We start from the raw sequence: 48,755 nt of genomic DNA, 5'->3' as shown, positions 1-48,755 counted from the left end.
AGCCTTTGAGCAGTCCGGCGAGTTGGCCGCCGCCGTTGAGATCCAGCGGCTGTTCCCCGATATTTCCGACATGGAGATCGCGCTGTGCTGCGCCCGCGCCATCGCGATCTGGTCGCTCCGGGCACTTCCGCCATCCGCGAAAGCAACCCGGGCGCGACGTGGAAAGGATCGATCCGGCAAATAATTGCCCGCGGTCCCGGAACGAGGCCTGCGACCAAGCGTAGGAGCGGAGCTGTCCGGAGTCCCTTCGCAGGACGGACGTCAGGGTTCCGGCAGCGCGGCCGGCGCGGTTCGCACCCTCGCCCGCGCCGGCCGCCTACTCGGCGACGTCCAGCGTGACCAGCGACGCCAGTGCCCGCTGCACTGGTGGCATGCCAGCCGCTCCCTGCCGCTCAAGGCGACGGCGATGTCAGCGAGCGAGGTGGTGTCGGATCCCTGGATCCCCGCGATCACGCCGATGGGGCAGAGCTGGGTGGCCACCGTCGTTTCCCTGGCACCGCCGGACCCGCTGACGGCGCTGGAGGACCAGGCTGCCAGCCTGGGCACCGGCACGCGGGGCGACCTGTTTGTCCGGAATAACCCGGACATTTGTCCGGAATAACCCGGACAGAATTACAGAAAATAACGATTAACAATGTTAAAGAATCTGTTAAAGATTCTTCCTACATTTGTACATTATCAACCTTAAATCCATAAGTATCGACATAGGAAATTAACCAAAAATAGAATACTGGAGTCGGAAATGCTTGATACAGCGACTGCGCTGATCATCGAACCCAACCCAGCCGTCGCATCTGCGCTCTGCACTGCTCTGAAATATGCTGGTATCCGCGAAATCATTGAAGCGCATGACATTGCCTCCGGCTTTGCCGGCCTGGAGCGCGTGCCCCGCGTCGATTGCGCTGTCATCGATCTCAGCTTTCCGCGCGAGCATGCCCTCGGCATGGCGCAGCGCGCCGCCGACCTGTCCATTCCGGCCGTGTTCACGACTGCCGATTACCGCAAGGTGGAGTGGTTTGCATTCGGGGACTCGCTGCCACTCTGCAAGCCGTTCCTCATTCGTGAATTGCTCGAATGCCTTGAGCTCGAGATTGAGCGGTCCAGGCGCCTGCAATTGGAAGCGGCGGCCAATCGGGAGCATTCCGAACGCGTTCGGTTGGATGCTGCTGCCGAGCGGGAGCGTGCCATCCGCCTTCGCCTGCTGAGCGCAGCCACCAGAGAACGCTACCAACGCATCCGAGAGGCTAGGGCTGAGAGACAACGGCACGAACATGAAGAGGAATTGCGCCGCCTAGGCATAACGCTTCCTCGCTCATTCCGCTCCTCCTGACGAAAGCGCTGGCAGAATCCGGCGCCGGTCACCCGACCAGCCGCGCCAGGATCCGCTGCACCGTTGCCGCGTGCCACCCACCCCGGCCGCTTGGCGTCGGGATCGACCGGGCCGCCAGCTCGGCGGCAATGTCGAACAGCAAGGTGGTGTTGGATCCCTGGATTTCCGCGATCACGGCGATGGGCAGAGCTGGGGTAAGTTGAACATACGTGTAAAAAGTGGTCACTAGGACACGGTCATCATATTTATCAATAGGTTGTGCAGCCAGCGCTAGGGTCGTCTGAGCTGATTAGACGCGATAACTGTTCTTATCGCGTAATAGGACTCCCGGCCACAATCGCCGGCAAGTTGCCGAAATCACGACAGAAAGCCCGGGCCTGGATAGGACGGTCGAGCGCGATTCCAGGCGATGCTGCTGCCGGTCATGCCGGGAACGCCTGCACTTCGAGGCGCCTTCCCAGCGCCCGCAGCGCGGTTTCCACGCTGCCGATGTGGCTGCGGTGCAGTGGGTCGCGCAGCCGTCGCACGGCCCTTTCGTCCAGGCCGATCTGGTGCCCCAGCTCGACGTTGGAGATGCCGGCGGCGAGCATCGCGCCGTGCAGCGCCAGCTTGGCAGCGACCAAGGACGGCACACCGACGACAGGACGCCCCTTGGCAGCAGGCGGGGCGGGGATCGGCTTGCCCGCCTCAACGAACGTGCTCAACGCCGTGACCAGCAAGTCTTCCGCCCGGGTCAGGGCCTCGCCCTCAGTCGCGCCCCAGGTCGAGCCCGGCAGGCGATCGAACGAGACGGCAATGCTGCCGTCATCGGATTCCAGTGTCGCTGGATAGGCGAAGCGCATCGGCCCGTCCTCCGGATCAGCTTTGCCGGCTCAGTATCGGACAAATTTGTCCGAACGCTCAACTCCCGCCACCATGCCCCATCCGCATCGGCTCGAACGGCGCCGCCTCGCCCGCGCTGGCGCAGCTCGACGGCGACGTGTCGTTCCCTTCGGGCGAGGAGGCGCGACGACATAGGCCGTGCGGCCGTTCTGGAAGGCGCAGAGGCCGGTATCGGGCGCGGAACGCGGAAACCGGGCACGGGCGCTTCCTGGGGCCTTCCTGGGCCGCCAGGACGGCCGCCGTGGCAGCGAAGGCCGCGGCCTCTGCCCCATCGTCATCGAGCCGTGAAGTTCAGCTCGCACGCGCGCGCGTCCCACCTCCTCTCCCTTCTTTCTTTCTTCCCTTCTTTTCTTCTTTTGTAGTTGGTCCCTCTTCGGTCCCTCTTCGGTCCTTCTTCGGTCCTGGCTTCGGTTCCGCTTTGGTCCTGCGTTGCTTCTGATTTGCCTACAAAGCATTGGAATGCATAGCAATTTGCCATGCGCGCTATGGTCCTGGCGTGGCGCGAGCAATGGTCCGAAATTGCCTCGATGGCACCGCCATCGACAGCGTGACGAATCGCGATGAATCGGGCGTCCGATCCGGCGTCGTCATGAACTCGGGCCTGAAGGCCCGAGCTTGTAGGTGCCCAAGATGAGGCTACGCGGCCCTACGTTCGGCAGCATGACGGCTGCCCCGCCGCGAGATGTTCACGGCGGCTGTGGTGTCGGCGGGGCCAGCGTGCCCGCATTGGATGCACCGGAAGGTGTCGCGATCTGGGCGGTTGCGCTTGTCTATCATCCCGCAGCACGGGCACTCACGGCTCGTGTTGCGCGGATCTACGCAGACAAGTGGCACGCCTTCCATCGCGGCCTTGTAGGTCAGGAAGGCCCGGAGTTGGTGGAAGCTCCAACTGTGGTGCGCGCGGCGCTGGGACCGTCTGACCGTTGTCCGCGCGCGGATGCCCTTGAGGTCTTCCAGGGCAATGCCGCGTCCGGTGTCTTTGGCCTTCCGCACGATGGCTTTGCTGATCCGGTGGTTCACGTCGCGGGCAAACCGCGACTCCTTGGCCCGGCGCCGCTTCAGCAGGCGCTTGGCCGACTTGGTTCCCTTCTTCTGAAGCTTGCGGCGGAGGCGTGCATGTCGGTTGCGCAGATTGGCGATGTGCGCGCCGCTGAACGTCTCCCCATCGTTGTCGGCGGCGATGTTCTTCCGGCCGAGATCGACGCCGAGGTATTCGGTCGGGTCGCCCGGCGGCACATCGCCAACGTCGATGGTCACATAGAGGAAGAACTGCCCGTCGCGGTAGATCAGGTCTGCCTGCCCGCGCACTCGATCAAGCCGGGCGTGCTGGTAGGCGCCGGCCACCCACGGCATGATCTCGCGCCCATCCACCGTCAGGACCGAAACCCGGTCCGATCCTTTCCACGACAGGATGCGCTCGTCATAGACAATGGCGCCGTGCGGCCGGAACGACGGTTGGATGGATTTGTCTCGCTTGTAGACCTCGACCACCTTGGCGATGGCGCGAACGGTCATCTGCGCGGACAGACCAAAGTCAGCGCGGATACCGTGGTAGGCGATCTTCTGAAGCTCAACCTTGTTGGCACATTTGTTGCTGAAGGCAATGGCAGCAAGCGTGTCGCAGGCAGCATTGAACTGCTCCATCGTCTTCAACAGAGACGCCGCCTGTTCGGCGGTAGGCAACAGCTTCACCTGCATCGTCAGCTTCATAAAAATCTATATAGGAATCGCTCAATGCAAAGTCAACACCGCATAGCCGACTTCGCCGGCTGCGCTATCCCTCCGCCGGCTAAAGCCGGCGGCATCTCGCGCAAGCCATGGTGAGAATCAGGCCCGGCCCGGCGTCGTGACGCCAGCATGGGGGCATGACCGCACGAGCCCCAATTGTCCTTTTTTTGAAGGCGTTACAGCCCGGCGAACGCTGGATAACGGTCCACAGCCACGGGCCGGACGCGCCCGGCCAGCCCGTGCTGATCCGGCAGGAGAGCGACGGCTCCGCAAGGGTGGTTGGGGGCGCCGGCGGGGCGTTGAACCATCTGCGCCTGACCGCTGTGCGCGACGAGGCCGAATACAAGCAGGAGGCGGCAAAGCGCGCGGAGCTGCACCGCGACGCCAGGAAGCGGCAGCAGGAGCGCGATCGGCGAGACGGCCTCGCTGACAGCAAGAAGCGGGCGCGGGAGGTATTGCAGGCCAGCCTGGGCGACCACCGGGCGAAATTCGTGGAGACGGTCGCGCAGGCCATGGGCTGGGACACCCGGTTCCCGGCCGAGAAATACCAGAACCTCAGCGACGCGGCCCTGCGGCGGGCGCAGCAGCGGCACGCCAACGGCCTGATGAAGCGGGCGCGCGAAGCTGTGGACATGCAGCAGCAGCGCCTTGTCGCCGACGCCGAGGCGCGGGGCGCTGCGGGCCTGGGCGAAGTCAAGCTCACCAGCTCGAAGCCGGACGAGATCACGGCGGAGGACTTGGCGCCGGTGGCGCCGCCGAACGGCCGGGGCCTGGGCTTCGACCCGGAATACGGCAAGCGCGCCGCCGCGGCGGGCCTGACCGCGGAGGAAAAGCGGCAGGAGGCCGAGGCCACCAAGCCGCAGGATCCGGAGCGGCAGGCGGCCGCGGCAGAGCGCAAGGTGACGGCGCAGAAGATCGCCGGCGAGCTGGCGACGGTCCGCGATCCGCTTCCCCAGGTGGACCCGAAGCGCGTCGTGGACGATCGCGCCGCCCTCGCCATGGTCAAGGCGCGGAAGGCGTTGCAGCAGGCCGAGCGCGCCGCCCGGGACGCGAACAAGCAGATCGACGTCGCCCGCACCACGGTCGAGCCGCGGGCCTTCGTCATCGAGACGCGGCAGGCGAGCGATGACGAGGCCCTGAAAGACCTCGAAAACGACCTGAAGACGGTCCGGACCCGGGCTTTCGTGTCGGAAGTCGGGAAGATGATCGGGGAGCGGGAGAGCGTCGGCGGGCACATTGCCGCCGGCGCCTTCAACAGCATCAACGCCCTGGCGCTCGCCGCCGGCGGTTCGGCCCTCCTCGATCGGTCAACGGTGGATGTGCTGGGCACGGACGGCGCCGCGCGCGTCCTGGCCCGGCGGCTGCAAGCCGACCTCTCCCCGCAGGAGATGGACGAGCTGCGGGGGGCAATGGAGCGGTACCACATCGACCACTACATGCGGGTGCAGGCGACCGATGGGGCGCTGCGGGACGCGCGGACGTGGCACGAGATGGCCCAGGAGATCGAGCTGGGCGCCGCGAGCACCGGGCATGACCTGATGGCCGCCCAGGAGCTGAACGCCCGCCGGCGGGAATACGTCGGGAAAGCCCAGCAGGTCTTGGGCGTGGCCCTGGGCGAGATGGAGGCGAACGCCGCGCTGGTGGCGGCCCTGGGCCGGAAGAAGCCGGAGGCCAGCCTGACGGTCAGCATGGGCAAGCTGGCGCCCGAGCAGGCGATCGCCCAGGCGCGCGCGATCGGGTTGCAGCGGGGCGAGTACCGGATCGAGCGCGTGGGGGCCTCGACCATGCTGACGGTCGAGGCGGCCGGCATGGATCGGCTGGCGAAGCCGGTCAGCCGGTCCGACCTCGCGCGCACCCGGGGCGCGCTGGACATCATCGAGGGGCGCAGGGACGAGGATGGATGGTTGCCGGAGGGCGTGGCGAAGCGCCTGGACCTGGGGCGTGACGACATGAAGCCGGGCGTGGCCCCCAGCCTCGCGCAGCCATTCCCCGACAAGCCGGCGGACGTGCGGCAAGCGGTGCGCGACTACATCGGCGCCAGGGCGGCGGACGGGGACACGCCGGCCGACATCCTCGCCGGCCTGCTGAACGAGGAGACGATCCAGCGCGCCGGCGACCGTGACGCCTATTTCCGCGCGGTCGAGGAGGTGGCCCCGTCGAAGGATGCCGAGGGCAAGCAGATCCGGGCCGAGGCCCACGCGGACCGCTTCGCGGAGCTGGCGGACGACTACACCTCGCGGGGGCTGGGCGGGAAGCTGCCGCCCCTGCACCGGCAGAAGTTCGCCGAGGACGATGCCGCGGCCGATGCGCTGCACCGGGCGCTGGCGGCGCACCCCGAAGGCGTGGCGGCATTCAAGCCGGTGGGGGACCTGACGCCGCAGGAGCAGGGCATGCTCCGCGGCGTGTTCGCTGCCGAGTTCGCCAAGTCGGCCGGGCCGGAGGCGCAGGCCAAGCAGCAGCGGCTTGCCGAGCTGGGCACCAACGAGCCGGAGCGCGAGGTTGAGGACATGTTCGGGCGGGGCGAGAACCCGCTCTGGCGCGAATGGAAGGCCGAGCGCGACGGGCTCGCCGAGGAGCTGAACCGCGACACCATGACCTGGGGGAAATACCTCGCGGTCATGGGCAGTCCGGCGGCCGGCTATGCCGCCATGCAGGACGTGGTCCGGTCGAAGGTGGTCGGGCGCTTCGCCGAGGAGCTGAATCGGCTCCGCCCGGCCGAGGCCGTGAAGGTGGGCAAGACCACCATCCGCGGGGACATCGACCACCTGGGCGCCCTCAATCCGGAGGAGCGCGAGCGCCGGGAAACCGAGCGGAAGAAGCTCGCCGGCGCCATGCAGGCGCGCGTCGGGGGCAAATTCGCGTCGGACGACGTGAAGGGGAAGATCCTGCGGGAGCGCGAGGCCCAGGCAGCCATCGCGCAGAGCCAGATGGGCCTGTTCGGGTTCGAGGAGCCGGCGCCGAAGGCGGAGGAGGGCGAGGCCGGGCCGCTCCTGCCGGAGCTGCGCCAGGGCGAGCGGCTGACGATCGGGCATCAGGCCGAGCAGCAGTTGCAGCGCATGATGGGGCGGATCGGCGCGAACTTCCGCCCCGGCACCGCGCCGGTGAACCTGTGGCGGCCCGACATGAGCGGGAAATTCGTCGGCCGGCAGCGGGCGGTGAAGCTGATCGAGCACTCGAAAAGAGTGGCTCTTGGACTAGGGGTTGGGTCAGGCAAGACGAGTATCGCGCTATCGGCTTTTACGCACCTCAAGGCGAAGGGGAAGGCCAAGCGGGGCCTGTTCATCGTCCCCTCGATCGCCCAGGGGCAGTTCCACGGCGAGGCCCTGAACGTGCTTGAGCCGGGGCGCTACCGCTGGCACGCGGAGCCGGGTGCGAGCCGGGAGGAGCGCATCGCAGCCTACAAAGACCCGAGCATCGACTTCAACGTGGTCACGCACGCCGCCTTCAGGGATGACATGCTGCACCTCGCGGCCGCGCGCGAAGGCAGCACGCCGGACATCGTTGCCGAGAAGCTGGACGGCATGACGCCGGAGGGGCGTGCCGCCTACATGCGCGACCTGCTGGCCGCCGAGGGCATCGACCACGACTATCTGGCCGTGGACGAGGGGCACCAGCTCTTGAACCGCGAGGGCAAAGAAAACTCGCGGATGGCAAACGTCATAGACGGTATCTCAGACTCTCGAAGCTATTACGTAAATCTCACCGCGGATAGCGTGAAGAACGACGCTTCCGAGGCGTTCGACGTGCTCGCGAAGATGGACCGCGCTCGCTACTCAGATCGGGATGCCTTCATGCGGCGCTACGGTGCGAACACGCCGGCGGCGCGCGAGGAGCTTCGCCGGGAGCTGGCCCGGCACCTCTACGCCGGGCACATCAAGCCGGAGGTGCAGGTCCGGAAGCAGGACGTGAAGGTGGCGCTGGGCGAGCGCGACCGGGCGCAGCTCGCCGCGATCGACAAGGCCGCGGCGGCGGCGCGCATCGCCCGCATGAAGGGCGAGGTGGATCTGCCCGCGCTCCGGACCCTGGCGCCCGGGGCGTTCGAGGACGTGCCCGAGGCCCAGCACGAGGACGTGGCGCGGGAGCTGAATCAGTCCATCGGCATCCTGCGCGCCACTGCGGCCCGGCACGCGATCGACGGAAGCGCCAAGGTGGACAAGCTGTCCGAGCTGGCGCGGGAGCGGGCAGGGAAGCCGGGCGTGGTGTTCGCTCACAGCCTCGCCCGCGTGAAGGAGATCGCGGAACGCCTGACACGCGAGGGGCACCGGGTTGTCACCCTGACCGGCACGGACACCAGCAAGGAGAAGGACGCCAAGAAGCAGGCTTTCCAGAGCGGCAAGGCGGACATCATCATCTGTTCGGACGCCGGCGCGGTCGGGGCGAATCTGCAACGCGGGCAATGGCTGGCGCAGTTCGACACGCCGCAGACAGCGATGGTCCATAACCAGCGGCAGGGCCGGATCAACCGCATCGGCCAGAAGAACGATATCGAGCTGCTGGACCTGATCGCCGACCATCCGGAGGAGGAGAAGGCCCGCAAGCGGCTGGCGGACAAATACGAGCTGCGGGCGATCATGTCCGATCCCCTGGAAGGATTGGACGATCGGGGAATCGCCGGATTTCTAAACCGGGCGCGGGCAGGGAAGCAGGAGGAAGCGGCGCCGCTGTTCGAGGCCACGCCGGACGAAGAAGCCCCTCCGGCGCCGGAGCCGGAGGAGCAGCACTCGCTGTTTTAGCCGGAGATCAGGCTGCGAGCGTCGAGCCCATACCCCCAGCGCAGGAAGGCCGAGCCATCACCCCAGGCGACGCGCACTCCCCAGGCTGCGCCCTCCGGCGAGCTGCGGTCCCAATCGGCGAAGATGCGGGCCGCCGACGAGGCCACGCCAGGAGGCAAGGCGAGCATGTCCTTCGAGGTGTCGAAGCCGTTGATGAGCGTCACGGCACGGGGCAGCGTCGCGAACACATCGGCGCCGGCCGTGCCGCGGGCAGTCCCCGTCGCGTCCGGTGTGATGCGGCCAGGAGCTGGGGCAGGGACAGGCGCCGGCGGCGGCGCGGTGCCGGCCCGCACGGCGTTCTTGGCCGGGTCGAAGCGGCTGCCCCAGCGCAGGAACGCCGATCCGCCGTCCCAGGTCACGCGCATCCCCCACGACGCCCCTTCGGGCGAGGCGAAGTCCCAATCGGCATAGGCGCGCACCGTGGTCGGGTTGACCGGCACGGCGAGCACGTCCCGGGCCGGGTCGAACCCGTTGATGAGCGTCAGCTTGCCAGTGGCCACGAACACGTCGGCGCCGGCCGTGCCGCGCGCCGTGCCGGTGGCATCCGGCACGATGCCGCCCGTCGCCGGGGGAGGCGTTGGAGGTGGGGCAGGGACCGAGGCAAGCGGCGTGTAGCTCACATCGTAAAGCGTGATGCTGGTGTTCGGGTTGTTGTTGAGCGCCCCGATGGTGACGTTCACTCCGCCGTTCGCGGCATCCGCCCCGATGCGGGTGGTGACGCTGCCCATGTCCTTTCCATCGACCGAATAGCTGACGCGTCCGGGCGCCCAGGTCAGGACGAACGTGTGGACCGCGTTCGGGTCGATCCCATCGTAGAACGTGGATTGGAACCCGTTGCCGCCGTCGTCCTTGCGCCAATGCACTGTGCCGTAGAGGCGCGAGGAGCCGTCCGCGGCCGTCTCTGCCATATCCAGCTCGCCGCCCGGCCACACGTCATCCGCTGGCCACAGGACGATCGCCGCGCCCGGTTCCCCGTTGCTCGTGATCTTCGCCGTGACCGTGTAGGTGCCGTAGCCGTGGCCCGTCGAGCGACCGAGGGGCCATTCCATCACTCCGGAATCGCCCCGGAGCGTGATCTGCCCAGGCACCGACGAGTCTATGGTTCCCCAGGTGTGGTTGAGCTGCCCCACGCCAGTCGAGAACGTCTCGAACATGCCGCCACCATTTGTTTTGATGGACGCATGTTCACGTCACGACTGCTCGTGAATGCTGAATCGCTTTCTCTATCTTGTGGATTATGAAAATGCCTGACGAGCCGCCGCCCGACGCACCGGACGCCGACGAGAAAGTCCTGATCCTGGCCTATCTCGACCTGTGCAGGCGCATTGGCCTGCGACCGCTGCCTTGGTGGCGAGAGAGCAGGCACCCGGCGGACGATATGGAGTCGTGACGTGACCGTGAGGGGATGGAATGCTTTCCCCTCGCCAAGACACGCAGCCGCCGGCGCGCGCCGCGCCAGCGTCGCGTCCGGTCCTGCCCCCATCTGGCCTATGTCGCTTCGCTGCCGTGCGCAGTGCCGTGGTGCCGGTCCTGCGACATCACCGTGCATCACCTCACGCATGCGGAGCCCAAGGCCCGGGGGCTGAAGGCATCGGATGCCGCGACTGTTCCCCTCTGCGTCGAACACCATCTTGGCCGGACTGGCGTCCACCACCGCGGAGACGAGCGGGCATGGTGGGAGAGCATCGGCGTGGACGCCATCGCCCTGGCCGCCCGCCTGTGGGCCGCCAGCGTGGCCGCGGGGCGGGTGCGCTTCAATGCCTGACAGCAGCACGTCAAGCCCATGCAGGGGTCACCACACGATTTGTACAAAACTGCCCGCTAACCCGGCGCGGCCCGGTTTGCTCAGGCCCAGGATTGCTCCAAGCACCGTCCAAATCTTCGTTCTGCATTGGCGTTGTCTGGCTGACATCCGACGCTCTGTCCTCGAAAAGCCAGCACGCCGGAGCCAATGAAGGCAGGAGGCCGTTAGTAATTAGCCGAACTCTCGCTTTAGGGGGCAATCGCCTTCATCTGTTCTGCTTCCTTACGCAGATTGCCCAGCCATTCCCATTCAACATCCCCCGGTCGCTTCGCCTCCCATTTCCACCAGCCGTTCAAAGCTGCCTTCGTGTCGATAATAGTTCTGGCGGCTGCAGTTGGGCTATTCTGCGGTTTACCATTAAGTATCCAAAGGCCATCGACAATCTCCGCACGATGTTCACGCCCCTGATGATTAAGCCTCAGTTCCGTTCCGTGCGGCAGACTGATTTTATCATAATTCCAAGGCAGGAGAGGTTTTGGATCTATCGGCTGCTGTTTGGGTGGCAGCCCCAATTTTTTCCGGAGCACGTCATTGAATGTCATTTCCTCGGTTTCGCGGAGGGCGAATAGCGCCTTCTCGACGTCGAAATCAATCTGAATTGTTGCCATCATCAATTTCCTCGGTTACGTCATCGAAAGATGTTAGACGCGAAATTGAATTCAAGCAAGCAAGAAAGATTCCCGGACGTGCCGGGAGCAAGGCGTTGGAAATCGTGTGGTGGCCCCATCATGCACGAGGGGTTGCGGGCTCGGCCCAGCCGGGCATTGCCTGAGCTGCGGGCGGACCTTGGGCGAGATCGCAGAGTGGTCGGCTGCCAGCGAGCCGCGCCGCCGCGAGATTGCCGATGCGGCGGCGGCGCGGGCGGGCGCGGTCAGAGCGGCCGGAGGCGAATGCTATAGCTCTCCTGCGGCAGCTCAAGCCAGCACTGCCAGCGCCGGGCTACCGCGCCGTCAGGCCCAAGGATCTCCATCACATAGGCCGGCCGGGTTTCCGCCGCGGCCTCCGGCGTAGCCGGCGCATCGCCACGGACGATGCTGGCGCTGCGCTCTGCGGCTGCCTGATCCTGTTCCCCGCTCATTGTCCCTCCACCTCGGCAGCGGCGCGCTCGGCATATTCGGCACGGGCGCTGCGCCAGCCGCGGTGGAAATTCCGGACGGCGGCGGCGCGCGCGTGGTCCGGCGCTTCGCTGGCGATCCGGGCTGCCGCCACTGAGAGCACCAGCGTCGCCAGCGCGTGCGGCAGGCGCAGCGCAAGATGCTCAAGCTCCGTCGCGATCTCGTTCAGCTCCTCGCCCGCGTCGCTCATTCGGCCGCCGCCTGGGCTGGCGCCCCGGAATCGCGTTCGAGCGCCCGCGCCTGCCTCGGCGTGGCGATGCGGAAGCGGGGATGCTCTTTGCCATCCGGCGTCAGCACTTCCAGCTCGTGGATCTTGAATAGCCCCCCGAGCGTCCAGTCGCAGCCGCGGATCCGCCGGCGCGCGCGGGCCTTCGTGCTCCTGTCGCTGCTGCTGGGCCAGGGGCCGGCATCCGTCAGCCGCCCCTCGCACGCGAAGCCGATCATGTCCTCCGCCCACTCCGGCGTGGCGCCAGCTCGCACCAGCGACGCTATGCTCTGGGGCGTGCCGCACATCGGGCACACCAATGCGAAGTGGTTGGAGTTGGACACGCCTTGCGCCTTCAGGCGGGCGAGGAACACTTCGACGGTCATCTGTTCGGGCATGCTGGCCTCACCCTCCCTACGCGTGCCCTGATCGCTCGCTCTCCGGCCCCGGCATCGGATCGCGCCACGTCGGCCGCACGCCGGAGATTTCTTCGATGTGCGCCGCGACGGCGCCCTTCATGATTTCCGTGAAGGCGAGCTTGCGCGCTTGGCTGGCGGTCACGATTGCCATCCGGATCGAGCCGAGCAGGATGGCCCCGTCCATCGTGTTTGGCCTCGCATAGTAGGCGTTCCAGAACTCGCCTTCGACACGGAGGGCGAGGCGCCCGATCTGCTGCTGTGCGTTTGCCGTCATTTGCTTTCTTTCTTCCGCCAAACCTGACCAGTTCCGGCGCAGTCTGGGCAAGAGCCGGGCCGGTTGTAGAGCGCGGCCAGCTCCTCGTCGTATTCCTTCCACGGGTCGAAGCACAGCGGCCCTGCCGGATCCTCGCCGTCCCCCTGGCACATCGCGCATCGTTCGAGGCGCCAGGGGCCTTTCTTGTGCTCGCGCATGCCGCCCGCTCTATGCCCGCCGCGGAAATCCGCTGAAATCTGCGGTAACATGCGGAAATCTGCGGCAATCCGCGAAACCGCGGCTGAAACCGCGCGCCCCGGCGAGGGGTTCCGCGTCATGTCGTGGAGGCCACGAAGATGCGGCCCCCGCCTTCGACAAGCCGCACCCTGCGGAGCCAGAAGAACAGCCCCTCGCAGGCGACGATCCACCCCTTGGTTCCTAGTCGCTCCGGGAGGCGTTCGCAGATTTCCTCGACGCCCAGCACAGCGCGGAAGTCCACCGGCACCCGGCCGTTGGGCAGTTTGCCGACCGCGATTTGCAGGTCGCTCACGGCGACCTCGCCGAAACCCGCGGGAATGCTCATTGCAGGATCCTTGTCGAGTGTTGCGATTGCAGCCACGCCTCGGCCGCGATCATGCCGCCGTTGCCCCAGGCGATTTCTTCACCGAGCCCGCGCTCGTCTGTCGCGGACCAGAAAGCCTCGTCTGCCCACAATCGGATGCCGCCGACGTAAGCCACCAACGGCACGCCGGCGACATCCGACAGGCCAAGGGCATCGTAATCAATCACCCACTTTACTGGCACCTTTTCCATCGCTTCACCTTGCATTCAGGGAATCTTGCGAGCGCGCCGCCACGGCCGCTCGTCGTTCGGCCGTTCGAGTTCCAAGACGATGGCGCCGTATATGCGCAGGCCGGGGGCGCGACGCAGCGGAGCCTCGCCGGTCACGCCGAACCCCGGCACATGCTCGGCCAGCACCGCGGCGGCGGCGCGCACCGCCGTTTCGTCGTCCCCCATAAGCCTGATCTGCACTGCGGCCGTTCCTGGCTGCTCTTTCCTTGGCGGCATCTGCGCCTCCGCGGTCGGGCGGGGTTGGGGGAGCCAGGGCCGGAGCCCCGGCCCCGCGGTCAGTCGGTCCATTCGGCGGCGATGGCGAAGCCAGAGTTATCGCGCAGGGCCACGAGGACGCTGTGGCCGGCGCGGCGGAGCGCGCTGACAAGCTGCCGGAACTCGCGGCACGCGTCGGCCTCGCTGCGGTCAATATTGTATGCGGGGAGAGCGGTGCCGGCCTCTATTCTGTAAGTCATTGTCGCCCCATGCTCTATTTCTTGACAGCATAAATCTCAATGTCATAAGATATCAACGGTGAAAACGGACATTATGGCATGCCAAAGAAAGTACAGATAGCCGCAAGAGTCTTGCCAGATACTGTAAATGTACTCACAAAAGCGGCAGATGACAACAAACGCACTTTATCGTGTGTGGTCGATTCTATCCTGACCGCATGGGCTTTGGAGAAATGTTATCTGAACGATCAGAAGCCGACCGCCGGCGAGGACGCGGCGCGGGCAGGCGAGAGGGAGGAGTAACGATGCCCAGGATAGGCGCCCGCGCAGTCGAGCCAGGGGACATTGACACCGTTCCGGCCGCACTGCGGCGCATTGGCTGGCCGCACGTAGCGGCCGAGTGGGAGCGGATGCAGAAAGTGCTGGCGCTCTACGCCTCCGACGAGAGCCGATACCTGTGCGGCCAGGGAGAGCCGTACGGGTCGATCACGACCGAGGCCGGGATCAAGGCCCGGCAGCACCGGGCGGCGCTCCTGCGCAGGGAGGGCTCCCAGAATGGCTGACTTCGCCGACCTGCCGGGTGCGCTGCGGCGCTTCGCGGACCGCTACGAGGCGCGCACGACGGCAAGCCTGCGCGCCGCCGGGCTCCCGCCGGACGGGGATGCGCCCAACGGCCCGGCGATGCTCTGCCGGGCGGCAGCCGCGGAGATCGAGGGCAAGGCAACCCCGATGCCGGGCTGGGAGGGGTGCGTGCCGAGCGACAACGTCGTCCTGCCGCGGGCGCTGGCGATGCATTGGCGCTGGCGCCTTGAGGCCACGATCTGCGCCGATTTCTGCGGGGGGGACGGCAAATGCTTCGAGCGCGGCTTGCGGCAGTGCGAGCGCGATCTGCACCGGCGCACCCTGGACGCTGTCCTTGGTGGCAGCGATGCCTGACGCTCCGCAGGCGACCCGGCCCATCTCCGCGGATGAGCTGGCGATCCTCGCCGGGCGGATGCGCTGCCGGGTGGATTCCTGCCGCGAGCGATCCGGCAGCGTGGAGGCTGCTGTCACCGGCCCCGGTATCGGCATCGGCCACCTGCTGGCGTCCGACATCGTGCGCGCGCTCGATAATGGAGCGGCCGAGATCGAGCGGATGCGCGCGGCACTCCAACGCATCGCTTATTCGGATTACGACGAGGGCGAGTGGCCCCAGAAGGTGGCGCGGGAGGCGCTGAATGGATGACCACTCCACAGACGACCACCGAGCTGGACCCAAACGAGGGCTATGTGCCTGCCTGTGTCAGCCGTCCGCCGTGGCGCCGGCCACGGCGGATCAGCGCGCGCGAGGCCGAATTAGAGCGGGCGCAGGACGTTGACGAAAGGCGCGTCGAAACCGGCCTCGGCGGCACACACATACAGGCAGTGCGCTATGAGTGATCCAGACACGACGGAGCAGGTCTTTACCGCCCGCCCCGGCAGTGGGGGCGAAGTGCTGGTGACGGCGCCGGACGGGCGCATGGAGTTCATGAGCCTTTGGCGGTTCTTCAGGTTCTGCATCGCGGCGACGGCGGCGGGGCAGAAGGTGGAGGTGCTGGATGGCTGATCTGCCCGAGCTGCGCCGGGCCATCCGCGAGGCCCGGGCCGCGAAGAAGGAGGCCCGGCGCCAGAGCACAGAGCGGCGAGTCTACAACCTGCCGAGCGCCACGGTCGCCGGGGTGCTTGGCCACCAGTTGCGGCAAGACCTGCCGTCCGAAACGGCCGCGGTGCGCGAGCTGCTGGATGCAGCCCTTTCATCGAGAGGATTCCCACGATGAGCAAGATCCCGCCCATCATCCAGCGCCCCGCGACGGCGCACGGCTGGCTGCGCCGGCCGGAGCTGGACACGGCGACGTACGACGCCTGGGAAATGCCCAACGGAACTCTATACGCGGCAGAAAAGGGCGTGGTACCGACCGTCTACCAGCAGGGCAGCATGACCATGCTGGACATCACCCCCATGACGGTGAGGCGGCCGGATGAGCGATGATCCGCACGACAAGGAAACTATGGCCCTCTGCGCCATCCGCTACACCATCGGCAGGCGCAGCTACGTCGTCAGCGACGGCGCGCGCTGGGCGCGCAAATGGGGAGCCAAGTCGCCGTGGGTGCGGCGCGTCATCATCCGCGACCTTGAGAGCGAGGTCGCAGACATCGACGCGGACCGGGCGGAAGGCAGGCGGGCGCGGGCGACGCTCGGCGACGCGCAGGACGAACGGGAGTGGCGAGCCGTGCTCGCCGATCTCAAGGCCATGGAGGCAGCCAATGTTGGCGCTTAGGGCCGTAGACAACCTGCGCGTCGAGGTCGAGCGGCTAGAGCGCGATCTGGCGGACGCCTACGCCGTGATCTGGTGCTTGGTGAAGCAGGCCGGTGGTGAAGTCAGGCTGTCGCTCCATGCCATGGAGCAGGGGCGCCGGGAAAAGATGCTGGCATCGTGGCGCGACGGCGCGTCGAGCGACATCATCATCCAGGCGGGGGACCGGACATGATCGAGCGCCAGTTTGCCCAGACGGCGATCGCCCTGGCGGATGGCTACCGCGCCGCGCTGGAAGTCGCCTACGCCGCCATGCGTCGGAACGGGTGGCATCTGGCCGCCGCGTCGGACCAAGACGGCGCCGCCGAGGCGCAGGCGGCGTACGATGCCGTGGCGGAGGCCCTGGGCCATGCCTGACCAGCGCACAGGCGAGCCGGGGCTGTGGGACCGGGCCTGCGCCGCGGTGGGACGCAGGATGGCCGGTGTGCCTCCAACGTTGGAGGACGCCATCTTGCTCGGCGCGTACCAGACGATGGTGAAAGCCGGGATGGCGCGGCCGGCGGATCGGAGCGCCAAGCGGTTGCCATGCGCGCGGCAGCACCGGGGCGAAAGCCGGATTCATTCACGGGGCAAGCCTGCCCGTCTGGGCGCTGAACTGCACCATGAGGCGCGGGCCTGAAGCTGGATACTGCGGGGGACGCCATGCCGACGCCGCTCGGGACGAATGCAGAGGCCGATAGCGGCAACGTGCTGGTCAGGGTGGACGCCACGCATTTCTGCGCCGGCCTGATCATCGACCGCCTCGACCAGCGAGCGATCATCGCGGCGCCCATTCTAGCCTGGACCATCGGCCGGCACCGGACCGAATTGAGCAACTACTTCCGCCGCAAGGGGTGGCGGGCAACCATCGTCAGGGGATCAGTGCCATGACCGAGCAGCCAACAGAGAATGCATTGCGCGAGCTGCTGGCCGAAGGCCTGAATCTGTGCGTGCGCGCGCGCAGGCTGGACGAGCTGACGCTCGCCGCCGAGGGACGGAGTCTCGGCAACCAGACGCCCGACCATGCGCGCTGCCTCACGCCGCACCTGTGGGTCATGGATCAGTATGACCGCGACCTCGCCGATTGGGAGGCGCGCACCAGGAAGGCGCTGCGATGACGGATCCCAAGCAAGCGAGACTCCCCGAATCCCTACCTGACGAAATTCATATCATCGCGTCCTGCATCGACTTTCCGTTCGTCTACATCGGCGGCCCGAGCCAGCAATCGCGACGGCTTGCGGAGAGGATTGTCGAAGCGTTGCGCTGGGAAGGCTTTGAAATTGTGGTGGTGCCGCGATGAGAAATCAGAGGCCAAGAGCCGAGAAGCGCAACCTCGTCTGCGAGCAGTGCCACGACATGGCGCCGGTAGGCACCCCCGGCTGGTATGTGGATCCGGAGGGCATCGAGCTGTGCCCTGGGTGCGAAGAGGATCTGTGGCTGTCGTGGAAACTTGAGGGGTTTTCAAGATGAGCACGCCAACCGATCCGGCCGAGCAGCAGGCGGAGGACGACGAAATGGTGCTGGTCGAGATCAGCTCCTCGCCGTGGTTCTCCGGCTTCTGCGCTGCCGCCACGAAAAGCGGCGATGCGAACCCACACCCCGTGGACAGCGAGGCGTGGCGCGAGTGGCAGCGCGGCCAGGAGGCAGCAGCCAACGCCGATTGGCAAACGATCGTGGTGCCGGATGCCTAATCGTCCAAGATCGCCCAGCGGGAGCCGGCTGCACGAAGTGCTGGCAATGTCAGATCCGGAACAGGTAAGGCAGGCCCTTACCGGGCGGGATTTGATCGCAGCACTGCGGCACCGCGCGATGGAGCATCACATGGGAATGGAAGTCGCGGGAGCGATCGGCGATCTCGCCGAGCGAGAGCAGCACAGGCTGGACGCCATGCTGCTGATAAGGGCCGTCGAGGAACTGGAAGCCGGGCTATGAGAGATTCCCCGCGGGCCGCATACCGGCCGAACCGCATCAACGTCGCGGATCCGGATCGCCTCGTGCGCGCCCTGGCCTGGGTGGACGAAGTCTATCCCGGCCGAACCGGCGACGGCGCGGCCGTGGTTCACATGACGTGGGATGAATGGAACGAGCTGCGCGCGGCGCTCGGCCTGCCGGTGCAGCCGGTTCCTCGCCGGAGAACCGCGGCATGACCGGCCAGACCCAACCGCCGCACCCGCGCGTGACCGTCACCGTCTCGGGGACCGCAGGCACCGGGAAGTCCAGGGTGCTGGCCAATATCGAGGTCGCGCTGCGCGCGTGCGGCTACGAGGTGCAGTGGTCGCGCTGGCAGGACCAGCGCGAGGTTCATAAGGAGCACTGGACGGAAGCGAATTGTCCCCGCCCGGCCCCGGCGCAGCTCCCGGTGGTCATTCTGGCCGAGCAGAACGAGCGCCCGAAATTTTGGAGAGCGGGCAATGAGTGATCCCCGGCCGGAGTTGCCGCCGCGCGTGACCGTCTTGGTATCCGGGGAGGCCGGTAGCGGCCGGGTGCGGGTCATGGCCGACATCGAAGTCGCCTTGCGCGCATCCGGCTACGTCATCCAGTGGGGCCGCTGGCAGGACGAGCGCGAGGTCCGCAGCGAGCATTGGGCCGCGGCGAACAGCCTGCGCCCGCATGTGACGGAGCCGCCCCTGATCGTGCTGACGGGGCTGAACGAGAGGCGGCGCTGATCCGGCCCGGGGCCGGCCTTACGGGGCCTGCCCCGCGTCAGCCTCGCGAGCTGCGGGCCGCTTGTGCTTCGCCAACAGATCATCGAGCCACGCGCCGAACTCGGCATCCTCGCCGGGCCTGACTTCACCGACATAGGCCCAGGAGCCGCGGCAATGGGGGTGCTGCGTCCCGCATGCTACCCACCACATCTCCTCCGGCTCGCGGTCCACCAGCTCGCCACCGACGCGCTTCCGCGGCGATGCGCTCCGACCAACGTTGGTCTTTCCGATCCAGACTTCCTTGTCGCCGTCCTTCGGCTCGTGGTCCGGCGCGACCACGGTGAACACCTTGCCGTTGATGCTGCGGCAGAAGTCGCAGGCCCCGCGGTATGCCTCGACGCGGCGCACGCGCTGGCCGGGCTTGAGGGCGGCGACGAAGCCGGTGTTGCAGCACTCCCCCGTCTCCGTAATGGCGATGCGGCGGAAGTCACGGTTCAGGTTGCCGAACGTGTCGAACAGGCGTTGCCGGAGGCGTTCGGTGGTGCCCTCCTTGTGCCCCAGCAGCATCGCCTGCGTGTGCTCGACCACAAGGCGTTTCATCCCGGCCCGGGCGTTCTCCGTGACATCCGTGATGTGGATGCCAGCCTGGGCCTTGGCGATGCGCAAGACGGCCTGCTCGACCGGCGAGAGGGCGCGGGCGGGCAGCTCCCCGAACTCGTGCGGGATCAGCTCCGCGAGGCTGGACAGGTCGGGGGCTGGCCAGTGCTCCCCGCGGCGCTCCATCTCGGCCTGCACCTTGCCGGCGAGCTGGGCGCGGAAGGTGAGGTATTGGGCCATGTCCGACACCACGCCATCCGGCAGGTAGCGTTGCACGAGCCAATCGACCAACATCAACCAATCGTCCAGCGAGTAGTGCGCCGGCTCGATCGCTTCGAGGTGCAGCCGGGCGGCGTTGAACTGCGTCGCGTCCCACCGCTCCCACGGCTCCGCCTTGGCGAGCGTGCCGATCGGCGCGCCGGTCAGGGCGCGGGCGAAGGCGTCTTGCAGGGCTTCCAGCACGCGCTGGAACCGGCGCGTGACTTCCTCGACATGCCCGGCCAGGAGCGGATTCGGGTGCGGCGCCCACATCGACCGCTCGGCGTCGCCGTGCGGGTCGGATGCGAGGCTTTTGAAAAGCTCCTCGATGCAGTCATCGCAATGGGCGGCGGGAACGTCGCCGAAGTCGATGAGAAGCGCCACGGTTACGGCTGCTGCTGGCGCTGCTGCTGCGCCTGCTCCGGCTTCAGGAACACGATCAGCGCCCGGGCGAGGGCGGTTGCCCGCGCTTCCATGCTGTCAGCCGGCGGATGCCCCTGCTGGCCGGGCGTGCTGGCCGGCGGGCCGGCCGCGGGCGCCGCGCCTTCCTTCTCAGGCGCCCCCTGCTGCTGCGCGCCCGGCTTCTCGTCGTCGGGATGGATCAGCGCGTCGTGGCGGACCTGATGCTCGCGCTCGCCATCGTGGACTGTCACCCCATCCTTGCCGCTGGCGACGATCTTCCCCTGGCCCTCGACATCGCCGTGGCGGAACTTGACCACGTCACCGTGCCGCAGCGGCTTGCGCGCGGGCTGCGCGTCGTGGGCCTGCTCCTCCTGCCCCGGGCCTTGCGCCGCCCCCTGCTGCCCCTGGCCCCGCCGCGGCTTCGGCTTGCCCCCGGCCGGCGGCGGCACCGGCTGGGCCTTGAGGATCATCAGCACTGGCGAAACCTCCGCTTTGCCCAGGCGGTCCAGGCCGCCCAGAATGGGATCATCATGCGCCACGGCGTTGGCGGCCGCGCGCTCCTCCTCTGGCTCCGGCAGTTCCAGGCCGGCGACGAACCGCTGGCGGCCGGAGCCGTCGCGCACGAGCGCGCCGTCTGCGCCCTGCTCGACCAGCTCGTAGCGGTGCAGCATCCGAGCACGGTGCCCGAGATAGCTGCCCCAGGCGCAGCGGTGGCGCTCGCCCTTGTCGCATCGCGCCGTGAACCCGTCCTTGCCCACGGCCGAGACGCTGACCGCGATGGCGCCGCGCTTGCTGTGCCGGACGTAGACGGAATCGCCCACGTCGATCCCCTCGGCCCCCTTGGGGCGCTTGGCGGGCTTGGCCGGAGCGATTGGCTTGCGCGGCGGATTGGCGCCGGGCGGGGGCTTGCCTGGGGCGGTCATGGTGCTGGCTCATAGGTGGCGGCGAACAAGACCGGCGGAATGACCCACAGCTCGCCCACGGCCCAGCGCACAAGCCAGTCGCCCGGGTGCGCGCGGACCGGGCCTTTGAGGGTCCAGACCACCAGATCCGCCCCGATGCGCTCGACGCCGCCGAACGCATAGGCGGGCAGCTTCATGGCGTCGGTCAGCCAGGACGGCGCCGGCTCGCTGAAGCAGAAGCCGTTCCACTGCACGGCCTCGATCTCCGGCCGGCGCTTGACGTAGCGCGCCATTCATCGCAGCCCATAGACCGCGCTTGCGGACAGCGCCTTGCCGAAATCGGCGCCGCCGGCCGCCCCGCCGAACTCTCTCTCCTGCGGGGCGCCCTGGGCTTCCGGATCCTGCCCGTCGTCGCCCTGCCCCTGCCCGAACTGCCCGCCCGCGGACTCTGCCGTGTCCTCGTCGCCGAAGTCCTGGCCGCTGCCCTGGCCGCCGAAATCCTGGCCGGGCTGCTGCGGCGGCGGGTGGTTGAGCTGCATGGCCGGGCCGATGAGGGCCGGGTTGATCGGCAGCGCGCCAATCTGCGGATCCGGGTGCGGCTGCAAGCCCTGCTCGGCTCGCAGCTCGTCAACCGTCATGACCAGCTTTTTCGCCTCCCAGGTCTTTTCCTCATCCTCCGGATCGAGGCCAACCCAGCGGAAGCAGTATTTTTCGCCGAATGCGCTCACGATGTAGTCTGTGAACGTATTCTCCATGTGGGACAGCAGCGGGCGCAGACCCTTGTCTTTGCTCTCCGCGAGTTTTTCTGTCGTGTCGCTGCCAGAGAGCGAGCTTTTACCTGCGGTGAAACTTTCGAAATTAATCTCGTCCGGCGACATGCCGTAGATGGCGCAGATGATCGAGGTAAGGAACGTCATCCACCGAGCGAACATCATCTCGTTCTGCTCGACGTTGAACGGCGTCCACGTCGCCTTGCTGTCCCCGTCCCTGGCGGCCAGGACGGGCAGGGACCAAGCGTTGTTGATCCCGCGCACCCACGAGTTCCAGATGCGCTTGAAGCCTTCCAAATCCTCTTCGCCATAGTCCCCGACGATTTGCAGCAAGCCCTTGGGCAAACTGTTCATGTCGAAGTAGCTGTTATTCAGCGTCATGGCGTTGAGGAAGCCCGTCACCACTTTGATGAGCAGCTCGGTTTCCCCCTGCCCATACCCGTAGCGGCGGACATCCGTGGTCGGATTGCGCACCTCATAAATCAGCGTGTCGTGCGTGTAGGCGTTGCAGATTCGCCCCTGCACGACCTGCAAGGCGAAGATTTCATCATCGCCCTGGTATCCGTCCTCCGTGCAAAGGCGGATGGTGCTGCCGTCGATCGCGTAAAAACCGTCGATGCCCAGGTCTTTATTGCGCTTCATCTCGGTTTCGATGGGCGCGCTGTCCATCGTCAGGCTGTCGGCCACGTACTTGGCGCAGAACGTCGAGAAGTTGTCCCGCTTGAGAACCTTCCTTTTCCTGGGGTTGAACTCCCAGCCACAGTTCTGGAAGAACTTCCCCAGGAGCGAAGTGGCCTGCTCCTCGTCCGGCGAGAGTTGGTGCTTGCGATCGACATGCCGGATCTCGAAGCCGATCCCGCCATCTTCGCTCGGCGCGCAGAACCGCTGAACCTGCCGCTGCCGGGTCAGCACCACGGACTTGAGGACGGGCGTTTGCTCGACCATGGCGCGGAGTTGGTCGAACGTCATCGCCGCGCTGCGCTCGTAATAGTCCCCCTGAAGCTGGATCTGCATGTCGTCCAGCACCATGGACTGCACGCCCCGCTTCGGCGGCGCGGTCACGCGGTCAGGGAACCGCAAGATGTTGTCCCGTCGCGCCTGGGCCTTCAGGAGCGCCTGTTCTTGGTAGCTGCGCTCGATGAAGTGGATCGCCCGCTGCACATCGGGGGCCGGGATCAGGTCGGAGGCAACAGGCCGATAAGCCTTTTGCAGCTCCGCCTGCGCGTCAAACCGCTCCGATGCCGGCGCATCAGGGCTGGCGAGCACAGATCGGGCATCATCGCGTGCGGTCATGCGCCCAGGATCGCGTCACGACCGCACGCGCAGGCAGGGGGCGTCAGGCAGGAGGCGGCCGGCGCCCCCGCCTGCGCCGGCTCAGTTGTTCCAGAGGATCAGCGGGATAGGCCCGTCCTTCGACGGGGCGCCTTCCCTCGGCGGATCGCTCTCCTTGGGCGGGCTGGCGTCAGGGGCGCTGTGGCGGCCCAGCAGGCGGCCAAGGAGGGTCGCGGCTTGGGGCTGGGCACTCCCAGCGGGGGCGGCCGCGGATGGGCTCGGCGCGTCCCCAGCAGAGGGAGCCTGGGGCAGAGGCGCGGTCAGCTCGGCCACCGATGGAGGCGCCACCTCCGGCGTCTCGGCCGGGACCGGAGGCGGCGGAGGGACTTCGGCATCGGGCGTTGCGGCGACCGGGGTGGACGGAGGCTGGCGCGGGCCGGCGCCGTGCAGCTCCGCAATCACCTCGCCGTTCTCGTGCGCACTAGCGATGCGCGCCACCAGCTCGGCCCGGAAGGCTGCTGCGATGTCCAAGTCGGCTTCGCTGAGAGGCGCGGGGTGCCCGTCGCCGTTGCGCATGATCTCGTCCAGGGCGCGCACGATCACCGACATGGAGCGCAGATCGAGGACGCCGGTGAACGCAAGATGCAGCGCGTTCAGCCGGCGCAGCAGCACGCCGCGCATGGCGATGGTCAGGTCCATCAGCTCCCGCCTGGGCGGCAGCGGGCGGCCATCTCCGCAAGCCCCGAACGCATCCAGAGCGCGGATCAGATACACGACAGTCGATAGGTCCACGAGGGCAGCTCCGACAAAGGTCAGTCATGGGGTAGCGCGATCGTGAGAGAGCCCAGGGCAGGGATAGGTTGCTGGCCTTCCCATCGGCATCCTAGCCTCTTCCGACCCGGGGAATCGGCTCTCGGGAGAGGACAGCAAGGAGGCCACTGGCTTTGCTGGAACCCCTATTACGAGGCAAGGCGGCCTGACAGGCCACAGCGGCGGGGCAAACCCTGAACAGATGCGCCCCGCCGCTTCCCACGTCACTTCGGCCGGAATTTCCGCCCGGTGCAGGGCAAGCATTGCGTGACGCGCCCGCGTCGCAACGTGACGCCGCGAACCTCGCGGATCCCCCCACAGTCGCATCGGCAGCGCCACAGGGTGTCCCCCTTGCACGGGTTGAAGCTCCGGCGCTCGACCACGAGCTTGCCAATCCGCCGGCCAGCCATGTTGATGAACGGCTTGGACATGGGCTCACCGTTCCGCCGCGGCCTTGCGGATGACGCAGACGGTCACTGTGGCGAGGCCGGCCTGCTCGAAGCCAAGCCGGCGGGCGGTGCCTTGGGACAGGTCGATGATTCGGCCGCGCACGTAGGGGCCGCGATCGTTGATGCGCACCACTTCAGATCGTCCATTTGCGAGGTTCGTGACGAGGACCATCGTGCCCAAGGGCAGACGGATGGATGCCGCCGTGCTGGCGTTCATGTCGAAGGGGGCGCCGCTGGCAGTGCGCTTGCCGTGATGCCAGCGGCCATAAAACGAGGCGACGCCTCGCTGACATGAGCCGGCAGCATCGCCCTTGGCAGAGGCGAGCCAGAAGGCAACGCAGGCGACGGTGATTGCACGGACGATCATTCGTCCCTTGTGCCGTCACGACTTCCGGTAGAACGGGGAATATCTGGGGCGGGGGGCGGGGGAGAGACGCGGCCGCCGAGTCCCGCCCCGGTAGCCGCCACCGCGCCTCCCCCCATGCCCATTCGGAAGGCCGACCACGATCGGCCCTCCCCTTATGGCGTCACGACCTTGGGCGCCGCTATCCCTTGCGGGCGGAAAAGAGCGGGCAAGCGGCATCCCGCGGTGCCACGAGGCACCCGCGCGTGCCGCACTCACGCAGCGGGGACTCTCCGTCTGGCGGATAGGAGCGGCAGCGGCCGCAGGTCCCCGGCGGCAGCTCGTCAATCATCGCCAGCACTTCTTTCGGCAACCCCGGCATTGCCTCGGCCACCTTCTTCGCGCGATCGGTTTTCAGCTCGTCGCCTCCCATGTCCGGCAGCAGCATGGTCCCGGTACCGTAGGCGCGCGCCCACGCGACATCGCACAGCATATTGGCGTATGAGCTGTGCGGGTCGATGCCGACCTTGACCACGCGCCGGCGCAGCTTCTTCTGCTCTGGGTCCGGCCGGTCCGTCACCAGCGCTGTTTTCTGAAAATGGACGAAGGCCACGTCCTTGAGGACGGCCACCGTCCTGCGCTCGCCCTTCTCGATGATCTCCTGAACCCGGCCCTGGGGATCGGGGAACAGACACACGCGCTTGGCGATGCGCCCCATGGAGACGGACATACATTTGTATTGGTCGAGCGTGACGGTGTAGCGGTCCCGCGCCTCACGCGCGATCTTGCGGTCCGCCTTCGAGTTGTCCGCGTCCCCCCACCGCATCATCTCGTCGGCGATGTCGCTGTAGCCGGCGAGGAACACACGCCCCAGGTGGCGCTTCGCGAATGCCTTGGCGTCGTTGTAGTTCGGCAGGGTTTCCACCACGCAGACCGCCACCCCGTATTGCTCCATCAGTTCAGAGCATCGCTTGAACGGGTCCTCGCTGTAGATCAGCTCGAAGTGGATGACGGCTTGCCTGCCGTCCGGCAGCCGTTCTTTGCAGATGAACACGTTGAAATTGCCCATCTGGTCTATGCCGGCGAACGTGTTCCGCGCGCGCTCCTTCCACACCACACCGGCCTTGCGGCCTTCCTCGACGCAGGCGTTGAGCATCCCGAGATTGACTGGAATCTGACTCGGATCCGCGTAGGGCTTGCCCAGCTTGCGGTTGAAGAAATTCATCATGTCATCGGCGTTGTGATACGCCTCGATGATTTCCCGCGGGCTGATCGTGGGGCTTAGGAACTGCGGATAATGGACGCTGATATACCGGGCCTCCGGATGTTCCGCGATCCACTCTCCCTGCTGGGCATCGTCAATCCAGGCCCCGCAGGCGCAGCGGTATCGGTAGTCGTCGCGCTCCTCGTCCCAGGCGATGCACTCTGGAAAGCGATCGTCCAGCGGCGCCGCGGTGCCGCAGCTCGGGCAGCGGGTGTGGAAGCGGTGCTGCGTGCCGCGGACGTAGAACCAATGGATGTCGGCGTCCGGCCACTTCGCCGTCGATCCCATCAGGCGGAACTTGATGCGGCTGGCCGAAAGACGCTCCTGCGTTTTCTCCATATCCGCAATCTTCATTTCCTGAACTTCATCATAGGTGATGATGTCCATCGGAAAGGATTCCGTCGTCGCGCGCCCGGTTGTGTAGAGGAAGTGGAACCGGCTCGCCCCCATGGTCCGGATCATCACGTTGCCCTCGGACCGCTTGCGCTTGCCGTCTGCGCCTTCGCTCGTGAGGCGGTTGTAAGCGGACGGAACGGTTCGGACGATCGGCATAAATCGCTCGCTCGACTTCGCCGCGGCGAGCTTCGCATCCGGTAGATACATGCCGATCTTCGCAGGCTCGAATTTCAAAGCCATGTAGATGCACGCGAGCATCTCCATTACCGTGAAGCCGACCTGGGCGCATTTCATCATGACAACGAGACGGCTTTTTGCCTCCTCGATCGTCGTGGGGATCAGGTCATAGACGAACCACATGCTCCGGCGATCGGCGAGCGTGAACGGGATGCCGTCCACCTTCAGACCCTTCGCGCCCAGATCCTCGCACCACTCCCGAAAGGTCATGCCCTCCGGGATGGTGCCAGCGCCGTCATAGCCGACCTCGGCGGCGAAGGCTTCCAGCTCCCGCCGCAGCACCGCGGCGGAAGCGGCTGCCAGGGAGAGCGCAGCCTTACCCATGGTGCGAGGCGTCAAACTCCATGATCGCCCGCTTGAGGTAGTTGGCGGCGGCCAGATGCTCCTCGTAAGCAAATTCGAGCCAGCCTCGCACGTCGAGATCCTTGCGTTCGAGGCCGGCGCTGTAATGCGACATGCCGATCGCGGAGCGCATCAGCAGGTCGGATACGATGGCCGAGACGACAGGATCGGCGGAGGCCAGTTGCGGCGCCTCGATCGAGGAGAACTCCTCGCCGGTCGGGGGCGTGCGGGGCGGAGGCGGCGGGGGTGGCGCAGGAGCGCGGGGAGGCATGGAGGCGGCGACTTTGCGCGCCAGCTCGACCGCGCCCCCCAGCGCGCGAGCAATCCCGATCAGGCCAGCAATACGCACTTCAGCCACTCCTCTAACGCGGTTCTGGGGGCGCCCCCGCGGCGGCCCGCAGATATGCGAGCAGCGCCGCCTCTTTCTCGGGCGGGCAGTCGTCGGGCACGGTCAAACACGGCAAGGGGAAGCCGGGCCAAAGCGGCGTTGTCCGCGACGGCCGGCGCGGCGGCGCGGGCGCCGGCGGCGGCGCATCGTTGTCGTTGTCCTGCATCATCAGCCCCCCCATTCCGCGGCAAGCTGGCCCAGGCCGCTGATGATCGCCTGGGCAGCTTCCGGGTGCTCGCGCGCCACCCCGCGCACCATCCCCAGGATGCGACGGTGGAACCGCTCCATCTCCTCGGCCTGCCGCATCGCCTCTTGCAGCCGCACGGCGGTTTCGAGGTTGCGGCGCATGTGCTCGGAGGCGGACAGCAGCAGCTTGGCCGACCGAACCTTCCCGTCCTCCGTCCGCGCGTGCGCGATCAGTTGCTCGGCGATGCCGATGCACCCGACGAGCTTTTCGATGACGGGAATCACGCCGCCGGAGCTGGCGATGTCATCGACCGTGACCAGGGCCGGCAACTTAGCGGCGGCGGCCTGGGCGGCGGCGGCCGGCGGATCCGGCAGCTTGGCCCGGGCCTCGACCGCGGCCTTGACCTCGCGGGCAACGTGCTGCCCGGCCTTGCCAGATTTCAACGGCCCGTCGATGTAGCGATAGAGGGTCGCGCGCGACGCGCCGCGGTCGGCGAACCGGCGGGCGATCTCGGCCTTGCTGAACGCCTCCGGCCCCACCCGCGCCAGCTCGGCCAGGACGGCGGCCTCGACCTCGTCGCGGAGCGAGGGGTGATGCTCGCTCATGAGAGCCCGCCGCCCTCGCGCAGCGCGTCAACGAACGCCGGGATGTCGGGCGACCACGCGCCGAACCTGCGCACCGTTGCATTGAACTCGCCGAGATCGTGATCAACCAATGCCCAGACGGGATTGCCGTCGTCATCGAATTTCGGCTCGCCTTCCTTGTCCTTGGCGTGCCCGATGTGGCCCAACTCGTGGTGGACAAGGGCGCGCCGGCGATGCAGGTCCGCGCCGTGCCACCATTCCCGGTCGATCAGCAGGAGGAAATCCGGCGCCGTGCCGCCGCATGCCTTCGCCAGCAGCCACGCGCCCACCGGCGCAAGCCCGCCCTGGAAGCGCGGCAGGCACATCTCCCCCAACACCCAGCGCCCGCCCTTCACCTTCGGCACCGTCCGCATGAGGAACAGGATGGCGGGCTGGCCCAGCTTGAGGTGCGCGAACTCCTCGCATTCCTCGACCAGCCGGGCGGCGATTTCCTGCGGCCCGTCCGCTCCGTCATCGGCCATCTCGAAGAAGTCGCTTGCTGCGACCTCGTCGCCGTCGCCGTTCTTCATGCCGGCTCGCCCCCGTAGAGGATGACGATGACGCTGGGGTTGGCCGGGGACCGGGCCGGGTTCGGGGCGCAGTGGAAGCGCGGGCGGGTGCTGGGCGCGGCCTTGCGCTGGGCGTCTCGGTCGCGCTGGCGTCGGGCGTTGGTGCCGAACTCCACGCCGCAGCCGCAGATGCCGTGCGGCTCGCCCAGGCTGCGCACGTCGCAGTTCCCGCACTCATACAGGGGCTTGCCGCCGGGCGCCGTGCCGACCGCGAGGCGAGAGCCGCAGAAGCGGCAGGCGTGATCGACCCACGGGATACCGCCGCTCATGCGGCAAAAAGCTCAAGCTGAATCGCCTGGGCGGGGCGAGGGGGCGAGAATGGCCTGGGCATGCCGCGCTCGACCGGACGACGGGAGCACATGACGGGCAGGCCGGCGCCCCACAGCCCGACCTCGGGGGCCGGCAGGACGAGGGCAGGGCGCCCGATCGCCACCGGGCCGCCGGCCCTCCGCGCCGCCAGGATCGCGGCCTCGGTGCGGCTGGTGACGCGCTCGAATGCCTGGACAGTGGCGCGCTGCTGCACGTCCACCCGAATCGCCGTCACCGATTCGGTGTGCAGCAGGGCCATGAGCTTCGGCGGATTCCCCTTGGCGTTCCGGCCCCGGGCCGCCTCGCGGTCGCGCATGTCGCAGCTCACGCATAGCCGGTTGTTCACCAGGGGTTGCCGGCGGTCGCCCCGCTCGGCGATCCGTAGGCACCGGCAGCAGACGGCGCGAAGGCCATCCGCGGCCGCCTTAGCCTGCTGTTCTGCAAGGGATACACCGGCATTCATGGCGCCGATCGGGCAGCCGCGGCAGCGCGCCCGGCTCTCCCAACTTTCCGGGGGGCGATCGCCGTTCGCCCCCTTCCACAGTCGCGCGCATCCAGCAACGGACAACGTCATCGTCTGCCGGTCGCAGCGAAACGTGGCAAGCGTTTGCATGTGGTTGGGCCTCGCGGATAGGGCGGGATAGGATATCACGCTTCCGCGAGTGCGTATAATCAGTCGGTTGATTTGTCTGCAATAGCTGTGCGCGATGTGCGGATAGGTTTCGTTATTAACCTATCCGCATCGCCTGTTACGCGAGAGCGGACCCGCTCGAAAGCAGCGCAAGCGCGGTGGCGTGGTGCTCCTGCACTTCGGCCATCCCGATTGTGCCGCCGTTCACCAGCTTGCGGCACAGGGTGATGTTCCCCCGGTCCGCCGGCTCGTTGCAGCCCGCCCAGCTCCAATAGGCCGCTGCTGATTCGGCCGCCCCCTCCATGGTTTCGAGCCACTTCCGCAGCTCCGGGACCGTCTTGCCGGTGGCCCGGGACAGCCGCTCATAGTTGCTGCGCCCGGTCAGTTGCATCAGGCCGCGCCCGATCAGGTCGGAGGCGTCGGAGGTGCCCGGGATGTTGCCCAGGTTCACCTTGCCCCAGGATCCGCCGTAGACCACCGCGGCGATGGCCTCCTGCTGGGCGAGCGTGAGCGCCTTCGCGCCCGGCTTGCGCCCCAGCTTGTCGGCCTGCTCCTTGGTGATGCGCGGGGGCTTGCCCTGGCCGAACACACTGACCAGCGCCGTGCAGGAGTAGTTCAGGCTCTCCCGTATTATCCGGAATCCGCCGCTCTCATGGGCCGCATTGGCAAGGAAAGCGGCGAGCCGGGCAGGGGTGTTGATCCCGTGCCGCTGGCAAGCCGGAGCGAGGACCGCGGCCCAAGCCTCGGGACGGTCCGTGTTCATCCCGCGCAGCACCGCGGCAAGCTCGCGCGGAGAGGGGAAGGCAGGCTGCGCAGTGGCAGCCTGCCCCGTTCCGACAGAAGCCGGTGCGGGCGCGGTGGTGGGTGCCTGCGGCGGTGCGATCGGAGCCGGCCCGGCATCCTCCCGCCGCTCGTCGCCCTGGCCGAGAAGGCGTGCAAGCCAGTTCATAGGCCCAGGCGCTCCACCGCGCTGCTGATTGCGAGGGACGCCTGCCGGGCGCCGGGGCCTGCGGCCTTCTCCGCGGTCTCGGTGGCGATCTTCAGGGCCGCGGCAACGGCGGCATCCTGGGCGGCGGCCGCATCCACGGCGCGGTTGTTGTCGGGCACGAGGATGCCAGCCAGCGGGCCAAGCACCGTCACGAGCGCCACGATTTTGTCGGTCCACGCCGTGAGCTGGTCGAGCGTCACAGCGCCCGCCAGGACCAGCAGCAGCATCAGCAGCACGACGAGCTGGATCCGCGAGCTGCGCTCCGCGAGGCGTGCGCGGAGGAAAGAGAGGATCTTGTCCATCGAGACTCCCCAGGCGGGACAATCCCCGCCATGGGGCACGGTGCCGTCACGACACGCAGCCGGAGCGATAGGAGATTTCGCTTATCGCGCAGCGCGCACGCCGGTAGGGTGCCGGCGCCCCCGCAGGCTCGGGGCCTTCGGCCAGGGGCGCCGGCGAGCGGCGAGAGAGGGCCGTCCTGCCACCACATCCAGGCAGCTCTCTCCCGCCGCAGCTCTAAACCGGGAAGTCCGGCACAGGCCCCGCCTCGCGGGCCTGCTGCTCCTCGGCGATCGTCCGCACGAGCGCAAGAAGCGATCCAACAGACTCGGCCACGAGGAACGGCGGCCCCTGGACGCCTGGGCTGGGGCTGCCGTGAGCAACCTTCCAGCCGTTGCCGCCGCGGACGATGACGATGGCGACGCCGTCAACGAGGATCATCGGTCCCATGGGGTCAGTCCTCCGGTCCGCCGGTGATGTGGCGGATCGCCCAGAACTCGGCGGTTTGCAGGCTGCGCAGCGCCAGGGTCAGTTCCGCACTGCCCAGGCGCCCGTTCTGCCCCGTCGCCGGATCAGTGTTCCCGGCGGCGTGCAGCAGCCGCACGCCTTCGCGCCGCCACGCCCGGATGTGCTTGATGATGTCGATTTGCTCGGGCGTGAAGCCCTTGCGCTGCCCGGGCGTCGTGCCCGCCGGGGTGGCGTAGCCTGGGAAGTTTTCCTCGGCCATGACTACGCCTTCTCCGGCACCGCGACGGCGTCGCACGGGCCTTGCGCGGCCAGGATCTCGCCCAGCTCCGCATGCGCCTCGGCGGCGGCGGCGGCCTGCTGCGCCTCGGCGGCGACGCGGACGCCCTCGGCCTCGACCTCGTCCTTCTGCTGACGCGCCATCATGAGGCTAGCCACCGTGTTGGAGACGTAGCCGTTGAGCATAGCCGCCACGGCCAGCGCGGTGCCGGGATCGCCCTGCGTTTCCGTGTCGATGAACTCGCCCAGGGCGATGCCACAGAGCAAGAGCCGGTCGCCGTTCCGCAGCCCGGCAGTCTCGCGCGCGATCGTCTCGCGGATCGCGTTGACCGCGGCCTCCGCAGCTCCGCCGTCATTCTGCTGCGGGGCGGCTGTCGTCATTTCGTCCATGGGTGTCCTCTTTCTGATCGAAGCGGGTCGCCTGATTCCCCCAGGTGTCCCAATTTTCGCGAGAGGCACGCGCGAACAGCTCGCATCGCGGGCCGTCGAACATGCGCTCAAGGTCGGCGTGCAGTCGGTCCGGCTTGCGGGAGTGCTCGCGCACCGGAGCAAGGATCAGGTTGCGCACATCGCGCACGAGCTGGCGCGGCTCGCCGACCGCGCCCCACAAGATGAACTCCGCGGCGCTGCGCAGCCGGTAGCCGGGGCCGAACGCCATCTTTGCGCTCGGATCGCCCAACCCCGCGCTGCGCTTCGACAACTTCCCCCAGGCGGCCGCGGTGGTGTAGGCGAAGCCCCAGGCGGCCAGCGCCTCGAACGCCTGGGGCAGCATTGGCGCGGTTGCCCACATCACGAGGCAACATCCGTCAGGGTGCGCCAGCTCGCGGACCGGCAGGGCCTTGATGGCGTGCAGGTCCATGCATTCATAGTGGCGCTGCGGAGATTTCCCCAATCCCTTCGGGGACCACGAGCGCCAGGACCATGGCGGATCGGCGAGTACAACGCGATAGGCCCGGCGGCGCAGCTCCTCGAAAGGCCACGTCATGACGGCGGATTTCCCCGCCGCCACGCGCGGCAGCGCCACATCAGCTCGGCAACGCCAGGGCGGATCAGGCCCAGCGCCGCCGAGAGCGGGAAGGCGCCTGCGATGCCGCAGGGCGCTAACCAGCACAACATGGAGGCTGCGTCAGCCATGGTTCAGAGAGCGACCATCATGATGAGAGGCGTCAAAAACATCGACAGGAAGACCGCGATGACACCGACGATGAGGATCGCCCGCTGATCTGACAGATGCGCAATGCGCTCCATCGCCTCCGCCACCTGTTCCTCGGCAGCCTCGGCCCGTGCTCTCAGCGCGCGTAGTTCGTCGGCCGTCCCGTCCTGGGGCGGGTCATCCGCCCCCTCAACTGGACGTAGGTTCAGCACCATCCAAGCATTGCCTCCGGCAACGGTTTGAGACGGCTGCCCCAAGGATTGTGCAGCCCGGCCAGATCGAGGGTTTCGGGCAGGCTGGTGCCAGCTTCGCGGAGCGTGACGGCCAGGAGGTAGCGGCGCGCCCGGCACAGATGCCGGGACACCTCTTTGCGGATCTTGGTGGCCTCGGCGATCCGCATCTCGGCGCCGCGGGTGTCGCCGGCCGCCCGGCAAACCTGGGCCAGCCGCAGGGTCATGGAATGGCGCACGGTCAGCCGGTGGGCGGCCTCGCGCTCGTCCAGGGCGTATTCCTGCCAGCCTTCGATGTTCAGGCGGGCGACGATGTCCAGGCCAGGAGCAACCGGTCGGACCGGAAGCGGGAAGGTGGCGATGTTCATGGGGTGCCCCAGCTCGTGTTGAAGCGGGCGTCTTTTTCGATGTGCAGGCCCAGCGCCACGGACAGGATGAGGCCGGACTCAGTGAGTCCGGTCCACCCCGCGAAGCGGACGGCGAGGCCGCAGCGTTCCAGTTCATGGCGCCCCTGCTCGCTCGGGATGTTCCAGTCGAAGAGGGGGCCGTTCATGAACAGGCAGCGCAGAGTTTCGGCGGCGTGCTGGGTCAGCTCGTGGGAGGGCATGGCTGCGAGCCTCCCGCCTGCTTGGCCCGCATGTCGGTGATGAACCGGACCGCCATTGCCGCGACCTGCACGGCTTCCTCGATGGCGCGTTCCGTCCGGTTGGCCTTCACATCATCCCACAGCCCGTCCAGCTCCTCGCGGATGACGGCAAAGCCTTCATGCGCGCTGTTGAACGCCGGATACTTGGCGACAGCGCGCGCGACCTCTGCCCGAACATCCAGCAGCGCCGCATCCGTGGCAGCCATGCGGTTCTCAGCGCCCGGGACGGCGATCGGAGCATCGCCGCGCATCCCCTCCTCGCGCCCCTTCGCCCAGGCGACGCGCACCGTCTCCGGCCAGTCCGCGTCGCAGCCGAACACATCGTCATCCTCGCCACGGCCGTATAACCCGGCGAGGAACCCGCACATCTCCACGTCATCGAGCATGCGTTGCGTGACCTTCACGGTGCGCGCCTCACATTCCAAGGGCACGGCGGTAGACATCGAGGAGCGTTTCCTGTTCCTCGACCTCGGCCGGCTCCTGCTTGCGGATGCGGATGAGCTGGCGCAGCACCTTCACGTCGAAGCCGGCGCTTTTGGCCTCCGTGTAGATATCCTTGATGTCTCCGGCGAGCGCCTTGCGCTCCTCCTCCAACCGTTCGATGCGCTCGGTAATGCTGCGCAGCCGGTCCGCGGCGATGTTGCCCCACTGCCGGGCCTCCGGCCCGGGATCGCCCGGGCCGGTCACGTCCTCAATCTCGGCCTGCCCTTCGGTGCGTTGCGGCTTGCGGCCGCTAACCACTGCCAGGGCGGCGCGCACCTTGCTGATGGGCACATCAGGCCCGCCGTTGATCGAGATCGTCTCTTCGTTGGTGGCAAGCACGGCTGCGCGCTCCTTACTGACGGGTCTTGGGTAGCGGCACGACGCGCGCGCCGGCCAGGAGATGTCGCAGCGTGTCTAGCCGGGCCGCGGTGTCGGAGACTTCCAGCGCGATGTGCTCCGCCTCCACCGCGGCGGTTGCGAGATGCGCGGCGGCGATGGCATCCGCCGGGCATGGGGTTGTGCCATTGACGGAGAGGAGAGCGGCGGCGGTGCGGTGCGCGTCGGCGCGTGTGCGCGCCCAGGCGGCGAAGGTAGCGGCGTGCTCGACAAATTCGTCCAGCCGGGCCACCTCAACAGAGAGGAGGCGGATGCGGATTGCGCGCTCGTCTACAGGCAAAACGACGAACGGCTGGGCTGCGGGTGGCGGTTCGGCTGCCCTTCGGCTGGAACGACGCGCGCCCAATTTCAGGCTGCGCAGGGCTTGGAAAAACATAGCCAGTCCCCTCTCCGGTTGGAGTAGGTTCCTATTTCATCCTATCCAACCTCTCAGGTCAATGGATAGGATGCGCAGTTTTTCGGAGGGGACTTGTGCAAAAAAATGGCCGGCCCGCGCTTAGGAATCCGCGAAACCGGCCAAGTTGTAGAGGGGGAGGAAACGCCATGCCCCACCATGGGGCATGGCCATCTCCTATCCTATCCACGGCTGCGCCGTCTATCACGCATTCACGATTCCGCAGTCGGTCCGGCTGCTTCGACTGCCTCGGCCGCTTGGGCGAGGACCAGGGGCATGGCCCGGCCGATCATCCGCCCGCCCTCCTCGGCGTCAAACTCCGCGTAAAATGCAATGATGCCCCAATCTTCACGAGGTTCGGGAAAAGGGACGATCGCGGAGCCGGCTGGCTTGGGGACGCGGTAATAGCCGGCCGCGCTGACCTCGCGCCCGTCAGGGTGCAGCAGCGCGAGCCATGATCCGGCGCCCGGCTCTTGCCCGCGGGCTCGCTGGGCGGCGATACGCAATGCGTCTGCCCAGGCGTCCGCATCTTCCGGCGTGAGGCCGAACCACTCATGTTTTTTCAGGTCGCCCCGAATAGCCAACATGACCAATCCAGGCTCGGTCCCAATGCGTAGGCGGGGTATTGGACTAGGCATGCTCACCCCCGCAGCATTGTTCGCTCGGGGCCGGCGGTTTATGCTTGTGCTCCAACGTGTTACGTCCTCGCAGTTTTCGGCGGTTTGCTGCCGTGTTGCGGCCGTTGCGACGTAAGGTGCGCATCCAATGATCGCGTTTCGATGCCGGGACAATGCACGACCGACGCATGAGTTTCCCAAGCTCCTGCGCAGGGGTTTGCGATGGGCCAAGCCAGCGCAACACTGCATGAACAGTTCTCTTATCCAAGCAAAGCGCCATTGACGAGATGCCCCCGCGGACCGAGATCGGTCGAAGTGCGCCGAGGTCCAAATGAACCGCTGGCATCTACCTATCTGGCACAACCGCATCCTATTCGCAGAGGGGTTTAAATTTCACAGAGCCGTTATGTTGCGTACAGTTACGAATATAGTGCCGAATACCTAATCTCCATTTATCGTGGAAAAATTTCCCACAATAACTATGCACATTCCACCGCATGCACACGAAGCAACTATGCTTGCGCGTCAAATATGCCCGGCTGCACGAGCTTGGGCGTCGATTTAACGGCAACAGTGGAGCGGACTATTTTTTCAATCCGTTCTCTCCATGTCTCGGGATATACAGCAAGTGCGTGCGACCCCTCCCCGTTCGTCTTTGGCCGACGCTCTAGTCGCGGGCGGGTACCGGTCATATGCTGCCACAATTCTGCAACAGCGGCGCCGGCGGACCATGTGTGCGATGGTATGGGTTCGTATCCCAAGTCACGGAAAACATCTCGAACTGCTATCATTGGCAGGCCGTCCACAGCTCGGCCGCGGCGGTTGGGCGAGGCCGCGCTCATGGCACCAGCTCCCGAAGAATCTCGGCAGGAAAGCAACTCACGGAATACAAGCCGCCAAGCGCAATATTACCGAACACGAGTTGCGGCATAGTGCGTCGCCCTTGCGGCAGCCCCCACAGCTCGTAAAGCGCCATGCGCTCCGCGTGGCTGGGAACGGATACGTAGAGGAATGGTATGCCGTTTTCAATCAAGTATGCGCCCAGGGCGGTGCATTCGTCGCATCCGTCCTGGCCGTAGAGCAGGAAGCCGGCGTGCGAGCTGCGGAGGGCGATCCCCTCGGCGCCCGCGGGAGGGGCGGAGATCATCGGCTTCATCTCCCTGCGTAGCGGGGCGCGTTGTTCGTCAGCTCGGCCGTCTGCGCCGGCGTCAGCGTCGCGCTGATCGGCTCCGGGCGCGGCCGGCCCCAATGCCGCTGTCCCCAATGCGACCGGAAGCCCCTCGCGTTGAGGGACGGGTGCCCGCATTCGGGGCACACCAGCCGCTCGACGCGCTCGGCCGCGCGCACCTGGGCAAGCGCGGCCTCTGCCGCCTCCGCCCGCTTGTGCGCGTCCAGCACCAGGGCAGCGAGGCTTTCAGCCCGGGCCTCGGCCTGGGCGAGACGCACCACCAGCGAATTGCGGTCGGCCGCAGGGAACCCGCTCTCGGGATGAGGCTGCATGATCAGCCCTCCCTCGGCAGATCGGTCGCGATTCCTGCCTGCCGGCAACGATCCGCCAACTGCCAGAACGCGCGCACAGCCGTTTCCAGCTCCATCCGGGCTACGGCCAGGAGGCGTTCCACCCGGTCGGCGCGGCGCCCCTCCACCGCGAGCAGCGTGGACAGGCGCCCCATCTGCTCCGCCAGCTCCGCCTCGGCTGCTTCCGCGCGCTGGGTGGCGATGGCGAGCTGTTCGGCCAGCATGTCGGCCTGGGCCTCGGCGCAGGCGAGGCGCAGCTCCGCGTCGCTCGGATCCGGCTCGGCGATCAGGACGGGGGCCGGCCTCGGCCCGGTCCAGGCGGCGTGGAACGCGGCGAGGATTGCGTCCCGATCCTCGGCGGGGACGTGGAAGACCTCGGCGGGGACTTGGAAGAGGCACGGTAGGCGGTCTGTTGCGGCTTGATAGCTCTGCATTTTCTCAAAACCGTCTCATGCGCGGTGGCGTCTCAGGGGCGTCTCAGGAGGCTGAGACGGGGCGGGGCGAGGGCTTGGCCTGCTCGTCGGACAGGTCCACCAGGGCGGCGCGCTCGGCCACGAGGCGGCGCAGTTCGTCATCGGAGATGGAGGAGGCTGGCGCCTTGGGGGCAGCGGCGGCGCCGGCGTGGAGCTTGGCGTTCTCCTCGGCCAGCAGCCGCGCCATGGTGCCGTTCGGGTTAAGCGTCCGCCGGGCCTGGGCGCGGGCCTGATCGGTGCTGGCGTCAGGCGGAGAGCAGAGGCGCGCGAGCCGATCGGCGAAGCGTTCGGCCAGCTCGGGCGCGAGGGACCGGCGGAACGTGCGCGCCAGGGCGGCCGTGTGGGGCCTGCCAGCGGCGGCATCGGCTTCCAGGCGGGCGAGGTAGGCGGCCGGGTCCTCCTCCGGCTCCTGCGGCGCCGGCAGGGCCGCCTGGGCTGGCTTGGTCAACCGCCTCACCAGCTCGGCAAGCCGCCGCTCCTCGGCGCGCATGTCCACGGCGTATTCGGCCAGCGCCGGCTCGACCTTCGCAAAACTCGACCACCAGTGGAGCTTGCGGGCAACCTCGCGAACGCGCTCGATCGTGCAGCGGAACACCCAATCTTTTGCCTCCTCGCCGTCTTGGCGCGGGAGCACGGCGCGGAAGCAGATAGCCGGCAGGTCCAGCAGCCCGGCGAGGAGCTTGACGCCGTTGTCCAAGTCCTCCCCCTCGGGGGACCGCTCGACAGCAGCCGCGAACATGGAGGCCCATTTCAGGCGCAGCTCAAGCGAGGCAGGGGCCAGGACGATGCGCAGCGCGACCAGCCGCGCCTGGGCTTCCGGCAGGGCGTCCTCGGCGTCGGCGGGCATCCTGGGCGCGGCGTAGCTCACGAGGGGGGGCGCACCGGGCGTCGGGGCCGGGCGCTCGATCCGCACGAGCGGTCCGTCGATCGCCTGCATGGCGGCCGCCAGGAGGGCGCTGGGCGGCTGCTCGATGACGGCCTGGGCCTCGGCGGGCCGGAGAGGCACAAGGGCGCCAGAGGCTGTCCTGGCGGCCGCGAGCGGGTGAACGACAGGGGCACCCTGGGAGACGGTCGGGACGAGGCTTGCGATCGAGCGCATGTTCAGAACTCCGGCACGGACGTAATGCGCGCGGCGAGCGATGCGGCGGTCCTGGGGGCGCCGCGCCGGCCTGCGGATCGAGCGGCGGCGCGGAGCGGCTGGGCATCGTCAACAACATCGTCAACAACGACGGTGCGGGGGCCGCGAGCGCGCTTGGCGATGAGGCGCAGAACCGCGTCATCGAAGAACTTCAGGCTGCGGGGGATGTCCTCCCTCGCCTCCGCCCGATTGGAAAACGTCTCGCGGAACACGTCGCCGGCCATTCCGCGGACGGTGGCGGCATCGAACCCGCTCCGCTCGCCCGCGGTCAGCCAGCCCTCGGCGATCGTGCCGTCCATGGCTGTGGGGCAGAAGCGCCGGTTGTTCTCGCCGTAGGCGCGGGCGCGCTCGTTGTCGAAGTCCTCGATCATCCACACGGCCTCGGCGCGGTAGTGGCCGATGCGGGCCGGTGGGGACGTTGGGGGCTGCTCGGAGACGAGGGTGGGGCGCGGGAAAGCCACAATCTGCCCCGATTGGTGGGGGGCGTCCGGCGCCGGGGGCGCAGGAGGCGCGGGAGGCGGATTGTCCGCAGCGGCTGCGGCGGCCTCCTGCTCGTCCTCCTGCTCGGGCTGGTCGAGCGAGCTAGGCTGGTCTTCTTCGCCCAGATCCTCGTCGCCATCGGGGTCGCGCGCGCGTCCCCCCTCCTCTCCCTTCTTCCCTTTCTTAGATTCTTTCTCTTCTTTTGTGTTGGTCCCGCTTCGGTCCTTCTTCGGTCCTTCTTCGGTCCTGGCTTCGTCGTCGCTTTGGTCCTGGCCGGTTTCTTGTGGTGCCGCAAGGCCCTGATAAATTGAGTAATTTACGATGCGGATTATGGTCCCGGCGCGGTGGGGGCAGCGGTCCGAAAATACCTTGATCATACCGTCAGCGACCATGCGATGCAGAAGGCTGCGGATGGTGTTGCGGTGGAGGTCCCAATCGCTCGCCAGGGACCGCTCGGAGATCAGCAGTTCCCCAACCTCCAATTGGATCGGACCGAACAGCGTGCTGATGCGCCCGCGCCGCCACTGCGCCTCGTCCTTCATCCAGGCGAAAATCGCGGCCTCTGTTTTCGACCGGAACACGGGATTTCTCCACATGCGCCGGTACTGCCGGGTGTAACCGCCCTCCGGGTTCATCACGCCCCCCGCCCGCCTGGGGTGATCTCGGCGGCCCTGATGGTAAGGAAGCGCTCCACGTCATTCGCCCGGTAGACAACCCGGCCCCTGTCGTAGAACCATGGCAGCTCGTCACGGGTTGGGGCCGACGTGTTGCCGGGCCGGCGCCAGGAAACCAGCGTCCAATAGGACAGGCCCAGGACGGCTGCGGCCTCGTGCGTGTCCAGGGTTTCAACTGATGGTGCAAGGTGGTGCAAGGCTGCAACCGCGGGATTCCCGCCTCGGGTTTTCATCACGCCAGCTCCTCGATCAGAAGGACTGTTTTTTGATCTCCGCCGCGCCTCACGCGGACGGGGACGAGCTTCCTCTGCAAAACCTGGGGCGCATCGTCTGCGATGATGCCCAGGCCGTTGGGGTGTCGGACGATCGGTTTTCCGTTGGCGAAATATGGAACGCCGGGCTCAAGAAGGCAGTCAACGAGGTCTTTGGTGCCGCCCCACAGGTTTTCCTCGTCGGGAGAGCCGGTGGAGTACCGTTCGATGGTCAGGCGAGCGCGGGCGAAAGGTTTGGCCGGTCGCTTTCCTATCAGTTGCAGAGCGATGCGCCCGGCGAGCGAACACTTCTTCTCCCCCCGTGTGGCCCAATGCCTGCGCATCGCCACATTGAGGCTGGGCGTGACGTAGCCGGCCAGCTCGATCCGGATCATGGTCCGACCGTCCGCCGTGGTGGTGACGGTGGCCGTGTCCTGTTCGATGCCGGGCTTGCGGGGAGGGATTTTCATAGCGCGCGGAGTCCTTGCGCGCGCTGGGCCGCAGCTTCCGCCGCGCGTCGAGCGGCATCGGCCGCACGAAACGCAGCTTCGGCGGCGGTCGCCGCACGTTGCGCGGCCATGGCCGCAACTCTGGCCTCGGACTCCAAGGCGCAGAGCTGTTCGACATTCTCGCCCTGGGCCTTTTTCAGTTCCCAGGACTCCATGAAGGCGCGCACAAGAGCCGCCGTCTCTGGCTTGACAATGCGCGGGCGCCGCCTGTTTCGTCCCTGGCCGCGCAGCGCGAACACAAACGACGGGTCGCGCACAGCCTCTCGGCCGAGCCGGGTGGGCGTCATCTCCGGGTTTCGGGCCAGGAAGCCCTCGACTGTTTCGATCAAAGCGTCCATGGATAGGATCATACGTTATCCTATCCGCTCAACGCAATCCCATCCATGCGTCCGATAGCGGGCCGCCATCACCTATCGGCGTGTCGCGATAGCGACAGCGTGAGCGAAAACCGAAACGAGCCCCCGAATGTTGACACGGGCCAACCCGAACAGCCTTGCTTTTCCGTTCGCCTTCCTATGCTTATAAACGCCCTATGCCCATGGAGAGGACCCTATTCCGATGGTAAGTAAACCGCGCAAAAAGGGGACGCCACCCTGCCCGGTTCGAACCTTTATTTTGCGGAGAGTAAAAGAAATCGGCAGCAACTTGGGAGAACTTTCAAGAGCACTGCGCCGTAACGATAGCTATGCGCAGCAGCTCGTTTGGAAAGGAAGCCCGAGATTCCTTGATAGGGCAAATAGGGAAGCAATGGCTCGGCTACTCGGCGTGGAACCTGAGAACCTAATTATTCCAGAAGACGGAGTAACTTGGGAGCATCCTGTTCCAAATACACCTTTGTCTAGAGAAGAGGCCGAGCGTCTAGGGACTCTGATGCGCGAAGAGGCCCTAAAAGCAGAGGCTGAAAAAGCAGCGGCCATTCTAAGAAGTGCGAACGCTGGCAAGGAAAACGGTAATGTCGTCTCTGCAAGCTATGGAAGCGGCAAGTCGCACATGGCCTCCACCATCACGAACACATTGATGGAAAATGGGAAAGCCTCTCAAGCCGCTCAAGAGCCGTCTAAAGTCTCTCAAGACGCTCAGGGAGGCCCTCAAGACGCTCAAGCGCCGCAGTCCTCTTTGCCGCCCATGCACGCACTCCCCTCTGAAGTGACCTACGAAATGGCACCTATGGGCGGGTCGCTCCTTGGTGACGTTCCACAGTTTACCGATGCAGACGAGATCGTTCCTCCGCCGGGAGGTTGGCCCGTGCGTCCAGCAGGGATCGCTTTGGGAGGCGCGAGCTTCGCCTTGTGGATCACTCAACCCCGAGGGCGCCTAAGAGCCGACGTTGTCCTTGTGAGGGCCGGGCAGCCTCCTCGCGTTGGCGACCTAGTCGTCGTCCTCGAAGGAAAGCGTGTCGCCGCGGTTGGAGAGATGGTGGACCTAAATAATAAAGAAGCGACAGTCACTCAGGGAGATAGAGCTACAGGAGACGACAAGAGGGTCTTCGAGCGTGGGTCAGTTCAGCTTCTAAAGATCGCAGCCGCTGAGTTCGCATAATTTTGATATCGGAATATTATTATATACAGAGGATAGGTTTTTAACGCTACGCTGGGGAAGGAGATCGCCATCCCAGCCTGTAGGATATAGGCGCTCTCTCCCCAGTGATTGACCGATGGTAAAATACCCTATCCAGCCATCCTATTCCGTCCTATTGTTCTCCCGCAGCAGACGGGCAGGAGGACAGCTAGGCCATGGCTATGCAGCCGGGGTGCTACAGCGGATATCCAGAAGCAGAGTACCACGCCTCTGAGGGGCTTTCGGTCAGCCGCCTGAAGAGACACAGAAAAGCGGCGCTCCTCTCGACGGTCGAGCAGGACGAGGAGACGCGGGACCAGAAGCTGGGAACGCTGATCCATTGCGTGGCCCTTGAGCCGGACAGCTTCGCCAAGCGGTTCGTCATCAATGACGACAACCGCAATTCCAACGCCTTCAAGGCGGTGAAGGCGAAGGCGGACGCGGATGGGAAGGAAGTCGTCAAGCAGCAGGATTACGACAACGCGCGCCGCATCCGCGACGCGATCATGGCGCACCCCGAGGCCGGACGAATCCTTGCCCCAGGCCCCAGCCTCCTCGTTGAACAATCCTTCTATTGGGTTGACCCGGCCACAGGAATCCTTTGCCGGGGCCGGGCCGACGCGATCCGGCTGGACTGGCGGGCGATCGGCGACCTGAAATCGACCGAGGACGCCAGCGCGGAAGGATTTGCGAGAAGTTGCACTAAATACCTATATGATTGGCAACAAGCCTACTATCAGGAAGGCATCGAAGCCTCGTGCGGCTGGATGCCTGAAGCCTTCTTCTTCATCGCCGTGGAGAAGAAGCCGCCGTTCCTCGTCAAGCCGTGGGTGATCCACCCTGACGACGTGGATCGCGCCTATGACGAGGTTTGCGAGGCCCGCGCGCATTACCGGCGCTGCCTCGACGCAGGCCACTTCCCGGGCCTGGGCAACGACGTGGGCACGCTGCGGATCGGGTTCCGCACCCCTGCCAACTACATCGAGCCCTCCCCCGAGGCCGCGCCGGAGACGGTGCGCCTGATCGCCGCCTGATCTCATTTCCCCCGAGGAGAAAACCATGTCTCAGACCATCACCAACGGCACCCGCCCGACCATGGCCCCGCCGCGCAACCCCGCGATGGGGATGCCGCAGGTTTCCCCGGCCCAGGCGGTTGTCAGGCGGCCGGCCGCGGCCTCCGCCCCTGCCCCGGAAGCATCCATGCCCAACATCACCATCGGGTTCGGCAACCTCGCAGCCTTCGAGTTGACGCAGCGCATCGCCAAGATGTTCGCCAATTCCGGCCTTGTGCCGGAGCAATACCGCGCCGTGATCCGCAAAAAGACCGGGCGGGATGAGGAGTATGTAGAGAATCCGGCGGCCATCCCGAACTGCGTGATTGCGTTGAACATGGCCCAGCGGCTCAATGCCGATCCGCTGATGGTGATGCAGAATTTGCACATCGTGGAAGGCCGGCCGTCATGGTCCGCGCAGTTCATGGTCGCGGCGGCGAATAGCTGCGGCCGCTTCACCCCGATCAAGTATCGAGTGACACGCGGAGAGGAGCGCGAGGTCGAATACGTCGTCACGGGCTGGCGCGACGGGGCCAACGGCCGGCGTGAACGCTACGAGGAAAAGCGCAAGGCGCGCGTGCCCGACCTGCGGTGCGTCGCCTACGCCCACGACAAAGCCACCGGCGAGCTGCTGGAATCCCCGGAAGTCTCGATCGAGATGGCGCTGGCCGAGGGCTGGTATCAGCGCGCCGGCAGCAAATGGCAGACCCCGATGCGCGAGCAGATGATCCGCTATCGCGCGGCGACCTTCTTCTGCCGCCTCTACTCGCCAGAGCTGCTGATGGGCCTGCCCAGCACCGACGAGGCGGTCGAGATCCTCGACGCGGAGCGCGACGCGCAGGGCGAGTGGGCGATCCCCGACACGGAGCCGCCGGCGGCGCCCGTCGAGGAGCCGCAGCCGCAGGCGGAGAGCGCCGCCGCGCCAGAGCAGCCCACCGGCGCGCCCACGCCGCAGGGTGGGCAGGAGGCGCCGGGCAACGGCCAGGGCCACGCCCAGGCCACCGCCAAGGCCCAGACCCAGCCCCCGGCCAATGCCAAGAGAGAGCCGCCGCACGACCCCGTCACGGGCGAGGTGCTGGGCGCCGAGGCCGAGGGAGGAGGCGGAGAGGAGTGGCCCGTTGTGATCGACCAGCAGACCGGTCAGGAGCGCCCGGCCACGCCGGAGGAAGCCGCAGAGCTGCGCGCCATGATGGCCGATCCGGCGGCACAGGAGGTCGAGCGCGCCGCCAGGGAGCATGAGGCGCGCCACCCGTCGCCCCGCAGCTCCGGGCGGAGCCGAAACAGCAACCGCCCGACCACCGGAACCCTGCCGCTCAACGACGACTGAAGCGCGAAAAGGGGGAGGACCGCCGCCCTCCCCCTTCCCTGGGAGCCCGCCGCCCCCCCCGGTGACGGCGGGTTTTCTGTTCTGTCAGCCCAGCACCGCGGCCAGCGCGCTTTCGTCCAAGAGGATCCCCCCGTGGACGGGCGAAGAGATCATGGAGAGCAGGTCAGCGCGGGCGCTCTCGACAAGCCGCCATTCATGATCCAGCCCGGCAGGAGAGGCATTCTGCTGGGCGTAGCTCAGAGCCAAAGACACCTTCGCCGCGACCGAGGAAATCATGGTCGCCCGGGTGTCGATGATTTTCTCCTCGATGTTGTCAAGGACAGAAAAGGCGGCGGCATTTGCCTCCTCGTCGGTCGGGGTCCGGTCAGCCAATTCCTTCGCGCAGAGAGATTCGGTTCGGGCAAGAGCGTCTTTGTGCAGTTCAAGGAGAATGGCGACCAGCATCTCAGAACAGGCTCCCACTTCCGTCCGGATGAGAAGGCCACTCCTTCCTATTCCGGACCAGATTTCCTAATATCTATCTGCGCATAACTTAACGCGACATCACAAAAACGTGATGCAAGCAACTGATACAATTCAGTCACAGTGTATTTACAACTGCAAAGACTAACAATCAGGAAATCAAACCGGGTATGGAAGGAACTGGACCGAGCCCGCGGAGATGAATTTGATTCCGCAATGCATGCAGCTCGTCTCGCAGCGTCCGCACTTGTTCTTCCGCAGACCGCCTGGAGTCCCGCTCCCGGTCCACCTCCTCGCGCATTTCTTCCAGCTCGCCGCGGATGGTTTTCACCACTTCCAGCAGCTCGCGGAACCCGGCGTCGCGATCGACTTGCCGCGCCGCCACTGCGGCCTGGGCTTCCGCCGCGCGCTGGGCGCGGCGTTGCAGCAGCCAGTTGGCGAGCTGCGTCAGCCCCACGCCCAGCCCTCCCGCTATGGCCTCTGTCGTGAAGCCGCCCAGGCCGAAGAAACTGCTATCGGCCATCCCGGCGCGCCCCCGCAGTGAGCCACCGACGCGCGGGCGTTGCCGAGAGGACGGGCATCAGGTCGCGACCACCGCCTTGAGCTTTCGAACCTCCGGCCTCTGCCGCGCGTCGCCGTTGACGGTCAGGCGCACCACCGCGGTCGCCGGATTATAGCCGGTGATGCGGTGGGTGCGGTCCATCCAGCCGTCCCCTATCGGCGTGGCGGAGATGAACGGCACTGTCGTCCACGGGCCATCGCCATCTTCGCCGATCTCGATCGTCAGATTGGAGGTGCCCGGTAGTAGGGCTTCAAAGGTGACGACGATGCGCGATCCGGAGCCCGCCACCATGGCGCGGGAGACGTAGTCGCCGGTGTTGGACCTGCGCGCGCTGACGAGCTGGATGTCCTTGTGCAGCCTGGGCGTCGCGTCCGGCTCGCCGGACAAGACCGCCGCCCACTTCACCGTGCCGGTCATCTGCGACGGCAGGAGGACGATTTCGCCCTCGCCCACCGTGACCACCGAAGCGTCAGGCAGCGTCAGCTCGAACACGCAATCGCACAGCGCCGTGGGACGCTCGATCGCAGCCAGCACCATCAGCTCGTCGGCCTGCGTGATGGTGACATCCGGCAGGTTGATGCGGGTGTTGTTCGACGCGGTCGGGGTGCGCAGCAGCCGGAAGGCCAGATCGGAGTCTTGGTGCGCCGTCCATGTCGAGCCGTTGGACGAGGAGAGGCGAACGCCGATCTGATATGGCTGGCTTGTCACCCACTGCTGCGCCGCCACGTCGAATTTGCCAAGCTCGGCCACGGAGATGGCCGTGGTGGCATCGTCGCAGCCGATCACCAGGGCGTATTCGCGTCCGGCTTCCAGCCGCACCGGAGGCCAGGAGAAGCGATACCACTGATCCGTCAGCAGCGTGCTCGTCTGCACCACGGCATTTGCCACGACTTCGGACGTGGGCCAGCCGTTCTCACAGGTCCGGATCTCGGCGAAGGTGCGGCCTGTCGTGCCCTTGGCGCAGAACCAGACATCGCAGCCGGAGATCAAGGCCGGCGAGTTGAGCGTGAATGTCTCCGCCTGGGGATCATACCGCTCGAAAAATTCCGTCGTGGTGGTGCGGATGTTCTGCACCGCCCGCAGCTCCGTGACGGAGATTTTCCCGCGGCCGACGAATGTCGCGCTCGCTTTGGAGCCCCCGCGCCCCTGGAACTTCACCAGCTTCGATCCGACCGGGACATCGACCGGGATGGTGAACTGGCCGACCACCCGGCCCTGTGCATTCGCTTGGATTGCCATCGGTCAGGCTCCGGTTAGGCGGCGGTGAAGGTCATGGGGCGGCCGTCGAACTGCACCACATCCAAGAACTCACCCGGGCCGAACCCCGAGAGCGTGAACTTGATGTTGATGGGCCGCAGGAATTGCGCGTCCTCTTGCCACTGGCGCGTGACTTCGGTCTGCCAGTCCACAACAACCTGCGTGGTGGTGCCCGTGAACCGGGTCAGCAGCCCCCACGATGGCCCCCATTCCTGCCGGCGCGTCTGCTGGAAGATGCGCGTCACCATGCTCGTCCAGACGGTGCGCGATTCCGTCCAGAAGTCGGTCGCCGGTTCGAGCACGGCCGAGGCGGGGATCGGCTCGAAGGCGTCGTAGGGGTTCACCTTCATGCAGCTTGTGCGAAGCGTCTGCGCGATCACCGGCGCAGTCGCGGCATTGTTCATCGGCAGGGTTGCCGTGCCCGCCAGGGAGACGGTCGCGACATGCACATCCACGAGCGGCAGCGTCAGGATGCCGTCGAATACCGCGCCCGTCTGCGCGATGCCCTGATCCCGCTTGGTGTCATCGAGGAGGGGATCAACGAACAGGCCCCGCTTGTTCGTCGGCTCGCTGATGGCGATTTCCGTCTTGAGGGCCTGTTCCCCGACCAGCACCCCGAGCTGGTCAATCTGCCGCTGCATCGCTTCGAGCTGCGACATGGGGAGCATGTGGGTGCCGTCGTTGGACACCGATCGGTCGGTTGTCCACGTCTGCGTCACGGTGGCGACCGAGAGCAGCCCAGGCGGCACCATGGGCGCCACCGGCGAGCTATCGTTCGGGATGCCCTGCACCCACTGCACCATGCCGACGCCATCGAGGCAGAGGCGGTCGATGCGGGGGCGCTTCCAGCGATAAGTGATCTGCGTGACGCTGCCGGGGACAGCACCAGCCACAGTGAAGCCAGCAGCGTCCACACCGGTTGGCGTGACCGGAGCCACGTAGCGGTAAACCACCGTGTAGGAGCTGCCCGGGGCGGGCTCGGTGCCGGACAGGGACCAATCGACCTTGTCCGATGTCAATTTATAGTCTGTTCCGGCCACGAATGTCGTGCCGCCGCTGAACGTGCTGCTGCCAGCCTGCCACGTTCCGCCCTGGTTGACCGCGACAATGCTCAGAACCGGGCTGTCCGGCAGCGTGTCCTGCGCGCCGGTGAATGCGCCGTGCTGGAAATTTGTCAGCACCCGCTGCGCGACGATGAGCACCTGATCCACCGCGGCGACGGGACCATGGTTCAGCGTCACCCGTTCGCTGCCGCCGGTGGCGACGTGGGGTTCGGAGATGACGGTTTTCAGGTCCGGCACCGCCGCATAGACCACGCGCCGCGCGTGCGGGATCGTGACCTCGCGGCCGTCCACGCGGGCCACGCCCTCCGCCATGGAATAGACCTGCTCCCCCGTGTCCGCATCGGCGAGCTGCGTCACCCGGAGGCCGGAGGAGACATACATGCCGCCGGCGGACTGCCGATCGTACGAGGCGATGGCGAGCGCGACCGCGTCGATTTGCGGCGGCGGCTGTTGCGATTGCGGAATGCCATCTACAATCGTATACACCGGGTAGAACTCGCCCGGCGTGCCGTCGCCGGCCCGCGCCCAGCTCGTGTCCACCCGGAGGCGGGCCGCGCCCGGCTCGTTGTTGTTGCGCACGCCAACGGCAGGGTCGCGGAGCGTCGGGTCTTCAAGCTCGGTCACGACCACGTCGTTGAGGGCGATGCCGACTTGCACGGTCCCGATGACGGGGATGGTCAGGGTGCGAGGCGCCACGCCGCGCACCGCGCCCCGCACGTAGACCGCGCCGCCTTCAAGCTGGCAGGCCCCGGTGTTCACATCCACCAGAATCCCGCAGTCGCGAATAATCGCTCCGTCCTTGAAAAGAACGTCGGCGATGCGCTTCAGGCGGTCCTGAATGCTTTGCTGAATCTCGTTGAACTCGGCGCTCTGCAAGACCTTCCCGGCCCTGCCCAGGTGTCGCTCGTAGTTCTTCGAGGCATCGAAGCGGGAATAGTATCCCGCGGGCATGGTTGCCATGGGGGATATTCCCTTACAACTCTAGCACAAACTCGTATGAC

Annotated in this window: 77 protein-coding genes and 1 pseudogene (1 of these 78 running past the window's edge); 26 read left to right on the top strand and 52 right to left on the bottom strand. The window is 66.8% G+C overall.

All coding sequences use genetic code 11. The features are described from left to right. From NBY65_RS32665 to NBY65_RS32655, 3 genes are all read left to right on the top strand, one after another. Window positions 1-184, top strand: partial view of a hypothetical protein gene (locus NBY65_RS32665; RefSeq protein ID WP_150041398.1) — the 3' portion only. The gene continues 41 nt to the left of window position 1, outside the view; 184 of the gene's 225 nt are visible here — the last part of the coding sequence; its start codon lies off the left edge, out of view; the stop codon is at window positions 182-184. 222 nt (window positions 185-406) lie between these two features. After that, window positions 407-601 carry a hypothetical protein gene (locus NBY65_RS32660; RefSeq protein ID WP_150041399.1) on the top strand — a complete coding sequence of 65 codons (195 nt, stop codon included), beginning with the start codon at window positions 407-409 and terminating at the stop codon, window positions 599-601. A gap of 141 nt (window positions 602-742) precedes the next feature. Further along, window positions 743-1,330: a response regulator transcription factor gene (locus NBY65_RS32655; protein WP_150041400.1), complete on the top strand. Its 588-nt coding sequence runs from the start codon at window positions 743-745 to the stop codon at window positions 1,328-1,330. A 28-nt stretch (window positions 1,331-1,358) separates the two neighbouring features. Here the strand turns inward: NBY65_RS32655 and NBY65_RS32650 are convergent, their stop codons facing one another. From NBY65_RS32650 to NBY65_RS32640, 3 genes are all read right to left on the bottom strand, one after another. After that, entirely contained in the window at window positions 1,359-1,505 is a 147-nt protein-coding gene (locus NBY65_RS32650; protein ID WP_162530585.1) for a hypothetical protein, read from the bottom strand. 247 nt (window positions 1,506-1,752) lie between these two features. Further along, a complete protein-coding gene (locus tag NBY65_RS32645; RefSeq protein ID WP_150041401.1) occupies window positions 1,753-2,172 on the bottom strand; it encodes a type II toxin-antitoxin system HicB family antitoxin in 420 nt (139 codons plus the stop codon). A 676-nt stretch (window positions 2,173-2,848) separates the two neighbouring features. Continuing rightward, window positions 2,849-3,910: an RNA-guided endonuclease InsQ/TnpB family protein gene (locus NBY65_RS32640; protein WP_203330512.1), complete on the bottom strand. Its 1,062-nt coding sequence runs from the start codon at window positions 3,908-3,910 to the stop codon at window positions 2,849-2,851. Between the two features lie 167 nt (window positions 3,911-4,077). Between NBY65_RS32640 and NBY65_RS32635 the strand changes: the two genes are divergently transcribed. After that, entirely contained in the window at window positions 4,078-8,673 is a 4,596-nt protein-coding gene (locus NBY65_RS32635) for a helicase-related protein (RefSeq protein WP_250266054.1), read from the top strand. Here NBY65_RS32635 and NBY65_RS32630 read toward each other — a convergent pair. Further along, window positions 8,670-9,761, bottom strand: a complete 1,092-nt coding sequence (locus NBY65_RS32630) for a family 16 glycosylhydrolase (protein ID WP_239002821.1) — start codon at window positions 9,759-9,761, stop codon at window positions 8,670-8,672. The genes NBY65_RS32635 and NBY65_RS32630 overlap by 4 nt on opposite strands. A gap of 194 nt (window positions 9,762-9,955) precedes the next feature. Between NBY65_RS32630 and NBY65_RS32625 the strand changes: the two genes are divergently transcribed. Together NBY65_RS32625 and NBY65_RS32620 are read left to right on the top strand one after the other, a co-directional pair. Continuing rightward, entirely contained in the window at window positions 9,956-10,102 is a 147-nt protein-coding gene (locus NBY65_RS32625) for a hypothetical protein (protein WP_162530587.1), read from the top strand. 15 nt (window positions 10,103-10,117) lie between these two features. Next, the gene (locus NBY65_RS32620; RefSeq protein WP_150041405.1) at window positions 10,118-10,477 is read left to right on the top strand and encodes a DUF968 domain-containing protein; all 360 of its coding nucleotides are present in this window, start codon (window positions 10,118-10,120) and stop codon (window positions 10,475-10,477) included. 227 nt (window positions 10,478-10,704) lie between these two features. Here the strand turns inward: NBY65_RS32620 and NBY65_RS32615 are convergent, their stop codons facing one another. Next, the gene (locus NBY65_RS32615) at window positions 10,705-11,124 is read right to left on the bottom strand and encodes a hypothetical protein (protein ID WP_150041406.1); all 420 of its coding nucleotides are present in this window, start codon (window positions 11,122-11,124) and stop codon (window positions 10,705-10,707) included. Between the two features lie 106 nt (window positions 11,125-11,230). On the opposite strand from NBY65_RS32615, the pseudogene NBY65_RS33985 reads away from it, so the two are divergent. After that, window positions 11,231-11,365 (top strand): annotated as a pseudogene (locus NBY65_RS33985) (DUF1289 domain-containing protein); the annotation flags it as partial. Between the two features lie 22 nt (window positions 11,366-11,387). Here the strand turns inward: NBY65_RS33985 and NBY65_RS32605 are convergent. The 9 genes from NBY65_RS32605 to NBY65_RS32565 all read right to left on the bottom strand — a co-directional run bounded on the left by NBY65_RS32605 (window position 11,388) and on the right by NBY65_RS32565 (window position 13,815). Beyond that, window positions 11,388-11,594 carry a hypothetical protein gene (locus NBY65_RS32605; protein ID WP_239002820.1) on the bottom strand — a complete coding sequence of 69 codons (207 nt, stop codon included), beginning with the start codon at window positions 11,592-11,594 and terminating at the stop codon, window positions 11,388-11,390. Next, window positions 11,591-11,821 (bottom strand): hypothetical protein, encoded by a 231-nt coding sequence (locus tag NBY65_RS32600; RefSeq protein ID WP_150041408.1) that lies wholly within the window; start codon window positions 11,819-11,821, stop codon window positions 11,591-11,593. Before NBY65_RS32600 ends, NBY65_RS32605 begins: the two co-directional genes overlap by 4 nt. After that, complete coding sequence (locus tag NBY65_RS32595; RefSeq protein WP_150041409.1) at window positions 11,818-12,234, bottom strand: VVA0879 family protein; 417 nt, start codon at window positions 12,232-12,234, stop codon at window positions 11,818-11,820. Before NBY65_RS32595 ends, NBY65_RS32600 begins: the two co-directional genes overlap by 4 nt. Window positions 12,235-12,250: 16 nt before the next feature. After that, on the bottom strand, window positions 12,251-12,529 hold the full coding sequence (locus tag NBY65_RS32590; protein WP_150041410.1) for a hypothetical protein: 279 nt from the start codon (window positions 12,527-12,529) through the stop codon (window positions 12,251-12,253). Continuing rightward, on the bottom strand, window positions 12,526-12,777 hold the full coding sequence (locus NBY65_RS32585; protein WP_150041411.1) for a hypothetical protein: 252 nt from the start codon (window positions 12,775-12,777) through the stop codon (window positions 12,526-12,528). The genes NBY65_RS32590 and NBY65_RS32585 overlap by 4 nt, the downstream gene beginning before the upstream one ends. A 65-nt stretch (window positions 12,778-12,842) precedes the next feature. Continuing rightward, on the bottom strand, window positions 12,843-13,091 hold the full coding sequence (locus tag NBY65_RS32580; RefSeq protein ID WP_150041412.1) for a hypothetical protein: 249 nt from the start codon (window positions 13,089-13,091) through the stop codon (window positions 12,843-12,845). Further along, entirely contained in the window at window positions 13,088-13,336 is a 249-nt protein-coding gene (locus NBY65_RS32575) for a hypothetical protein (RefSeq protein WP_150041413.1), read from the bottom strand. The genes NBY65_RS32580 and NBY65_RS32575 overlap by 4 nt, the downstream gene beginning before the upstream one ends. Continuing rightward, a complete protein-coding gene (locus tag NBY65_RS32570) occupies window positions 13,337-13,540 on the bottom strand; it encodes a hypothetical protein (RefSeq protein ID WP_150041414.1) in 204 nt (67 codons plus the stop codon). Between the two features lie 95 nt (window positions 13,541-13,635). Then, window positions 13,636-13,815, bottom strand: coding sequence for a hypothetical protein (locus NBY65_RS32565; RefSeq protein WP_150041415.1), 180 nt, complete (start codon window positions 13,813-13,815; stop codon window positions 13,636-13,638). A gap of 389 nt (window positions 13,816-14,204) precedes the next feature. On the opposite strand from NBY65_RS32565, the gene NBY65_RS32560 reads away from it, so the two are divergent. The 16 genes from NBY65_RS32560 (at window position 14,205) to NBY65_RS32485 (ending at window position 18,772) form a co-directional block, all read left to right on the top strand. Next, complete coding sequence (locus NBY65_RS32560; protein WP_162530588.1) at window positions 14,205-14,357, top strand: hypothetical protein; 153 nt, start codon at window positions 14,205-14,207, stop codon at window positions 14,355-14,357. Continuing rightward, a complete protein-coding gene (locus tag NBY65_RS32555; RefSeq protein WP_150041416.1) occupies window positions 14,350-14,730 on the top strand; it encodes a hypothetical protein in 381 nt (126 codons plus the stop codon). Before NBY65_RS32560 ends, NBY65_RS32555 begins: the two co-directional genes overlap by 8 nt. Continuing rightward, window positions 14,723-15,019, top strand: a complete 297-nt coding sequence (locus NBY65_RS32550) for a hypothetical protein (RefSeq protein ID WP_150041417.1) — start codon at window positions 14,723-14,725, stop codon at window positions 15,017-15,019. The genes NBY65_RS32555 and NBY65_RS32550 overlap by 8 nt, the downstream gene beginning before the upstream one ends. A 186-nt stretch (window positions 15,020-15,205) precedes the next feature. Next, window positions 15,206-15,379, top strand: coding sequence for a hypothetical protein (locus NBY65_RS32545; protein WP_162530589.1), 174 nt, complete (start codon window positions 15,206-15,208; stop codon window positions 15,377-15,379). Then, entirely contained in the window at window positions 15,372-15,590 is a 219-nt protein-coding gene (locus NBY65_RS32540; protein WP_150041418.1) for a hypothetical protein, read from the top strand. Before NBY65_RS32545 ends, NBY65_RS32540 begins: the two co-directional genes overlap by 8 nt. Continuing rightward, window positions 15,587-15,802 (top strand): hypothetical protein, encoded by a 216-nt coding sequence (locus NBY65_RS32535; protein WP_150041419.1) that lies wholly within the window; start codon window positions 15,587-15,589, stop codon window positions 15,800-15,802. Before NBY65_RS32540 ends, NBY65_RS32535 begins: the two co-directional genes overlap by 4 nt. Then, window positions 15,792-16,091 carry a hypothetical protein gene (locus NBY65_RS32530; RefSeq protein WP_150041420.1) on the top strand — a complete coding sequence of 100 codons (300 nt, stop codon included), beginning with the start codon at window positions 15,792-15,794 and terminating at the stop codon, window positions 16,089-16,091. The genes NBY65_RS32535 and NBY65_RS32530 overlap by 11 nt, the downstream gene beginning before the upstream one ends. Continuing rightward, the gene (locus NBY65_RS32525) at window positions 16,078-16,302 is read left to right on the top strand and encodes a hypothetical protein (protein WP_150041421.1); all 225 of its coding nucleotides are present in this window, start codon (window positions 16,078-16,080) and stop codon (window positions 16,300-16,302) included. Before NBY65_RS32530 ends, NBY65_RS32525 begins: the two co-directional genes overlap by 14 nt. Continuing rightward, the gene (locus NBY65_RS32520) at window positions 16,299-16,484 is read left to right on the top strand and encodes a hypothetical protein (RefSeq protein WP_150041422.1); all 186 of its coding nucleotides are present in this window, start codon (window positions 16,299-16,301) and stop codon (window positions 16,482-16,484) included. The genes NBY65_RS32525 and NBY65_RS32520 overlap by 4 nt, the downstream gene beginning before the upstream one ends. A gap of 285 nt (window positions 16,485-16,769) precedes the next feature. Next, on the top strand, window positions 16,770-16,997 hold the full coding sequence (locus NBY65_RS32515) for a hypothetical protein (protein WP_150041423.1): 228 nt from the start codon (window positions 16,770-16,772) through the stop codon (window positions 16,995-16,997). After that, entirely contained in the window at window positions 16,994-17,224 is a 231-nt protein-coding gene (locus NBY65_RS32510; protein ID WP_150041424.1) for a hypothetical protein, read from the top strand. Before NBY65_RS32515 ends, NBY65_RS32510 begins: the two co-directional genes overlap by 4 nt. Beyond that, window positions 17,221-17,406 carry a hypothetical protein gene (locus NBY65_RS32505; RefSeq protein ID WP_150041425.1) on the top strand — a complete coding sequence of 62 codons (186 nt, stop codon included), beginning with the start codon at window positions 17,221-17,223 and terminating at the stop codon, window positions 17,404-17,406. The genes NBY65_RS32510 and NBY65_RS32505 overlap by 4 nt, the downstream gene beginning before the upstream one ends. A gap of 166 nt (window positions 17,407-17,572) precedes the next feature. Next, complete coding sequence (locus tag NBY65_RS32500; RefSeq protein ID WP_150041426.1) at window positions 17,573-17,797, top strand: hypothetical protein; 225 nt, start codon at window positions 17,573-17,575, stop codon at window positions 17,795-17,797. A gap of 237 nt (window positions 17,798-18,034) precedes the next feature. Further along, entirely contained in the window at window positions 18,035-18,253 is a 219-nt protein-coding gene (locus tag NBY65_RS32495; protein ID WP_150041427.1) for a hypothetical protein, read from the top strand. Continuing rightward, window positions 18,250-18,525 carry a hypothetical protein gene (locus NBY65_RS32490; protein WP_250266052.1) on the top strand — a complete coding sequence of 92 codons (276 nt, stop codon included), beginning with the start codon at window positions 18,250-18,252 and terminating at the stop codon, window positions 18,523-18,525. Before NBY65_RS32495 ends, NBY65_RS32490 begins: the two co-directional genes overlap by 4 nt. Then, a complete protein-coding gene (locus NBY65_RS32485; protein WP_150041429.1) occupies window positions 18,518-18,772 on the top strand; it encodes a hypothetical protein in 255 nt (84 codons plus the stop codon). The genes NBY65_RS32490 and NBY65_RS32485 overlap by 8 nt, the downstream gene beginning before the upstream one ends. Before the next feature lie 18 nt (window positions 18,773-18,790). On the opposite strand, the gene NBY65_RS32480 is transcribed toward NBY65_RS32485, so the two are convergent. The 33 genes from NBY65_RS32480 to NBY65_RS32320 all read right to left on the bottom strand — a co-directional run bounded on the left by NBY65_RS32480 (window position 18,791) and on the right by NBY65_RS32320 (window position 40,811). Next, window positions 18,791-19,990 carry a hypothetical protein gene (locus tag NBY65_RS32480; protein WP_150041430.1) on the bottom strand — a complete coding sequence of 400 codons (1,200 nt, stop codon included), beginning with the start codon at window positions 19,988-19,990 and terminating at the stop codon, window positions 18,791-18,793. 2 nt (window positions 19,991-19,992) lie between these two features. Beyond that, window positions 19,993-20,931 carry a hypothetical protein gene (locus NBY65_RS32475; RefSeq protein WP_150041431.1) on the bottom strand — a complete coding sequence of 313 codons (939 nt, stop codon included), beginning with the start codon at window positions 20,929-20,931 and terminating at the stop codon, window positions 19,993-19,995. Then, complete coding sequence (locus NBY65_RS32470) at window positions 20,928-21,203, bottom strand: hypothetical protein (protein ID WP_150041432.1); 276 nt, start codon at window positions 21,201-21,203, stop codon at window positions 20,928-20,930. The genes NBY65_RS32475 and NBY65_RS32470 overlap by 4 nt, the downstream gene beginning before the upstream one ends. Continuing rightward, a complete protein-coding gene (locus tag NBY65_RS32465) occupies window positions 21,204-22,973 on the bottom strand; it encodes a phage portal protein (RefSeq protein ID WP_150041433.1) in 1,770 nt (589 codons plus the stop codon). It lies immediately after the preceding gene. A gap of 81 nt (window positions 22,974-23,054) precedes the next feature. Next, the gene (locus tag NBY65_RS32460) at window positions 23,055-23,744 is read right to left on the bottom strand and encodes a hypothetical protein (protein WP_250266050.1); all 690 of its coding nucleotides are present in this window, start codon (window positions 23,742-23,744) and stop codon (window positions 23,055-23,057) included. A 453-nt stretch (window positions 23,745-24,197) separates the two neighbouring features. Continuing rightward, the gene (locus tag NBY65_RS32455) at window positions 24,198-24,578 is read right to left on the bottom strand and encodes a septal ring lytic transglycosylase RlpA family protein (RefSeq protein ID WP_150041435.1); all 381 of its coding nucleotides are present in this window, start codon (window positions 24,576-24,578) and stop codon (window positions 24,198-24,200) included. A 178-nt stretch (window positions 24,579-24,756) separates the two neighbouring features. Beyond that, window positions 24,757-26,775 (bottom strand): phage terminase large subunit family protein, encoded by a 2,019-nt coding sequence (locus NBY65_RS32450; protein WP_150041313.1) that lies wholly within the window; start codon window positions 26,773-26,775, stop codon window positions 24,757-24,759. Continuing rightward, window positions 26,768-27,142: a hypothetical protein gene (locus NBY65_RS32445; protein WP_150041314.1), complete on the bottom strand. Its 375-nt coding sequence runs from the start codon at window positions 27,140-27,142 to the stop codon at window positions 26,768-26,770. Before NBY65_RS32445 ends, NBY65_RS32450 begins: the two co-directional genes overlap by 8 nt. A gap of 207 nt (window positions 27,143-27,349) precedes the next feature. Beyond that, complete coding sequence (locus tag NBY65_RS32440) at window positions 27,350-27,973, bottom strand: hypothetical protein (protein ID WP_150041315.1); 624 nt, start codon at window positions 27,971-27,973, stop codon at window positions 27,350-27,352. Next, window positions 27,970-28,521: a putative metallopeptidase gene (locus tag NBY65_RS32435; protein WP_150041316.1), complete on the bottom strand. Its 552-nt coding sequence runs from the start codon at window positions 28,519-28,521 to the stop codon at window positions 27,970-27,972. Before NBY65_RS32435 ends, NBY65_RS32440 begins: the two co-directional genes overlap by 4 nt. Beyond that, window positions 28,518-28,829 (bottom strand): hypothetical protein, encoded by a 312-nt coding sequence (locus NBY65_RS32430; RefSeq protein WP_150041317.1) that lies wholly within the window; start codon window positions 28,827-28,829, stop codon window positions 28,518-28,520. The genes NBY65_RS32435 and NBY65_RS32430 overlap by 4 nt, the downstream gene beginning before the upstream one ends. After that, the gene (locus tag NBY65_RS32425; RefSeq protein WP_150041318.1) at window positions 28,826-29,185 is read right to left on the bottom strand and encodes a hypothetical protein; all 360 of its coding nucleotides are present in this window, start codon (window positions 29,183-29,185) and stop codon (window positions 28,826-28,828) included. Before NBY65_RS32425 ends, NBY65_RS32430 begins: the two co-directional genes overlap by 4 nt. Before the next feature lie 433 nt (window positions 29,186-29,618). Continuing rightward, window positions 29,619-30,449, bottom strand: coding sequence for a glycoside hydrolase family 19 protein (locus NBY65_RS32420; RefSeq protein WP_150041319.1), 831 nt, complete (start codon window positions 30,447-30,449; stop codon window positions 29,619-29,621). Continuing rightward, window positions 30,446-30,790 carry a hypothetical protein gene (locus tag NBY65_RS32415; protein WP_150041320.1) on the bottom strand — a complete coding sequence of 115 codons (345 nt, stop codon included), beginning with the start codon at window positions 30,788-30,790 and terminating at the stop codon, window positions 30,446-30,448. Before NBY65_RS32415 ends, NBY65_RS32420 begins: the two co-directional genes overlap by 4 nt. Window positions 30,791-31,004: 214 nt before the next feature. After that, window positions 31,005-31,217, bottom strand: a complete 213-nt coding sequence (locus NBY65_RS32410; RefSeq protein WP_150041321.1) for a hypothetical protein — start codon at window positions 31,215-31,217, stop codon at window positions 31,005-31,007. A gap of 4 nt (window positions 31,218-31,221) precedes the next feature. Further along, the gene (locus NBY65_RS32405; RefSeq protein ID WP_150041322.1) at window positions 31,222-31,494 is read right to left on the bottom strand and encodes a hypothetical protein; all 273 of its coding nucleotides are present in this window, start codon (window positions 31,492-31,494) and stop codon (window positions 31,222-31,224) included. Window positions 31,495-31,496: 2 nt separating this feature from the next. Beyond that, on the bottom strand, window positions 31,497-31,901 hold the full coding sequence (locus NBY65_RS32400; protein WP_150041323.1) for a hypothetical protein: 405 nt from the start codon (window positions 31,899-31,901) through the stop codon (window positions 31,497-31,499). Beyond that, the gene (locus tag NBY65_RS32395; protein WP_150041436.1) at window positions 31,864-32,496 is read right to left on the bottom strand and encodes an MT-A70 family methyltransferase; all 633 of its coding nucleotides are present in this window, start codon (window positions 32,494-32,496) and stop codon (window positions 31,864-31,866) included. Before NBY65_RS32395 ends, NBY65_RS32400 begins: the two co-directional genes overlap by 38 nt. A 152-nt stretch (window positions 32,497-32,648) precedes the next feature. Next, window positions 32,649-32,879 (bottom strand): hypothetical protein, encoded by a 231-nt coding sequence (locus tag NBY65_RS32390; RefSeq protein ID WP_150041324.1) that lies wholly within the window; start codon window positions 32,877-32,879, stop codon window positions 32,649-32,651. After that, on the bottom strand, window positions 32,870-33,262 hold the full coding sequence (locus tag NBY65_RS32385) for a hypothetical protein (RefSeq protein ID WP_150041325.1): 393 nt from the start codon (window positions 33,260-33,262) through the stop codon (window positions 32,870-32,872). The genes NBY65_RS32390 and NBY65_RS32385 overlap by 10 nt, the downstream gene beginning before the upstream one ends. Next, on the bottom strand, window positions 33,259-33,501 hold the full coding sequence (locus NBY65_RS32380) for a hypothetical protein (protein WP_150041326.1): 243 nt from the start codon (window positions 33,499-33,501) through the stop codon (window positions 33,259-33,261). The genes NBY65_RS32385 and NBY65_RS32380 overlap by 4 nt, the downstream gene beginning before the upstream one ends. After that, the gene (locus NBY65_RS32375; protein WP_162530579.1) at window positions 33,483-33,983 is read right to left on the bottom strand and encodes a hypothetical protein; all 501 of its coding nucleotides are present in this window, start codon (window positions 33,981-33,983) and stop codon (window positions 33,483-33,485) included. The genes NBY65_RS32380 and NBY65_RS32375 overlap by 19 nt, the downstream gene beginning before the upstream one ends. Continuing rightward, window positions 33,955-34,227: a DUF2312 domain-containing protein gene (locus NBY65_RS32370; protein ID WP_150041437.1), complete on the bottom strand. Its 273-nt coding sequence runs from the start codon at window positions 34,225-34,227 to the stop codon at window positions 33,955-33,957. Before NBY65_RS32370 ends, NBY65_RS32375 begins: the two co-directional genes overlap by 29 nt. Window positions 34,228-34,375: 148 nt before the next feature. After that, window positions 34,376-34,795 (bottom strand): hypothetical protein, encoded by a 420-nt coding sequence (locus tag NBY65_RS32365; RefSeq protein ID WP_150041328.1) that lies wholly within the window; start codon window positions 34,793-34,795, stop codon window positions 34,376-34,378. Between the two features lie 230 nt (window positions 34,796-35,025). Further along, the gene (locus NBY65_RS32360) at window positions 35,026-35,400 is read right to left on the bottom strand and encodes a hypothetical protein (protein ID WP_150041329.1); all 375 of its coding nucleotides are present in this window, start codon (window positions 35,398-35,400) and stop codon (window positions 35,026-35,028) included. 868 nt (window positions 35,401-36,268) lie between these two features. Further along, window positions 36,269-36,577: a glutaredoxin family protein gene (locus tag NBY65_RS32355; protein ID WP_162530580.1), complete on the bottom strand. Its 309-nt coding sequence runs from the start codon at window positions 36,575-36,577 to the stop codon at window positions 36,269-36,271. A 5-nt stretch (window positions 36,578-36,582) separates the two neighbouring features. Continuing rightward, on the bottom strand, window positions 36,583-36,930 hold the full coding sequence (locus NBY65_RS32350; RefSeq protein WP_162530581.1) for a hypothetical protein: 348 nt from the start codon (window positions 36,928-36,930) through the stop codon (window positions 36,583-36,585). A 2-nt stretch (window positions 36,931-36,932) separates the two neighbouring features. Then, the gene (locus NBY65_RS32345; RefSeq protein WP_150041331.1) at window positions 36,933-37,382 is read right to left on the bottom strand and encodes a hypothetical protein; all 450 of its coding nucleotides are present in this window, start codon (window positions 37,380-37,382) and stop codon (window positions 36,933-36,935) included. 43 nt (window positions 37,383-37,425) lie between these two features. Continuing rightward, window positions 37,426-38,520 (bottom strand): hypothetical protein, encoded by a 1,095-nt coding sequence (locus tag NBY65_RS32340; RefSeq protein WP_150041332.1) that lies wholly within the window; start codon window positions 38,518-38,520, stop codon window positions 37,426-37,428. 2 nt (window positions 38,521-38,522) lie between these two features. Next, window positions 38,523-39,674 (bottom strand): helix-turn-helix domain-containing protein, encoded by a 1,152-nt coding sequence (locus NBY65_RS32335; protein WP_162530582.1) that lies wholly within the window; start codon window positions 39,672-39,674, stop codon window positions 38,523-38,525. Then, window positions 39,674-39,946 (bottom strand): helix-turn-helix domain-containing protein, encoded by a 273-nt coding sequence (locus tag NBY65_RS32330; RefSeq protein ID WP_250266048.1) that lies wholly within the window; start codon window positions 39,944-39,946, stop codon window positions 39,674-39,676. The genes NBY65_RS32335 and NBY65_RS32330 overlap by 1 nt, the downstream gene beginning before the upstream one ends. Continuing rightward, window positions 39,946-40,434 carry a hypothetical protein gene (locus tag NBY65_RS32325; RefSeq protein ID WP_150041334.1) on the bottom strand — a complete coding sequence of 163 codons (489 nt, stop codon included), beginning with the start codon at window positions 40,432-40,434 and terminating at the stop codon, window positions 39,946-39,948. The genes NBY65_RS32330 and NBY65_RS32325 overlap by 1 nt, the downstream gene beginning before the upstream one ends. Then, window positions 40,431-40,811, bottom strand: coding sequence for a hypothetical protein (locus NBY65_RS32320; RefSeq protein WP_150041335.1), 381 nt, complete (start codon window positions 40,809-40,811; stop codon window positions 40,431-40,433). Before NBY65_RS32320 ends, NBY65_RS32325 begins: the two co-directional genes overlap by 4 nt. 427 nt (window positions 40,812-41,238) lie before the next feature. Here NBY65_RS32320 and NBY65_RS32315 point away from each other — a divergent pair, with 427 nt between their 5' ends. Further along, window positions 41,239-42,012, top strand: a complete 774-nt coding sequence (locus NBY65_RS32315) for a hypothetical protein (RefSeq protein ID WP_150041336.1) — start codon at window positions 41,239-41,241, stop codon at window positions 42,010-42,012. 194 nt (window positions 42,013-42,206) lie between these two features. Continuing rightward, window positions 42,207-43,064 carry a PD-(D/E)XK nuclease-like domain-containing protein gene (locus NBY65_RS32310; RefSeq protein ID WP_150041337.1) on the top strand — a complete coding sequence of 286 codons (858 nt, stop codon included), beginning with the start codon at window positions 42,207-42,209 and terminating at the stop codon, window positions 43,062-43,064. Window positions 43,065-43,094: 30 nt separating this feature from the next. Here the strand turns inward: NBY65_RS32310 and NBY65_RS32305 are convergent, their stop codons facing one another. Beyond that, window positions 43,095-43,232 (bottom strand): hypothetical protein, encoded by a 138-nt coding sequence (locus NBY65_RS32305; protein ID WP_162530583.1) that lies wholly within the window; start codon window positions 43,230-43,232, stop codon window positions 43,095-43,097. Between NBY65_RS32305 and NBY65_RS32300 the strand changes: the two genes are divergently transcribed. After that, window positions 43,231-44,409: a recombinase family protein gene (locus tag NBY65_RS32300; RefSeq protein WP_150041338.1), complete on the top strand. Its 1,179-nt coding sequence runs from the start codon at window positions 43,231-43,233 to the stop codon at window positions 44,407-44,409. The genes NBY65_RS32305 and NBY65_RS32300 overlap by 2 nt on opposite strands. Window positions 44,410-44,493: 84 nt before the next feature. Here the strand turns inward: NBY65_RS32300 and NBY65_RS32295 are convergent, their stop codons facing one another. The 4 genes from NBY65_RS32295 to NBY65_RS32280 all read right to left on the bottom strand — a co-directional run bounded on the left by NBY65_RS32295 (window position 44,494) and on the right by NBY65_RS32280 (window position 48,714). Then, window positions 44,494-44,853, bottom strand: coding sequence for a hypothetical protein (locus NBY65_RS32295; protein ID WP_150041339.1), 360 nt, complete (start codon window positions 44,851-44,853; stop codon window positions 44,494-44,496). A gap of 169 nt (window positions 44,854-45,022) precedes the next feature. Continuing rightward, window positions 45,023-45,394, bottom strand: a complete 372-nt coding sequence (locus tag NBY65_RS32290; RefSeq protein WP_150041340.1) for a hypothetical protein — start codon at window positions 45,392-45,394, stop codon at window positions 45,023-45,025. A 57-nt stretch (window positions 45,395-45,451) separates the two neighbouring features. Then, window positions 45,452-46,642, bottom strand: coding sequence for a hypothetical protein (locus NBY65_RS32285; protein WP_150041341.1), 1,191 nt, complete (start codon window positions 46,640-46,642; stop codon window positions 45,452-45,454). Between the two features lie 44 nt (window positions 46,643-46,686). Then, the gene (locus NBY65_RS32280; protein ID WP_150041342.1) at window positions 46,687-48,714 is read right to left on the bottom strand and encodes a DUF4815 domain-containing protein; all 2,028 of its coding nucleotides are present in this window, start codon (window positions 48,712-48,714) and stop codon (window positions 46,687-46,689) included. Window positions 48,715-48,755: the final 41 nt, after the last annotated feature.

Source organism: Rhodovastum atsumiense (genome assembly GCF_937425535.1).
Lineage (GTDB): Bacteria > Pseudomonadota > Alphaproteobacteria > Acetobacterales > Acetobacteraceae > Rhodovastum > Rhodovastum atsumiense.
The sequence above is the reverse complement of the archived record's forward strand: the minus strand, read 5'-3'. Positions and strand labels throughout refer to the sequence as shown.

Excerpts from the sequence above, each read along its gene's own strand:
- NBY65_RS32355 (WP_162530580.1), bottom strand. The coding sequence starts at position 36,577 with ATGATCTCCGCCCCTCCCGCGGGCGCCGAGGGGATCGCCCTCCGCAGC.
- NBY65_RS32410 (WP_150041321.1), bottom strand. The coding sequence starts at position 31,217 with ATGGGACCGATGATCCTCGTTGACGGCGTCGCCATCGTCATCGTCCGC.
- NBY65_RS32515 (WP_150041423.1), top strand. The coding sequence starts at position 16,770 with ATGCCGACGCCGCTCGGGACGAATGCAGAGGCCGATAGCGGCAACGTG.
- NBY65_RS32310 (WP_150041337.1), top strand. The coding sequence starts at position 42,207 with ATGGCTATGCAGCCGGGGTGCTACAGCGGATATCCAGAAGCAGAGTAC.
- NBY65_RS32530 (WP_150041420.1), top strand. The coding sequence starts at position 15,792 with ATGAGCGATGATCCGCACGACAAGGAAACTATGGCCCTCTGCGCCATC.
- NBY65_RS32455 (WP_150041435.1), bottom strand. The coding sequence starts at position 24,578 with ATGATCGTCCGTGCAATCACCGTCGCCTGCGTTGCCTTCTGGCTCGCC.
- NBY65_RS32485 (WP_150041429.1), top strand. The coding sequence starts at position 18,518 with ATGAGTGATCCCCGGCCGGAGTTGCCGCCGCGCGTGACCGTCTTGGTA.
- NBY65_RS32280 (WP_150041342.1), bottom strand. The coding sequence starts at position 48,714 with ATGGCAACCATGCCCGCGGGATACTATTCCCGCTTCGATGCCTCGAAG.
- NBY65_RS32340 (WP_150041332.1), bottom strand. The coding sequence starts at position 38,520 with ATGCGCTCGATCGCAAGCCTCGTCCCGACCGTCTCCCAGGGTGCCCCT.
- NBY65_RS32360 (WP_150041329.1), bottom strand. The coding sequence starts at position 35,400 with ATGTTGGCTATTCGGGGCGACCTGAAAAAACATGAGTGGTTCGGCCTC.
- NBY65_RS32465 (WP_150041433.1), bottom strand. The coding sequence starts at position 22,973 with ATGACCGCACGCGATGATGCCCGATCTGTGCTCGCCAGCCCTGATGCG.
- NBY65_RS32320 (WP_150041335.1), bottom strand. The coding sequence starts at position 40,811 with ATGGACGCTTTGATCGAAACAGTCGAGGGCTTCCTGGCCCGAAACCCG.
- NBY65_RS32640 (WP_203330512.1), bottom strand. The coding sequence starts at position 3,910 with ATGCAGGTGAAGCTGTTGCCTACCGCCGAACAGGCGGCGTCTCTGTTG.
- NBY65_RS32365 (WP_150041328.1), bottom strand. The coding sequence starts at position 34,795 with ATGTTTTTCCAAGCCCTGCGCAGCCTGAAATTGGGCGCGCGTCGTTCC.
- NBY65_RS32660 (WP_150041399.1), top strand. The coding sequence starts at position 407 with ATGTCAGCGAGCGAGGTGGTGTCGGATCCCTGGATCCCCGCGATCACG.
- NBY65_RS32305 (WP_162530583.1), bottom strand. The coding sequence starts at position 43,232 with ATGGATGCTTCCGGGGCAGGGGCGGAGGCCGCGGCCGGCCGCCTGACA.
- NBY65_RS32470 (WP_150041432.1), bottom strand. The coding sequence starts at position 21,203 with ATGGCGCGCTACGTCAAGCGCCGGCCGGAGATCGAGGCCGTGCAGTGG.
- NBY65_RS32380 (WP_150041326.1), bottom strand. The coding sequence starts at position 33,501 with ATGCCCTCCCACGAGCTGACCCAGCACGCCGCCGAAACTCTGCGCTGC.
- NBY65_RS32560 (WP_162530588.1), top strand. The coding sequence starts at position 14,205 with ATGCAGAAAGTGCTGGCGCTCTACGCCTCCGACGAGAGCCGATACCTG.
- NBY65_RS32295 (WP_150041339.1), bottom strand. The coding sequence starts at position 44,853 with ATGCTGGTCGCCATTCTCCTTGAACTGCACAAAGACGCTCTTGCCCGA.
- NBY65_RS32450 (WP_150041313.1), bottom strand. The coding sequence starts at position 26,775 with ATGGGTAAGGCTGCGCTCTCCCTGGCAGCCGCTTCCGCCGCGGTGCTG.
- NBY65_RS32495 (WP_150041427.1), top strand. The coding sequence starts at position 18,035 with ATGAGAGATTCCCCGCGGGCCGCATACCGGCCGAACCGCATCAACGTC.
- NBY65_RS32620 (WP_150041405.1), top strand. The coding sequence starts at position 10,118 with ATGGAATGCTTTCCCCTCGCCAAGACACGCAGCCGCCGGCGCGCGCCG.
- NBY65_RS32545 (WP_162530589.1), top strand. The coding sequence starts at position 15,206 with ATGAGTGATCCAGACACGACGGAGCAGGTCTTTACCGCCCGCCCCGGC.
- NBY65_RS32400 (WP_150041323.1), bottom strand. The coding sequence starts at position 31,901 with ATGGACGAAATGACGACAGCCGCCCCGCAGCAGAATGACGGCGGAGCT.
- NBY65_RS32595 (WP_150041409.1), bottom strand. The coding sequence starts at position 12,234 with ATGCCCGAACAGATGACCGTCGAAGTGTTCCTCGCCCGCCTGAAGGCG.
- NBY65_RS32300 (WP_150041338.1), top strand. The coding sequence starts at position 43,231 with ATGCCCAACATCACCATCGGGTTCGGCAACCTCGCAGCCTTCGAGTTG.
- NBY65_RS32435 (WP_150041316.1), bottom strand. The coding sequence starts at position 28,521 with ATGAAGAACGGCGACGGCGACGAGGTCGCAGCAAGCGACTTCTTCGAG.
- NBY65_RS32555 (WP_150041416.1), top strand. The coding sequence starts at position 14,350 with ATGGCTGACTTCGCCGACCTGCCGGGTGCGCTGCGGCGCTTCGCGGAC.
- NBY65_RS32520 (WP_150041422.1), top strand. The coding sequence starts at position 16,299 with ATGATCGAGCGCCAGTTTGCCCAGACGGCGATCGCCCTGGCGGATGGC.
- NBY65_RS32475 (WP_150041431.1), bottom strand. The coding sequence starts at position 20,931 with ATGACCGCCCCAGGCAAGCCCCCGCCCGGCGCCAATCCGCCGCGCAAG.
- NBY65_RS32405 (WP_150041322.1), bottom strand. The coding sequence starts at position 31,494 with ATGGCCGAGGAAAACTTCCCAGGCTACGCCACCCCGGCGGGCACGACG.
- NBY65_RS32335 (WP_162530582.1), bottom strand. The coding sequence starts at position 39,674 with ATGAACCCGGAGGGCGGTTACACCCGGCAGTACCGGCGCATGTGGAGA.
- NBY65_RS32510 (WP_150041424.1), top strand. The coding sequence starts at position 16,994 with ATGACCGAGCAGCCAACAGAGAATGCATTGCGCGAGCTGCTGGCCGAA.
- NBY65_RS32625 (WP_162530587.1), top strand. The coding sequence starts at position 9,956 with ATGCCTGACGAGCCGCCGCCCGACGCACCGGACGCCGACGAGAAAGTC.
- NBY65_RS32390 (WP_150041324.1), bottom strand. The coding sequence starts at position 32,879 with ATGGTGCTGAACCTACGTCCAGTTGAGGGGGCGGATGACCCGCCCCAG.
- NBY65_RS32635 (WP_250266054.1), top strand. The coding sequence starts at position 4,078 with ATGACCGCACGAGCCCCAATTGTCCTTTTTTTGAAGGCGTTACAGCCC.
- NBY65_RS32590 (WP_150041410.1), bottom strand. The coding sequence starts at position 12,529 with ATGACGGCAAACGCACAGCAGCAGATCGGGCGCCTCGCCCTCCGTGTC.
- NBY65_RS32440 (WP_150041315.1), bottom strand. The coding sequence starts at position 27,973 with ATGAGCGAGCATCACCCCTCGCTCCGCGACGAGGTCGAGGCCGCCGTC.
- NBY65_RS32345 (WP_150041331.1), bottom strand. The coding sequence starts at position 37,382 with ATGCAGAGCTATCAAGCCGCAACAGACCGCCTACCGTGCCTCTTCCAA.
- NBY65_RS32490 (WP_250266052.1), top strand. The coding sequence starts at position 18,250 with ATGACCGGCCAGACCCAACCGCCGCACCCGCGCGTGACCGTCACCGTC.
- NBY65_RS32535 (WP_150041419.1), top strand. The coding sequence starts at position 15,587 with ATGAGCAAGATCCCGCCCATCATCCAGCGCCCCGCGACGGCGCACGGC.
- NBY65_RS32540 (WP_150041418.1), top strand. The coding sequence starts at position 15,372 with ATGGCTGATCTGCCCGAGCTGCGCCGGGCCATCCGCGAGGCCCGGGCC.
- NBY65_RS32500 (WP_150041426.1), top strand. The coding sequence starts at position 17,573 with ATGAGCACGCCAACCGATCCGGCCGAGCAGCAGGCGGAGGACGACGAA.
- NBY65_RS32415 (WP_150041320.1), bottom strand. The coding sequence starts at position 30,790 with ATGGACAAGATCCTCTCTTTCCTCCGCGCACGCCTCGCGGAGCGCAGC.
- NBY65_RS32385 (WP_150041325.1), bottom strand. The coding sequence starts at position 33,262 with ATGAACATCGCCACCTTCCCGCTTCCGGTCCGACCGGTTGCTCCTGGC.
- NBY65_RS32575 (WP_150041413.1), bottom strand. The coding sequence starts at position 13,336 with ATGCAAGGTGAAGCGATGGAAAAGGTGCCAGTAAAGTGGGTGATTGAT.
- NBY65_RS32290 (WP_150041340.1), bottom strand. The coding sequence starts at position 45,394 with ATGGCCGATAGCAGTTTCTTCGGCCTGGGCGGCTTCACGACAGAGGCC.
- NBY65_RS32615 (WP_150041406.1), bottom strand. The coding sequence starts at position 11,124 with ATGGCAACAATTCAGATTGATTTCGACGTCGAGAAGGCGCTATTCGCC.
- NBY65_RS32525 (WP_150041421.1), top strand. The coding sequence starts at position 16,078 with ATGTTGGCGCTTAGGGCCGTAGACAACCTGCGCGTCGAGGTCGAGCGG.
- NBY65_RS32645 (WP_150041401.1), bottom strand. The coding sequence starts at position 2,172 with ATGCGCTTCGCCTATCCAGCGACACTGGAATCCGATGACGGCAGCATT.
- NBY65_RS32565 (WP_150041415.1), bottom strand. The coding sequence starts at position 13,815 with ATGACTTACAGAATAGAGGCCGGCACCGCTCTCCCCGCATACAATATT.
- NBY65_RS32420 (WP_150041319.1), bottom strand. The coding sequence starts at position 30,449 with ATGAACTGGCTTGCACGCCTTCTCGGCCAGGGCGACGAGCGGCGGGAG.
- NBY65_RS32505 (WP_150041425.1), top strand. The coding sequence starts at position 17,221 with ATGACGGATCCCAAGCAAGCGAGACTCCCCGAATCCCTACCTGACGAA.
- NBY65_RS32600 (WP_150041408.1), bottom strand. The coding sequence starts at position 11,821 with ATGAGCGACGCGGGCGAGGAGCTGAACGAGATCGCGACGGAGCTTGAG.
- NBY65_RS32430 (WP_150041317.1), bottom strand. The coding sequence starts at position 28,829 with ATGAGCGGCGGTATCCCGTGGGTCGATCACGCCTGCCGCTTCTGCGGC.
- NBY65_RS32580 (WP_150041412.1), bottom strand. The coding sequence starts at position 13,091 with ATGAGCATTCCCGCGGGTTTCGGCGAGGTCGCCGTGAGCGACCTGCAA.
- NBY65_RS32585 (WP_150041411.1), bottom strand. The coding sequence starts at position 12,777 with ATGTTACCGCAGATTTCAGCGGATTTCCGCGGCGGGCATAGAGCGGGC.
- NBY65_RS32330 (WP_250266048.1), bottom strand. The coding sequence starts at position 39,946 with ATGAAAACCCGAGGCGGGAATCCCGCGGTTGCAGCCTTGCACCACCTT.
- NBY65_RS32630 (WP_239002821.1), bottom strand. The coding sequence starts at position 9,761 with ATGGAATGGCCCCTCGGTCGCTCGACGGGCCACGGCTACGGCACCTAC.
- NBY65_RS32550 (WP_150041417.1), top strand. The coding sequence starts at position 14,723 with ATGCCTGACGCTCCGCAGGCGACCCGGCCCATCTCCGCGGATGAGCTG.
- NBY65_RS32425 (WP_150041318.1), bottom strand. The coding sequence starts at position 29,185 with ATGCGCGACCGCGAGGCGGCCCGGGGCCGGAACGCCAAGGGGAATCCG.
- NBY65_RS32655 (WP_150041400.1), top strand. The coding sequence starts at position 743 with ATGCTTGATACAGCGACTGCGCTGATCATCGAACCCAACCCAGCCGTC.
- NBY65_RS32605 (WP_239002820.1), bottom strand. The coding sequence starts at position 11,594 with ATGAGCGGGGAACAGGATCAGGCAGCCGCAGAGCGCAGCGCCAGCATC.
- NBY65_RS32375 (WP_162530579.1), bottom strand. The coding sequence starts at position 33,983 with ATGTCTACCGCCGTGCCCTTGGAATGTGAGGCGCGCACCGTGAAGGTC.
- NBY65_RS32350 (WP_162530581.1), bottom strand. The coding sequence starts at position 36,930 with ATGCAGCCTCATCCCGAGAGCGGGTTCCCTGCGGCCGACCGCAATTCG.
- NBY65_RS32325 (WP_150041334.1), bottom strand. The coding sequence starts at position 40,434 with ATGAAAATCCCTCCCCGCAAGCCCGGCATCGAACAGGACACGGCCACC.
- NBY65_RS32395 (WP_150041436.1), bottom strand. The coding sequence starts at position 32,496 with ATGACGTGGCCTTTCGAGGAGCTGCGCCGCCGGGCCTATCGCGTTGTA.